30 protein-coding genes and 3 pseudogenes (1 of these 33 running past the window's edge) are annotated in these 40,851 nt (G+C 61.0%); 20 read left to right on the top strand and 13 right to left on the bottom strand.

Annotated elements, in window-relative coordinates:
- From FYJ31_RS12485 to FYJ31_RS08285, 3 genes and pseudogenes are all read left to right on the top strand, one after another.
- Positions 1-341 (top strand): annotated as a pseudogene (locus FYJ31_RS12485) (alpha-L-fucosidase); the annotation flags it as partial.
- 327 nt (positions 342-668) lie between these two features.
- A complete protein-coding gene (locus FYJ31_RS08290; protein ID WP_154536451.1) occupies positions 669-1,169 on the top strand; it encodes a single-stranded DNA-binding protein in 501 nt (166 codons plus the stop codon).
- Positions 1,170-1,506: 337 nt separating this feature from the next.
- Positions 1,507-2,241 carry an MIP/aquaporin family protein gene (locus FYJ31_RS08285; RefSeq protein ID WP_012576692.1) on the top strand — a complete coding sequence of 245 codons (735 nt, stop codon included), beginning with the start codon at positions 1,507-1,509 and terminating at the stop codon, positions 2,239-2,241.
- Positions 2,242-2,324: 83 nt separating this feature from the next.
- On the opposite strand, the gene FYJ31_RS08280 is transcribed toward FYJ31_RS08285, so the two are convergent.
- Positions 2,325-4,991, bottom strand: coding sequence for an HAD-IC family P-type ATPase (locus FYJ31_RS08280; protein WP_065472744.1), 2,667 nt, complete (start codon positions 4,989-4,991; stop codon positions 2,325-2,327).
- A 110-nt stretch (positions 4,992-5,101) separates the two neighbouring features.
- Between FYJ31_RS08280 and FYJ31_RS08275 the strand changes: the two genes are divergently transcribed.
- The 4 genes from FYJ31_RS08275 (at position 5,102) to FYJ31_RS08260 (ending at position 8,582) form a co-directional block, all read left to right on the top strand.
- A complete protein-coding gene (locus tag FYJ31_RS08275; RefSeq protein WP_065472742.1) occupies positions 5,102-5,383 on the top strand; it encodes a metal-sensitive transcriptional regulator in 282 nt (93 codons plus the stop codon).
- Positions 5,384-5,589: 206 nt separating this feature from the next.
- The gene (gene rmuC / locus FYJ31_RS08270) at positions 5,590-7,014 is read left to right on the top strand and encodes a DNA recombination protein RmuC (RefSeq protein WP_060620498.1); all 1,425 of its coding nucleotides are present in this window, start codon (positions 5,590-5,592) and stop codon (positions 7,012-7,014) included.
- Positions 7,011-7,640, top strand: a complete 630-nt coding sequence (locus FYJ31_RS08265; protein ID WP_012576696.1) for a phosphoribosyltransferase — start codon at positions 7,011-7,013, stop codon at positions 7,638-7,640. The genes rmuC and FYJ31_RS08265 overlap by 4 nt, the downstream gene beginning before the upstream one ends.
- Positions 7,641-7,733: 93 nt before the next feature.
- Positions 7,734-8,582 carry a TrmH family RNA methyltransferase gene (locus tag FYJ31_RS08260; RefSeq protein WP_154536450.1) on the top strand — a complete coding sequence of 283 codons (849 nt, stop codon included), beginning with the start codon at positions 7,734-7,736 and terminating at the stop codon, positions 8,580-8,582.
- Positions 8,583-9,016: 434 nt separating this feature from the next.
- On the opposite strand, the gene FYJ31_RS08255 is transcribed toward FYJ31_RS08260, so the two are convergent.
- Positions 9,017-9,985, bottom strand: coding sequence for a type IV toxin-antitoxin system AbiEi family antitoxin domain-containing protein (locus tag FYJ31_RS08255; RefSeq protein ID WP_007051533.1), 969 nt, complete (start codon positions 9,983-9,985; stop codon positions 9,017-9,019).
- Between the two features lie 582 nt (positions 9,986-10,567).
- On the opposite strand from FYJ31_RS08255, the gene gatC reads away from it, so the two are divergent.
- From gatC to rho, 8 genes are all read left to right on the top strand, one after another.
- A complete protein-coding gene (gatC, locus tag FYJ31_RS08250; protein WP_011068473.1) occupies positions 10,568-10,867 on the top strand; it encodes an Asp-tRNA(Asn)/Glu-tRNA(Gln) amidotransferase subunit GatC in 300 nt (99 codons plus the stop codon).
- Between the two features lie 3 nt (positions 10,868-10,870).
- Complete coding sequence (gene gatA / locus FYJ31_RS08245) at positions 10,871-12,412, top strand: Asp-tRNA(Asn)/Glu-tRNA(Gln) amidotransferase subunit GatA (RefSeq protein WP_154536449.1); 1,542 nt, start codon at positions 10,871-10,873, stop codon at positions 12,410-12,412.
- Between the two features lie 25 nt (positions 12,413-12,437).
- The gene (gene gatB / locus FYJ31_RS08240; protein WP_154536448.1) at positions 12,438-13,937 is read left to right on the top strand and encodes an Asp-tRNA(Asn)/Glu-tRNA(Gln) amidotransferase subunit GatB; all 1,500 of its coding nucleotides are present in this window, start codon (positions 12,438-12,440) and stop codon (positions 13,935-13,937) included.
- 295 nt (positions 13,938-14,232) lie between these two features.
- The gene (locus FYJ31_RS08235) at positions 14,233-15,297 is read left to right on the top strand and encodes a GNAT family N-acetyltransferase (protein ID WP_195839481.1); all 1,065 of its coding nucleotides are present in this window, start codon (positions 14,233-14,235) and stop codon (positions 15,295-15,297) included.
- Between the two features lie 10 nt (positions 15,298-15,307).
- Positions 15,308-15,622 carry a DUF2469 domain-containing protein gene (locus FYJ31_RS08230; protein WP_003828150.1) on the top strand — a complete coding sequence of 105 codons (315 nt, stop codon included), beginning with the start codon at positions 15,308-15,310 and terminating at the stop codon, positions 15,620-15,622.
- Positions 15,623-15,790: 168 nt separating this feature from the next.
- On the top strand, positions 15,791-17,662 hold the full coding sequence (locus FYJ31_RS08225) for a histidine-type phosphatase (protein ID WP_144099619.1): 1,872 nt from the start codon (positions 15,791-15,793) through the stop codon (positions 17,660-17,662).
- A 213-nt stretch (positions 17,663-17,875) separates the two neighbouring features.
- Positions 17,876-19,489 (top strand): NAD(P)/FAD-dependent oxidoreductase, encoded by a 1,614-nt coding sequence (locus tag FYJ31_RS08220; protein WP_065472737.1) that lies wholly within the window; start codon positions 17,876-17,878, stop codon positions 19,487-19,489.
- 206 nt (positions 19,490-19,695) lie between these two features.
- Positions 19,696-21,759: a transcription termination factor Rho gene (rho, locus tag FYJ31_RS08215; RefSeq protein WP_143724281.1), complete on the top strand. Its 2,064-nt coding sequence runs from the start codon at positions 19,696-19,698 to the stop codon at positions 21,757-21,759.
- Positions 21,760-21,991: 232 nt separating this feature from the next.
- On the opposite strand, the gene FYJ31_RS08210 is transcribed toward rho, so the two are convergent.
- From FYJ31_RS08210 to FYJ31_RS08190, 5 genes and pseudogenes are all read right to left on the bottom strand, one after another.
- On the bottom strand, positions 21,992-23,110 hold the full coding sequence (locus FYJ31_RS08210; protein ID WP_143724282.1) for a LacI family DNA-binding transcriptional regulator: 1,119 nt from the start codon (positions 23,108-23,110) through the stop codon (positions 21,992-21,994).
- A 162-nt stretch (positions 23,111-23,272) separates the two neighbouring features.
- A complete protein-coding gene (locus FYJ31_RS08205; RefSeq protein ID WP_060620505.1) occupies positions 23,273-24,718 on the bottom strand; it encodes an MFS transporter in 1,446 nt (481 codons plus the stop codon).
- Positions 24,719-24,791: 73 nt separating this feature from the next.
- Entirely contained in the window at positions 24,792-26,612 is a 1,821-nt protein-coding gene (locus tag FYJ31_RS08200; RefSeq protein WP_143724283.1) for a glycoside hydrolase family 2 protein, read from the bottom strand.
- A 365-nt stretch (positions 26,613-26,977) separates the two neighbouring features.
- Positions 26,978-27,454 (bottom strand): annotated as a pseudogene (locus tag FYJ31_RS08195) (transposase); the annotation flags it as partial.
- Positions 27,455-27,486: 32 nt separating this feature from the next.
- Entirely contained in the window at positions 27,487-28,845 is a 1,359-nt protein-coding gene (locus FYJ31_RS08190) for an IS256 family transposase (protein WP_065471400.1), read from the bottom strand.
- Between the two features lie 134 nt (positions 28,846-28,979).
- Between FYJ31_RS08190 and FYJ31_RS08185 the strand changes: the two genes are divergently transcribed.
- From FYJ31_RS08185 to FYJ31_RS08165, 5 genes and pseudogenes are all read left to right on the top strand, one after another.
- Positions 28,980-29,276: a hypothetical protein gene (locus tag FYJ31_RS08185; RefSeq protein ID WP_229773977.1), complete on the top strand. Its 297-nt coding sequence runs from the start codon at positions 28,980-28,982 to the stop codon at positions 29,274-29,276.
- Positions 29,273-30,442, top strand: a complete 1,170-nt coding sequence (locus tag FYJ31_RS08180; RefSeq protein WP_229773975.1) for a tyrosine-type recombinase/integrase — start codon at positions 29,273-29,275, stop codon at positions 30,440-30,442. Before FYJ31_RS08185 ends, FYJ31_RS08180 begins: the two co-directional genes overlap by 4 nt.
- A pseudogene (locus FYJ31_RS08175) lies at positions 30,441-30,731 on the top strand (transposase); the annotation flags it as partial. The gene FYJ31_RS08180 and the pseudogene FYJ31_RS08175, both read left to right, overlap by 2 nt.
- Before the next feature lie 77 nt (positions 30,732-30,808).
- Positions 30,809-31,198, top strand: a complete 390-nt coding sequence (locus FYJ31_RS08170; RefSeq protein ID WP_143723786.1) for a chorismate mutase — start codon at positions 30,809-30,811, stop codon at positions 31,196-31,198.
- Between the two features lie 121 nt (positions 31,199-31,319).
- Complete coding sequence (locus FYJ31_RS08165; RefSeq protein ID WP_154536447.1) at positions 31,320-33,362, top strand: hypothetical protein; 2,043 nt, start codon at positions 31,320-31,322, stop codon at positions 33,360-33,362.
- A 357-nt stretch (positions 33,363-33,719) separates the two neighbouring features.
- On the opposite strand, the gene valS is transcribed toward FYJ31_RS08165, so the two are convergent.
- The 6 genes from valS to FYJ31_RS08135 all read right to left on the bottom strand — a co-directional run.
- Positions 33,720-36,455: a valine--tRNA ligase gene (gene valS / locus FYJ31_RS08160; RefSeq protein WP_195839480.1), complete on the bottom strand. Its 2,736-nt coding sequence runs from the start codon at positions 36,453-36,455 to the stop codon at positions 33,720-33,722.
- Between the two features lie 143 nt (positions 36,456-36,598).
- Positions 36,599-38,125, bottom strand: coding sequence for an ABC transporter substrate-binding protein (locus tag FYJ31_RS08155; RefSeq protein WP_154536445.1), 1,527 nt, complete (start codon positions 38,123-38,125; stop codon positions 36,599-36,601).
- A 61-nt stretch (positions 38,126-38,186) separates the two neighbouring features.
- Positions 38,187-38,873, bottom strand: a complete 687-nt coding sequence (gene nth, locus FYJ31_RS08150; RefSeq protein WP_032744556.1) for an endonuclease III — start codon at positions 38,871-38,873, stop codon at positions 38,187-38,189.
- Between the two features lie 58 nt (positions 38,874-38,931).
- Positions 38,932-39,714 carry a winged helix-turn-helix transcriptional regulator gene (locus FYJ31_RS08145; RefSeq protein ID WP_014484537.1) on the bottom strand — a complete coding sequence of 261 codons (783 nt, stop codon included), beginning with the start codon at positions 39,712-39,714 and terminating at the stop codon, positions 38,932-38,934.
- Between the two features lie 179 nt (positions 39,715-39,893).
- Positions 39,894-40,598 carry a hypothetical protein gene (locus FYJ31_RS08140; protein WP_136500944.1) on the bottom strand — a complete coding sequence of 235 codons (705 nt, stop codon included), beginning with the start codon at positions 40,596-40,598 and terminating at the stop codon, positions 39,894-39,896.
- Between the two features lie 109 nt (positions 40,599-40,707).
- Positions 40,708-40,851, bottom strand: the final stretch of a protein-coding gene (locus FYJ31_RS08135) for a manganese efflux pump MntP (RefSeq protein ID WP_012576717.1). Its footprint extends 435 nt past the window's final position; the window shows 144 of its 579 coding nt (coding positions 436-579); its start codon lies off the right edge, out of view; the stop codon is at positions 40,708-40,710.

The raw sequence follows: 40,851 nt of genomic DNA, 5'->3' as shown, positions 1-40,851 counted from the left end.
CCGAACTGCAGCGTCAGTGCCTCGAGGGCATGGCCGACTGGATGGACGTGAACTCGCCGAGTATCCATGATGTCGAACCGGTGCCGGGAGCCTCGCCTTCCGGAGAGGGGGACGGCGAGCCATGGGTTCGTTGGACCGGAGACGGCAAGAGCGTCTATGCCGTCGTCGATGCTGCGGGCAGGGTTCCGCTGCGCATCGCCGCCGATGCTGTGGACGCGGATTCCGCCGTGACGCTTGGCGGATCCGCAGTCGCCGTGGACGCCGACGGCGACGTGCTGACCGCCGATGTTCCGGCCTCGGAAGTGGCGGGGCCGCAGGTCGTGCACTTCGTCCGTCGCTGACGGATTGCGCTGAAGGTGCCGTATTCGATATACAGCTATATTATCGGATGCGGCACCTTGTCATATGCGCGCGTACAGGGTAGAAAATGGGCATCGTTCCTCCTTGGAAAGGTATCGAGGATTTCCCCTCCCGAAAACATAATTAGACAATATGTCTAATAAAAAATTATCCGTCCGGACGCAAGTTTTCAAGTCGTCGTCGGGCGTGCGATTCCGTTTCCTGGGACATGAAAAAACATTCACGGAGATCCCGGTTCAAACACTTCCTTCCCTGATCGCGGTCCATCATGGAAGCCGTCATGCGCGGCGACCACGGAAGGAAGAATCATGACGGCAAGCAAACCAACGAACGTCCTCGAAGGCAATCTCGCGTCGGAACCGAAATACCGGCAGGCCAATAGCGAGAAACAGGCGCGAATCGTATTCCGAGTCGTCCACAACGAACGATACTTCGACCGGCAATCGCAGCAATGGCTCGACGGCCGCAAGACCACGGTCGATGTCAGCTTCTACGGCCCAGCCGCCGACGGAATCGCCAAGAAGATGAATGACTATCCGGACATATTCGTCAAAGGCGCGAAGGTCATCGCATTCGGCGAAGTCGCGGAACCCGGCGCTTATCTGTCAGATGACGGTCAGCCACGCAGCCGCATGGCCATGCTTGGCCGGCGAATCGTCCCTGACCAGATCGCCAACGCGGAACGCGCGCTGAATGCCCAGCGAAAAGACGCGATGCAATGGATGACTGCCGCTCCGGCTGTAACTCCCGTCGCTCAGGCGGCTCCCGGCCAGACGTATGTGGGCGGCTTCGCGGCTCCGCTGATGTGACGCTGCGTCGCCAAAAGCCGAAATGCCGTCCGTTGTGGACGACTCGGAATACGATCCGCCGAAGAACAATAAAAGAGGTGAAGCCCGTATCTCGCAACCACTGAGATTCGAGGTCGCTTCGGCTGATTCCGGTGGCTTTCTGGGCATTGCATTCGGCTGGACATTCGACATCGCATCCTGCCGGCATTTCGTCGTGGGGCAAAGTGTACAATCGCCACGTTTGCTTTCGCGCCCAGCGTAAATCGCGTCGCCGGCTCCGCGAACGGATTTCCAATCACACAGAATGCCGTGAACAGTCAGCCATGCCTGTTGCGCGGCGAAGAGAAAAGAAGAAGCAGTGGATTATCCTCTCTTTACCAAGCTGGCCGCCGAGTTCTTCGGCACCGCCATTCTGATGATCTTCGGCAACGGCTCCGTGGCCAACGTCGAGCTCAAGAACACCAAGGGCCACCACGCCGGCTGGCTGAACATCGCCATGGGCTATGGCTTCGGCGTCATGTTCCCGGTGCTCATGTTCGGTGGCGTATCCGGCGCTCATATCAACCCGGCCATGACCCTTGCTCAGGCCATCAACGGCCTGTTCCCCTGGAATGAAGTGCTGCCGTATATCGTCGCCCAGCTGCTCGGCGCCCTGCTTGGCCAGCTCATCGTCTACATCACTTACTACCCGCACTACCAGGAGACCGAGGACGCCGAGGCGATTCTGGGCACCTTCTGCACCACTGACGCGGACAACAAGAAGGTCAACTACTTCCTCAACGAGATGTTCGGCACGCTCGTGCTGGTGTTCGGCGCACTGTGCTGCCTGACGCTGCCGTGGGGCAAGGCCGACGACGCCGCATCCTCCATCGTGGTCGGCTTCATTGTGTGGGGCCTCGTGACCTCCATGGGTGGCCCGACCGGCCCTGGCCTGAACCCGGCCCGTGATCTCATGCCGCGACTGCTGCACGCCATCCTGCCGATTCCGAACAAGGGTACGTCCCGCTGGGGCGAAGCCTGGATCCCGGTTGTGGCCCCGATTGTCGGTGCCATTATCGGTGTCTGGCTGTACGTGTTCTTCTTCGCCAGCTGATTCGTTGATTGATTCATGCACGCAAATGGCCTCCGCTCGTTTTGGGCGGAGGCCATTGTCGTTGAATCAGGTAAACGCAGAGACTACTGCTCCAGGAACACCTGCGGGGCCTTCATGAAGTTCGTGGCGCAGTGTTCGCCGCAGAAGTAATAGGGCTTGCCCTCATACTCGCGCGTGATCGCGTCGGCATTCACCGCCACGGTCATGCCGCACACCGGGTCGGTGGCGGTTTCGCCGTCGGTCGGGGTGACGTGGTGCATGTGCATTCCCATATCCATAGTGTTCTCCTTGTTGGTTGGATTATTGGATTGGTCGGATACGTGATTGGTTGGATTCAGCGTGGTGCGATCGTCGATGATGATGGTCGGCTCGTGAGGCGCGTTGGATGTGGTGGAGCCGGTGATGTTGGCGGCGTTGGCTGATTCGGCCGATCCGGCTGATTCGATATCCGCCGTGCTGTTGCCCGAGCCAGCGGTGCTATCGGCAGCACCCACGTTGATATTCGCCCCATGCAGCCTGTTCGCGTTCAGCACCAGGCACACCGAGCTCAACGCCATCGCCAGACCCGCGATCATCGGGCTCAACAGCCAGCCGGTGAACGGGTAGAGTGCGCCGGCGGCCACCGGAATGCCGATGACGTTGTAGCCGAACGCCCACCCCAGATTCTCGCGGATGTTGCGCATCGTGGCGTTGGACAGGTTGATGGTCTTGATGACGCCGCGCAAGTCGCCGCTCATCAAGGTCACGTCCGCCGACTGCATCGCCACGTCCGTGCCGGTGCCGATGGCGATGCCGAGATCCGCCTGGGCCAGCGCGGGGGCGTCGTTGATGCCGTCGCCCACCATCGCAATCAGAGTGCGGGATTGCGCGGCCGTGCGGGAGGCGCCATCCGCGGACTTGGCGGCGGCCTCGTCGCGTTCGCGCTGCAGTTTGGCGATCCAGTAGGCCTTGCCGTCCGGCTTGACCTCGCAGATCACCGTGTCGATGCCGACTTCGCGGGCGATGCGCCCGGCTACCTCGGCCTTGTCGCCCGATAGCATCACCGTGCGGATGCCGCGTGCGCGCAACGCCGCGATGGCCTCGCGCGAGCCTTCCTTGACTGTGTCCTGCTCGTAGCTCGGCTTGTCCCAGTCGGCGGCCGCGTCCACCACGCCGCGCGTGATGGTGCCGGTCTTGTCGAACACCACGGTGCCGATGCGACGCGCCTGTTCCAGCGCCTTGGCGCTGGTGACCAGCACGCCGTTGGTGGCGCCCAAGCCCAGTGAGACCGTCACCGACAGCGGCGTGGCCAGTCCCAGCGCGCACGGGCAGGCGATGATCAGCACGCTGACCGCGGTGACCAGCGCATGCGCCAGTTGCGGCACCGGGCCCAGTGACACCCAGATGGCGAACGTCCAGATGGCGATGATCATCACCGCCGGCACGAAATACCGGGCGATCTTATCGGCCAGCTGCTGCACCGGCGCCTTGGTCGCCTGGGCGCGGGCCACCATCGCCGCGATCTGCGAGAGTACCGTGTCCGCGCCGACTTGGGTGGCGCGCATCACGCAGTCGCCCTTGAGCAGCACGGTGGCCCCGGTTACCGGATCGCCGACGGTTTTGGAAACCGGCTTGGATTCGCCGGTGATCATCGATTCGTCGATATGCGCCTCGCCGGCCACGATGATGCCGTCTGTGGGCACGCGCTCGCCGTTCTTGATGACCAGCAGGTCGCCGGTGGCGATGGCGTCGATGTCGGTGTCCGTGAAATACGCCGGATTGCGCCATTCGATGCCGTCCACATTGTCTGCGGAAGTGGCGTTGAGTTTGTGCGCGGTGCGCGGGCGCAGTTTGATGAGCGACTGCACCGCCTTGCCGGTGCCTTCGCGGGCCTTGGTTTCCAGAAGGCGGCCGACCAGCACCAAGGTGATGACCACGCCAACCGATTCGAAATACGGTTCGCGCGAGCCTTCCGGGAACACCCACGGGGCGATGCAGGTCACCAGCGAATACAGGTAGGCGGCCGAAGTGCCCAGTGAGACCAGCGAGTTCATGTCGGGGGAGTGATGCGCCAACGCGGGGAAGCCGACCGTGTGGATCGGACGCCCGCAGTAGAACATCACCGGCGTGATCAGGATGGCCTGCAACCACGGGTTCACCATCCAATGCGGCACCAGCGTGGGATTGGCCATATGCAGCATGGTGACGGCGAATACCGGCAACGTCAGTACTGCGCCCACAATCACCAGCTTCGTCAGCGCCTTGATCTCATTGGCGCGTTCAGCCGCCTCTCGCCGATCGGCCTCCGCCGCATCCACGGTGGTAGGTGCCGTATACGAAGCATCAGGATGAGGAAGGGGCGTGTTCTCATCCGAGCCGTCCTCTCCCTCAACCTTCAACATCCCATGCACCATATTCATGCCGCACGCAAACGGATACTCGCCCGGCGGCAACGCCGGCAGTTCCACGTCGGTGGTGGCGTTGCCCGGCAGCATGGCGTCAAGTCCCAGATCAGCAAACACCACATGCGAGGTGCATTCGCCGGTCTCCTGCCGGTCGAAGGCTAGTGTGATCGGCGTACCCGCACGCATGCTCACCACGGCGGGGGAGTACCCGCCCTTGACGGTGATTGTTGCGGATTGGCGTTCGCCGGAAGCGTCCATGGCCCCGGCCGTTGCCTTCTGCGTTCCGAAGAAGAATCGCAGGACCAGCCATGTCAATGCGGCCGCCACTATCAGCGCCGCGATGGTCGAGAAAATGCTGAACTCCATAACTGTTCCTTCCCACTCCTGATGTACTGAACAACAGTGTATACCCTATACCCCTAGAGGGTATATAATGGGGTGTGTTCAGCTGACGGATAAGTATCAGGGGGTTTGCGATGCATGGTTATGACGAGGACAAGGCCAAGGTCATCGCACGATTACGCCGTATCGAAGGGCAGGTGCGCGCCGTCACGCAGATGGTGGAGGATGACAAATACTGCATCGATATTCTGACGCAGATTTCGGCGTCGAATTCGGCGCTGAAATCCGTGGCGTTATTGCTGCTGGACGATCATCTCAACCATTGCGTGCGGCAGGCGTCGGTCCAGGGCGGCGAGGTGGCCGATGGAAAACTTGCGGAGGCTTCCGCGGCCATTGCGCGTCTCGTCAAATCGTGACGAGTTCTGCCGCATGATGACGCGCGCTGGCAAATCATGAAAGGCCGTCTGGCGCTCGGATACGACACAGCATAATAACGGTTGATGCTCGACTGTGATAAGGCCAAGCGTCCAATGTGGGCTGCTGAGCGTCCGTTTAACGGCTTGAAATCGTCGAGTTCGGTAAAAATTTACCGTCATTCACCATCGATGACATACTGGGTACCATGTTTGAGCAAATAGGAACCGTGATTATCGTCATCGTCGTGCTAGTGGTTGGTGCAGGGCTTGGCCTCTTCGCCGGCTTCGTGCTGGGGCGCCATAAGGGTCAGGAGATGGCTCGAGGCGTCAAAAGCGAGGAGCTGGAGGAGGCCAAGACCTCGCTGGAGAATGCGCGATTCGAGAATGCTGAGCTCAGTGCTCGCAATGCTGCCGCACAGGCTCAGATTGAAGGCGTGAACCAGCAATTGGCTTTCGCCAAGTCACAACTTGCCCAGGCGCAGCAGGCTGAGCAGATTCGCATTCAGCAGGAACGTGAGCGTGCGGCTGCGGAGGCGGAACGGAAGCGTCAGGCGGATGCTCGGGACGCCGAGGCCAAGCGTGCTGAACAGGAAGCACGTTTGAAAGAACAGAGCAAGGTGCTCGAGGCGCTTGCGCCAGTGGCCAAAAATCTTGATACCTTGCAGAACAAGGTCACGCAGATCGAAGAGGGCCGCAAGAGGGAAATGGGCGCATTGGGAGCCCAACTCAAGGGGCTCAACGACCAGCAGGCCCGTTTGGACAAGGAGACCAGCTCCCTGTCCGCCGCATTGCGCAACAACAAGGTGCGTGGCGCGTGGGGCGAGGCCCAGCTCAAGAACATTGTCGAATCCGCCGGATTGCTGGAACATGTCGATTTCGATACCCAGGTGGTGGTCACGGATGCCGATGGGCGTACGTTGCGCCCGGATATGATCGTGCATCTGCCGGGAGGCAAGACCATTCCGATTGATGCCAAAGTGCCTTATGCCGATTACCAGCGTGCCTGCGAAATCCCGGACACCGCCAGCCCCGAGGATATTGCCCGCCGCGATGATTTGCTGCGGTCCCATGCCAAGGCGTTGCGCGAGCATGTACGTGCTCTCGGCGAAAAGGCCTATTGGAATGCCTTTGATGTGGCACCCGATTTTGTGGTGGCCTTCATCCCCAATGAGGCACTATTGCAGGCCGCGCTCGAAGCCGATCCCACACTGATGGATGATGCGTTCTCTCGCAAAGTGGCGCTCACCTCGCCGGTCACGCTGTGGGCCGTGCTGAAATCCGTCGCCTATGCCTGGCAGCAGCAGTCGCTCACCGATGACGCCAAGCAGCTGTTCGATCTGTCCCGAGAACTGTACGAACGGTTCTCCACGTTGGGTGATTATGCCATCAAATTGGGCACCCAGATTACTAAGACGGTCAGCGCCTACAACAAGTTCGCGTCCAGCTTGGAACGCCGTGTGTTGCCCACCGCTCGCAAGCTGCAAAAAATCGAACCGACCAAGATCATCGAGGAAGTACCGATCATCGAATCAGATAAAGGCAATGTGAGCGAACTGTCCGCCCCTGAAGTGGTGCCGGCCGATGAGGGTGATACTCATCTGACTGCCTCAGGCGATAGTCTGGAGTCATGACTGAATCTGGATTCCGCCCCACTGGTACCCCGGACCTCGCCGTCGCGAAGAGCCATAATGACTTTGCCATGCTGGAGCCGCGTGAGCAGCTAGCCACCTTGCTGAGGGAGCATGTGGTGGGCCGTCCGTTCTCCGAACTTGCCGCGGTGACTTTCGACCACCATGCCGCCACCGTCATGGGCCATGTGCTGATTGACGCTTTGGAAGATGCGGGCTATTCGGTTGATGACTTCGATGCTGTTGGTGCCTTGACCGCAGCATCTGTGCCCATGGTGTCCGCCATGATCCAGGCCGCCTCCTCTCGTGGCGAGGACCTGGATGGATTCGTGATGGACTTCGTCTACCCGTCCATCAAGGGCCCCTCCATCGAAGGCCGCCGTGTGGTGCTGTTGGATGCTTGGCTGTCCGAAAAGTCGTACGTGCAGACCAGCTCGCTGGTCACCCTGCGCAACGGCAATGAGCTGAGCCTCGACTTTGGCATAGTGGAGCAGCTGGGTGCCAAGGTCGTGGCCATCGCCTCGCTCGTCGGTGGCGGTGCCAAAGACATCAATGTGGTCAACCCCTCCACCGGCGACGAGCAAACGCTCCCCTTCATCCAGGTCTTCGACGAATCCGAACTGCGGTAAATCCACCTTTGACTTCCCTCGCATAAAGTCAGCCGGGCTGAGCAGCGAAGCTGACTAAGAGGAACCGGTGAATAGCGTTATCGAGGAGAAAGATTGCACGCACCCAACCAGATTTCTTTGGCTGCCAAGGCTTCAGGTGAACCGGAATTCCGTGAAATCGGCCTTGGGCCGTGGTCTGAGACCCATCCCGGCGAGCCTCGTCCTGACGATCCGACTTCTCCGAATTATGACGGTCGTTTCGACTCGGTGCTGTTGAACGACGGCGACCGCCGCAACGTATTGGACCGTTACCGCTACTGGACCGTCGCTGCCATTAAGGCCGATCTTGACGCTCGAGGGCGTCACGACTTCGAAGTTGCGGTGGAAAACTGGACCCACGATTTCAACATCGGTTCCATGGTCCGCACCGCCAACGCCTTCCAGGCCCGTAGGGTGCACATCGTCGGCCCGCACAAGTGGAATCGCAAGGGAGCGTTGATGACCGAACTGTACCAGCACGTCGAACACCACCCCTCCATCGCCGAACTGGTGGAAAGCTGGCATCATCGCATCGCCGGTGAAATCGCCTATGAACGAGCCAAGGCCGGTGCCGCCGCCATCCATGCGCATGATGTGGCTGTGGATGGAAACAACAAGCACCTTCATGAGCTGCTGGCCGAAATCGATGCTTGTGATGCGCGCATCAAGGAGCTTCAAGCCGCCCGCGTCATCGCCCTCGACATTATTCCCGGCGCAGTGCCGATGGAAGCCTATACCTTCCCCAAGCGGTGCCTGCTGCTCTTCGGTGCAGAAGGCCCCGGATTGAGCGACAAGTCTCTCGCATTGGCCGACGATGTGGTCTACATCTCTCAATTCGGTTCCGTGCGCTCCATTAATGCAGGCGCTGCGGCGGCCGTGGCCATGCACGCATGGATTGCCCAACACGCCGTATCAGGCGTGTAGCCATGCATCGACAATCCCGCCGCATCTGCCCAATATGGGCCACATTAGAGGCATGATCTACGCCACCAAATCCATCGCCGCGGCATTAATTCGCATTTGCCGCCGGCATCGTCGGCATCCTGCTCACCGCAGGCATCAGCAGCTCCGCGCAGTCCACACTGGCCGAAGCCGTTAAACCGGACTACTGGATTCCCGAATGGTGGCAGTCCGGCCTGATTCTCATCGCCTGGGCTGCCGCCGCATGGATCGGCGGTCTCATCATCACCGGAAAAGCGGATATCAGATATCAAATAACGCGGGTTACTGCTTTGGCAGTTCTGCCGGTTCGGCCATGGTCCTGGCAGTTTGTCATGGCTATGGCTTTGGCGGTTCTGCAGTGACCATGGTTCTGGTGACTCTGACCCCATGGATTTGACCACCGTGGTTCACTGCGCTTAACCAGCTCCCATCACTGTTCCAGCATGAGGTATGCCGGCTGCCCGCAGCTTATTGAGTAAAGGATGTTGTTGCATCACCTCCTCATAGGTGAATCGGACAATGGTGTCGACTTTGGCCCGGTACAGTGCCGTCTCCCGTTCTTTCTCCGCCTGAACTGCACCACGAACACCCTTGCGGTCATTCATATCCGGGTTCACATATTTTTCATAGCCATCGAATTCGCCCACGATAAGCCGATTCTCAGGTAGCCGCCAGAGGAAATCCACGCGATACAGAGCACCGGTTTGCGGGTCGGTGATGTTTTGTTGCAGTTCTGGGGCTAATAGGCCGCCTGCGATGATGGTGCCTCGTCCAAGTGACTCGCCACCATTCTCACTCGCCGGATTGGCATAATGCAGTAGGCGGAATATCGGCGTGCAATCACGTCGCATAGTGCTGCACACATTCAGAATGTCCGTGATGGCGACGCCGTTGCGCAGCGCCGAATCGATAATGGGCAGTGCAAATCGGAAGTCGACGGACAGCCCGCAATCCACCACCGTTCTGGCTTTGCTGGTCACCGGGAGTCCATTGGCATATTCTGGCGTGCTGCTTGACGTGAAGATGCGTTTGACCTTTGCACTGCTGGCGTTGGGGCCTCGTGATGTTGTGGCGAGAGTGATGGTGCCAGCATGAAGATGCCATTGGTGTTCAAAATCGTGGATGGCCGCTGCCGTGACCCCGGCGAACACCCAATCCGGATGTCTGTTATGAAGAGTTCGTGCAATATGTCTGATACGTTCGTCGGGTTGCAGCGAATCCCAGTATTCCGAAGCGGCGTACATGTTGGGGAATACACGTTTGAGTTCGCGCGCCTGCACGCGCCGAGCCAGCGCCGAGCGGTGTGCCTTGGTTGTTCCATAAGCGCACTGTTGCGTTGCTTCAGCCTTCGTGATGAGTATGTCCACTGCTTTGTGATGTTTCATGATTCGACGGTATGCCAATGGTGAACACGGTGTCTATCTGTCTGGGGTTATGTGGTTCTAACTTCGGTGCCTAGATGTGTGTTTTTGCCTGATTATCAGGCATCTGACCGTATTGGACTGATTATGTGGATTCTTTTGGGTGGGTATGCAAAATGTGGATAACTGGCGAGGTGCGCAGGGCGATTGTCGTTCATATGTTCGATGTAGGTGTGTTTGGGCTCATTGTGAGCTTATTAGGGTGGCCATGCAGATACTTCAGTGGGGCACATTTGCGGTTGGGCCGTGGCGTTGCCTCGCTGCGGGGCGTCTCAGCGGGGCGTTTTATTGGTTGGACCGCGGTTTTGTTTTGCTGGGATGGCTGAGCGGGGCGTTTCATCGGTCAGCTCGCGGTTTTGCTCTGCTGCGAGTCGTCTCAGTAAGGTGAACTTGCGGTCCGGCAACGGTTTTGCCCCGCCGAAGAAGCCAGCAGCGGGGCAAATGCTCGACCGGCTTGAGCTTCTGATTCGCTGAAGGGCTCCAGTAGGCGGGAAAATGAGGATTCCCGACAACTGCGTGTCACATACGGCTCATATAGTTATGGCCATGCCAACATTTTCACGCGAAGAAATCGTGCATTTGGGCGATCTGGCCCGAATCGCGCTCACCGATGAGGAAATCACCCGTCTGCAGGGCGAACTGAACGTCATCGCAGACTCCATCAACAAGGTCCAGGAAGTCGCCTCCGACGATGTGCCGCCGACCGCCAACCCGGTTCCGCTGGAAGCCTACCTGCGCCCGGACGTCGCCGAAACCCCGCTCACGCAGGAAGAGGCGCTCGCCGGTGGCCCGAAGACCGAGGCCGGCATGTTCGTGGCACCGCGAATCCTGGGAAGCGAGGAGTAATCGATGAGCAACGAAACCGCAACTCTTGTCAAACTGTCTGCTGCCGAGCAGGCCGCTGCCATCAAGAAGGGCGACGTCACCTCTCGCGAGCTCGTCGAAGCCCACCTCAAGGTGATCGAAGCCGCTGAGCCGTCTATCAAGGCCTTCCTGAAGGTTTCCGGCGATGTGGCTCTCGAGCAGGCCGACGCCTTCGACGCCAAGTCCGCCGAAGACAAGGCCGCCCTGCCTGAGCTGGCTGGTGTGCCGATCGCCATCAAGGACATGATCGTCACCAAGGGCATCGAAACCACCGCCGCCTCCAAGATCCTTGAAGGCTGGGTGCCGCCGTACGACGCCACCGTCATTGAAAAGCTCAAGGCCGCCGGCATGCCGATTCTCGGCAAGACGAACCTCGACGAATTCGCCCAGGGCTCCTCCACCGAACATTCCGCCTACCAAACCACCCACAACCCGTGGGATACCGAGCGCGTGCCCGGCGGTTCCGGTGGTGGCTCCGCCTCCGCGGTCGCCGCATTCGAAGCCCCGCTCGCCCTCGGCACCGACACCGGCGGTTCGATCCGTCAGCCCGGCGCCCTGACCGGCACCGTGGGCGTCAAACCCACCTACGGCGGCGTTTCCCGCTACGGTGCCATCGCCATGGCCTCCTCCCTTGACCAGATCGGCCCGGTCTCCCGCACCGTGCTCGACTCCGCCCTGCTGCAGGAGATCATCGGTGGCCACGACAAGCGCGACTCCACCTCCATCCCCGAAGGCCCGCGTCCGATGGTCGCCGCCGCCCGCGAAGGCGCCAAGCGCGATCTGAAGGGCATGAAGGTCGGCCTCATCAAGGAACTCGGCGGCGAGGGCTTCCAGCCCGGCGTCGAGGCCCGTTTCGGCGAGGCCGTCGACAAGCTCAAGGACATGGGCGCCGAAGTCGTTGAGGTCTCCTGCCCGCACATCGGATACTCGCTGGGCGCCTACTACATCATCATGCCGTCCGAGGTCAGCTCCAACCTGGCCCGTTATGATGGCATGCGCTACGGTCTGCGCGTCATGCCGCCGGCCGGCGTGCCCCAGACCGCCGCCAACATGATGGCCTACACCCGTGAGGCCGGCTTCGGCGACGAGGTCAAGCGCCGCATCATCCTCGGCACCTACGCCCTGTCCGCCGGCTACTATGATGCCTGGTACGGCTCGGCCCAAAAGGTCCGCACGCTCATCATCGAGGACTTCAAGAAGGCCTTCGAACAGGTCGATGTGCTGATCTCGCCCACCAGCCCGTCCACCGCCTTCAAGTTCGGCGAGAAGATGGACGATCCGCTGGCCATGTACGTCAACGACATCGCCACGATTCCGGCCAACCTCGCCGGCGTGCCTGCCATGTCCATCCCGGCCGGCCTGTCCGACGACGGTCTGCCCGTCGGCTTCCAGTTCATCGCCCCGCAGCAGCGCGACGAAGTCATGTACAAGCCGGCTGCGGCCCTCGAAGCAGCGCTGGAGGACGGCTGGAACGGCCCGATCTGGAACGACCTCAAGACCCCATGGCTTGACGGTCTGGGCAAGTGAGCATCGGAAGGAAAGAAACAACATCATGGCTGAAAAACTGATGAAGTACGCCGATGCCACCAAGAAGTACGATGTGGTCTTCGGTCTGGAAACCCACGTGGAGCTGTCCACGAACACCAAGCTGTTCTGCCCGGCCCACATCGAGTTCGGCGGCGAGCCGAACACCGAACTGACTCCGGTGAGCCTCGGCCTGCCGGGCAGTCTGCCGGTGATCAACAAGACCGCGGTCGATTACGCCATCAAACTGGGTCTCGCCCTGCACTGCGAAATCGCCGAGTGGAGCCAGTTCGCCCGCAAGAACTACTTCTACCCGGACATGCCGCGCGACTATCAGATCTCGCAGTACGACAAGCCCACCAACGGCAATGGCTACCTGGACGTCGAGCTGGAAGACGGCACTGTGTTCCGTGTGCCGATCGAGCGCGCCCACATCGAAGACGACGCCGGCAAGAACACCCACGTGGGTGGTGCCGACGGCCGTATCGAAGGCGCCGACCACTCGCTGGTCGACTACAACCGCGCCGGTGTGCCGCTGATCGAGATCGTCACCAAGCCGATCGAGGGTGCGGGCGACCGTGCTCCCGAAATCGCCGGTGCCTATGTGCGCGCCATCCGCGACATCGTGCGTGCGCTGAACATCTCCCACGCTCGTATGGAGCAGGGCAACATGCGCGCCGACGTGAACGTCTCGCTGCGTCCAAGCCCGGATGCCCCCTACGGCACCCGTTCCGAGACCAAGAACGTGAACTCGTTCCGCGGCATCGAGAAGACCATCCAGTACGAGATTCGCCGTCAGGCCGCTCGTCTGGACGACGGCAAGGAGATTCTGCAGGAGACCCGCCACTGGGATGAGGCTACGCAGACCACCGCTGGCGGCCGTCTGAAGTCCGATGCCGACGACTACCGCTACTTCCCGGACCCCGACCTCGTCATGCTCCACATCACCAAGGAGCACATCGAGGAGATGAAGGCCCAGATGCCGGAAATGCCGCGCGAGCGCCGCAACCGCCTCAAGTCCGAGTGGGGCCTGAGTGATCTGCAGATGCGCGACATCCTCAACGCCGACGCCCTCGACCTGATTGAGGAAACCGTCAAGGTCGGTGCCAAGGCGGCCGGTGCGCGCAAGTGGTGGCTGGGCGAGCTTTCCCGCGAAGCCAACGCCAAGGGTGTGTCCCTCGAAGAGCTGCCGATCACCCCGGCCGACGTGGCCGAAGTCGAGAAGCTCATCGCCTCCGGCAAGCTCAACGACAAGCTCGCCAAGCAGACCGTCGAAGGCGTGCTCAAGGGCGAAGGCACCCCGGATGAGGTCGTCAAGAAGCACGACTACAAGATCGTCGAAGACAACGGTGCCATCGAGGCGGCCGTCGACGCGGCGTTCGAAGCCAACCCGGATGTCGTCGAGAAGCTCAAGAGCGGCAACATGAAACCGATGGGCGTGATCATCGGTGCCGTGATGAAGGCCACGCGCGGTCAGGCCGATGCCAAGGCCGTCACCAAGGTCGTCATGGGCAAGATCAAGGGCTGATTCGATTCACTGGCTCCCGCTGGCGGGAGCTGTCGAACGGAGTAAGACTGAGGGTAGTCGCCATGGTCGGATGACCACCCTCAGTCCGCTTCGCGGACAGCTCCCGCCAGTGGGAGCACTTATTTGTAGGGAAATCCTCCAGTTCAAATTCGTTAGACAGCTCCTGCCAGCGGGAGCCTTTATTGATTCTGTAAGAAAGTCGACTCAGAGCATTTCCAGCGTTCACCCAGTCGAGTAAGATATGCTCGGCACTGGACCGTGAGCCGAAACAAGCCGAACCGGGGGATGTATACCGATGACCACAACCAACGAGACGCTGAGCATGGCTACCGAAGTGCAACTGAAGCGCGATCTGCCACAGAGCATCGTCATTCCGCCAATTCGTGGCGAAATGGTGCACCTGCGCCCCGCCACCGCCGAGGACCTGCCTCGTTTGGATGAACTAGATGCCTTCTATGGCGCATCCAAGATCACCGGCAAGGATGCGGTCACCGAACGCGCCATTGTACACACGTGGGTCCGCCGCTCCCAAGCCTGGGAAGCCGGTCAGGCGCCCGCCGAATCCGGCGTGGGCGACCCGGAATCTCGCCGCACCATCGCATGGGCTGTATTGACTGACGCCGACCATGACGATGACGGTCAGCTCGATGCGGCCAGCACCGATAACGTCATCGGCATGATTTTCCTTATCGACATCGACGGCTGGTCCAAGTCCGCCCGCATCCAGATCATCTTGGGCCGTGAATACCGTGGCCGCGGCTACTCCCGTGACGCCATGCCGCGTGTGATGACTTACGGCTTTGCGCCCGAACCGGCCGGCCTGGGCATGCACCGCATCTGGGTGAGCGTGCCGGAAAAGAACAGCCGTTCGATTTCGGTCTACCAGTCGCTTGGATTCGTGCCGTCCGGCACCTCGCGCGACGCGTTGTGGGATGTCGAAAACAACAAATATCAGGACCTTATCGTCATGGACACGTTGGTCGACGAGTACGATCCGATTCGTTCGCTTGACGCTTTTGGCATGCACTTGATTGAGGACAATCCGGGTGTCAAGGAGGCGTTGTCCGCGCGCGAGCATTCCATCGCCATCCAGCAGAACAAGCCGGAACCCGAGCCGGCACAGCGTGGTGACGCAGCCGCCGTCACGACGAGTGACGTGCAGTCTCAGGCCCAGACGCCGGCGGCCGCACAGCCAGTCGAGCCACAGGCCGGGCACCACGACGATACGCAGAAGAACGCGCGCCACAGTCTCGAAGAGGAAAGCAACTGGCCGTACGATCAGGCAGAACGCAAGCCCTCAAAGGAAGCATGGTGGCGTACGCTGGGCCGCGGCCGCAAACGCGATACGGAAAGTGAGTGAGTAAACAAGCATGAGTGCCGAGGATCTCGACAATTACGAAACCGACGCCGAACTCGCGCTGTATAGGGAATACCGTGACGTCATCAAGCTGTTCACCTATGTGGTGGAGACTGAGCGTCGCTTCTACTTGGCGAATAAGGTCGATTTCAACGTGCGTTCCGCTGGCCAGGACGTGTATTTCGATGTGCAGCTGACTGACGCATGGGTATGGGATGTCTACCGTTCCAGCCGTTTCGTCAAGTCCGTGCGCATCGTGACGTTCAAGGACGTGAACGTCGAGGAAGTCCAGAAAACCGATATCGACATCCCCGACGACATCCACTGAGCCGGTGCCGCGTCACGGCAGTCGCCTATTCACCGATTATGCGACCACGGTTTGCCGGGACGTCACTTGATACGTGTGTCGTGTTCGATTCATGCTCATACCATACTCATGGCGCGCTCGGGTCACGGGCCCGTCTTTTTTCGTTGATGAGATGAGAGTGAATAATCGATGTCAACACGAGTGATGAAGAGGATAGTCGGTTCCGTCGCATGCCTCGCCGCGTCTGCCATGTTGTTGCCGGGAACAATCCGGCCGGCTCAGGCTCTGGAGGCCGACGGCCGGTACTACAGCAGCAAACAGCCGTATGTGGCCCCGAATGACGCGACCGCGTCGTCCTATAGCAAGGCTCCGAAAGGATACGGACCGATTTATACCGAAAGCATGGCCCGTCACGGATCACGTGGCCTGTCCAGCTACAAGTACGATGCGTTGCTGATGAGGATGGCCGAGACCGCCGCTCGGGATGGCGGGTTCAAGTCGGAGGCCATCAAAGCCGAGTTCGTGAAAAACCTGAGCGGCATCACCGCGGCCAATGTCGAGAACGGCTATGGCATGCTGACCGGTCAGGGCGCACAGCAGCATTACGGTATCGGAGAACGTGCGTACCAGCGTAATCGGTCGCTGTTCGATCAGGTCGCAGTGGAGGGCGGGACGATTGCCTACCAGTCCTCCGGCGAAGCGCGTGCCACTGAGTCCGGCGAGAACTTCGAGAAAGGTTTCAACGAGGCTTCGGGAGGCAGGCTCATCGGCAATGTCAGCGCGCCGACGAATCCCGCCGATTCCGGCAATGGCAAGGATTTCCAGAAGAATCCCGACACCCTGTACTTCCACAAGGTGCAGAATCCCGATGGCACAAGCAAGGTGACGGGTACCAAGGCATACGACATCGCGAACAACTACCAGAATTTCGTTGCCAATGATGCGACCATCGCCGGTGCTGAGAAGACCATAGGTGACAACGTCGACGTCAAACGGGCCTCACATGACCTGTTGTCCCAGATTTTCACCGAAGAATTCCTCGCCAAACTCGAGAATGGCGAATATAAGTGGTACAACACCACGGACGGCACCAAGAAAGGCGGCAAGAACTGCGCGCCAGGTGCCGATGCGTCCAAAGATCCCGACGCATGCGGCGAAGTCTCCAAGAAGATCAAGAGTGAGTATGACGCCGCGATGAATTTGTACAACCTGTACATCATCGCCGCCGACATGCACAATGAGAACACCGGTGACCACACCTTCGCCTTCGGCCAGTATTTCCAGGGAGCATATGCGGATGATGCCAGACTGTTCGCATGGGCGCTTGATGCCGAGGACTTTTATGAGAAGGGGCCGAGCTACGCCGGTCAGAACGAGACCTATTCCATCGCGCAGCCTCTGTTGGATGATTTCCTCAATACCATTGATGCGCGGGTGAGTGGAGGATCCACTGTGGCGACGTTCCGGTTCGCCCATGCGGAAACCATGATGCCGTTTGCCGCATTGCTGGGATTGCCGGGCTCCACGCAGCAGGCACCGGCCTCCACCACGGACGTGTACACTTACGGCAACAATGAGTGGCGTGGCGAATCGGTGACGCCGATGGCCGCGAATGTGCAATGGGATGTGTACGCCAGGAAGGGTGAGGACCCCGCCACCGAACAACGGTACACGCCCATCGTGCGCATGTTGTACAACGAAAACGAGGTTCCGTTCCGTTCCGAATGCACGCCGGTCGCCGATGGTTCGACATGGTACAAGCTGACCGAACTGAAAAGCTGTCTGGCCGCCGATCATAAGACGCTCGGTCAGGATGCCCGCATCGCGGAACAGGCCGATGCGACCCCGTCGCCGCAGCCATCCGGCAAGCCCGCGACCGATCCCGATGCGGCGACGCATGGCGCCGGCAAGGGAACCGGTGCCGGTCAGACATCATCCACCACGAATGCCCGTCCGGCGTCGCTGGCACGTACCGGAAGTTCGGTCACGGTGTTTGTCGTGCTGACGGTCGGATTGATGCTGATCGGCGTCTCGCTGAATGTGTGGCGTATGCGTCGCTGATGCCGACTGTCCGCTCATAATCATCCGGCGCCGTCTTCCACATGAAGTGAAGGACGGCGCCGCCTATTCGGCGCGAATGAAAGCCGCATGTAGGGCACGGGTCGAACCTTCGCGCGACAAAGCCGCACGCCGGGACCATGCACGATTGCAAGCATCGTCTTCCCTACCTTCGGGTAGACTGCTTGAGATCTTGTTTTATAAGGAGACCTCAAAGTGACGCAAAAGCAATCCGTGGTGATTATCGGCGGCGGTCCGGCTGGACTGACCGCCGCATGGGAACTCGTCAAGGACGGCGGCGCGGAAAACTATGACGTGACCGTGCTGGAAGCGACCCGCGAATTCGGCGGTATCTCGCGCACCGTGAAGCACAACGGCAACCGTATGGATATCGGCGGCCACCGTTTCTTCTCCAAAGACGAACGCATCATGGATTGGTGGAAGACCGTTCTGCCGTTGCAGGGCGCACCCTCCTATGATGACAAGAAGCTCGGCCGCGACCACGACATGGAGCCGGGAGGCCCTGATCCGGAGACGGAGGACAAGGTGATGCTCAAGCGCCACCGCGTGTCCCGTATCTTCTGGAACCGCCACTTCTTCGATTACCCGATTTCGCTGAGCCCCAACACGTTGAAGGCCATGGGCTTCAAGCTCACCATGGTGGCCGGTTTCAGCTACCTGAAGTCCATGTTCCACAAGCTGCCGGAAGACAACCTGGAGAACTTCTACATCAACCGTTTCGGCCGCAAGCTGTATTCGATGTTCTTCGAGGGCTACACGGAGAAGCTGTGGGGCCGCCACCCCTCCCAGATCTCCGCCGACTGGGGTGCCCAGCGCGTCAAGGGCCTGTCCATCATGGGCGTGCTCAAGAACGCCTTCCAGAAGCTTAGCCCTAGGAAGCGCTCCAACGCGGAGGTCGAGACCTCGCTGATCGAGGAGTTCTGGTATCCGAAGTACGGTCCCGGCCAGCTGTGGGAGACCGTCGAGTCCAATTGCGAGGCCGCCGGCGTCAAGGTGCTGACCGACGCCAGGGTGGTCGAGGTCCGCCAGACCGATGGTGCCGTGTCTTCCGTGGTGTACGAGGATTCCGAAGGCAACCGCACCGAGCTTTCCGGCGACCAGTTCATCTCCTCGATGCCGGTCAAGGACCTGGTCAACGCCATCGACGCGGCCGGCGACGATCCCGAGGCCGCTGATTCCAAGCCCGCCCCGGCCGATATGACCGAGGTGGCCAACGGCCTGCCGTACCGCGACTTCGTGACCGTGGGCCTGCTGGTCAAGCACCTGAAGCTCAAGAACACCACCAACATCCCCACCCTCGGCAATCCGCCGATCGTGCCGGACTGCTGGATCTACGTGCAGGACCCGGGCTACAAGGTCGGCCGTCTGCAGATCTTCAACAACTGGAGCCCGTATCTGGTCAAGGACGTGGACGACACCGTGTGGGTCGGCCTCGAGTACTTCTGCGAGGAGGGCGACTCGTTCTGGAACATGAGCGAGGAGGACGTCACCAAGTTCGCGATCTCCGAGCTCACCCGCATGCGTGTGATCAACGGTCCGGACGAGGTCATCGACTCCCATCGTGAGCGCGTCAGGAAGGCGTACCCCGCCTACTTCGACACCTATGAGCACATGAACGAGCTCATCGAGTACCTCGACGGCTTCGGCAACCTGTACTGCGTGGGCCGTAACGGCCAGCACCGCTACAACAACATGGACCACTCCATGGCCACCGCCATGGAGGCCGTCGGCAACATCAAGACCGGCAAGACGTCCAAGAAGAACGTGTGGTCCGTCAACACCGAAAAGTCCTACCACGAAAAAAAGTGAGTAAACCTTGTTGAGCTCCCTCGTCACAGAGGGAGTTTTTTTTGGTTTTCGGCGGGCCGTTTTGCGTTGGTCGAGTTGGCGTTGTACAGTAAACGAAGTTCGCGAAGACTCAGAGACGCAGCGAACATTCATGAGCGGTGCGACCGCAATAATCACTCTTAACGCCTGGATAGGCATGGGCCTGTTCGGTATGGAAAGGGCAACCAGTGGCAAATAGCCAGAATCTTGAGGATATGAAGCTGCCTGAGCTCAAAGAGCTCGCTAAACAGATGGGCCTGCGCGGCACGTCAACCATGCGCAAGCCCGAGCTGCGCGCCACCCTGCAGGCGGCGCGCAATGGTGGAGAGCCGCCGGCCGGTGTGACCGTGCGCGCCCCCAAGGCCGCCAAAACCGCCAAGGTCGTCAAGGCTCCGCAGCCCGATGCCGCTGAGGCCAGCACCACAGACAATGCTGACGCGGCCACCCAGTCGCTGGCTCCAGCTCCGGCTGCCACGGAACCGCAGCTCGATTTGCCGCTTCCCGTGGCCGACGATGCCAAGAAGGACGAGACCGAACCGCGACGCACCCGTCATAAGGCCGCCGATGATGCCGCATTCGAACCGCGTGCGGCCCGTCGTCGTCGCGATGACGACCAGTCCGATTTCGCTCGCCGCAAGCCGCGCAAGAAGGCCGATGAGGCCGGCGATCTGCTGGCCACGCTCGATTTGGGAGATGCAGCGCCTACCGAGCGTCGCCGCGAGCGCCATGAGGACGTGGAAGTTCCTCTGATTCGCCGAGTCCGTGATGATGAGGACGAGCAGCCTCGCCGCCGCCGTCGCACTGCGGAAAACAGCGAAGAAACCGTGCGTGACCTCGACGATATCCTGGCCACGCTGCCCACGCAGAAGCACGAGGAAACGTCCGAAGACGGCGAGCAAAACGACGATCACGAGTTTGTGCGTCGTAACCGCCGCGACCGTAGCGATCGTAACGATCGCGATAACCGTAATGATCGCAACGATCGCCGTAACCGCCGCATGCGTGGCCGTGATCGCGACAACGCCGATGATGATCGTCGCTATGATGATCGCGATAATCGTAGCGATCGCAATGACCGTGATAGCCGCCGCGAAGAGCCGCAGGAGGATCTGGTGCCGGTGGCCGGTATCGTCGACGTGCTCGACTCCTACGCTTTTGTGCGCACTTCCGGCTACCTGCCAGGCCCGAACGACGTGTACGTTTCCATGGGCCAGGTCAAGAAGTACGGCCTGCGCAAGGGCGATGCAGTCCATGGTTCGATTCGCGCCCCGCGCGAAGGCGACCGTCGCAACCAGCGCCAGAAGTTCGTGCCGCTGCAGGCCATCGATTCCATCAACGGCCAAAGCGTTGAAGAAGCGCTCAACCGTCCGCAGTTCTCCAAGCTCACGCCGCTGTACCCGCAGGAGCGTTTGAAGCAGGAGACCGCCCCGAACAAGCTCACCGGCCGTATCATGGACATCGTTTCCCCGATCGGCAAGGGCCAGCGTGGTCTGATTGTCTCCCCGCCGAAGGCCGGTAAGACCATCACCCTGCAGAACATCGCCAACTCCATCGCCGCCAACAACCCCGAGGTCCACCTTATGGTGGTGCTCGTGGACGAACGTCCCGAAGAGGTCACCGATATGGAGCGCACGGTCCAGGGCGAGGTCATTTCCTCCACCTTCGACCGTCCGGCCTCCGATCACACCACGGTTGCCGAACTGGCCATCGAACGCGCCAAGCGTCTTGTGGAGCTCGGCCAGGACGTGGTCGTACTGCTCGATTCCATGACCCGACTGGCTCGCGCCTACAACATCGCAGCCCCTGCCTCCGGCCGCATCCTGTCCGGTGGTGTGGACGCGCAGGCCCTCTACCCGCCGAAGAAGTTCTTCGGCGCCGCCCGCAACATCGAGAACGGCGGTTCCCTGACCATCATCTCCTCCGCGCTGGTGGAAACCGGCTCCAAGATGGACGAGGTGATTTTCGAGGAGTTCAAGGGCACCGGCAACATGGAACTGCGCCTGTCCCGCGAGCTGGCGGACAAGCGACTGTTCCCGGCCATCGACATCAACGCTTCCGGCACCCGCCGCGAGGAGCTCATCACCAACCCGCAGGAACTGCCGGTCATCTACCGTCTGCGTCGTCTGCTGGGCGGCATGGAGCCCGAGCAGGCCTACCAGACGCTGGTGCCGCGCCTCAAGAAGACCGCCACCAACCGCGATTTCCTGGCTGCCATCGTGCAGCAGCAGAGCGGAGCCGTGAACGGCAACTGAGGTTGCCGTTCAGGCAAACCCGGTGGGCTTGCCGACGGCGACGCCTGAGTGAGGCGGCAGCCGAACGAAGGTTGGATCGAGTCCGCGCGTAGCGTGGTCCGTTCTTGCTGGTGGAGCCGTGAACGGCAACTGAGGTTGCCGCTCGGAAGTCCGATGCCTTACCGATAATGATGCGATGATGGGGACCGCGGAGATTATTCCGCGGGCCCCATCGGCGTTTCCGGTGCGTCGATCACGCCACCGCCGGCGAGCTCTCCCGGTAGTGGATCGAGAAATCGACGTAACGCTGCTCGGCTGCGCCGCGCCCGCCGCCGGCCACTTGCTCCAGAATGGCGTCGACCGCGCATTGCGCGATCTGCTCCTTGCCAAGCTCGACGGAGGTCAGCGAGGGAATCGTGTATTGCGCCTCCTCGAGGTTGTCCATGCTGACCACGCGCAGGTCGTCCGGGATGCGCACGCCCATCTCGCGCAGTTGTCGCAACGCACCGAAGGCGAGCAGGTCGTTGTAGCACAGAAGGGCGTCGGCCTTGATGCCTTCCTCGAACATGCGACGCACGATTTCCGAACCGCTGCGTCTGGTGGCGATGCCCCGTCCCACATAGCCTGCGCCGCCGCTGGCATCGTCCTTGGCCTCCTCGTCGGTCTCCCAGGCGGGGATGGGCCTGATGAGCTTGGCATCCACTGGCACGCCGGCCTGTGCCAATGCTTCGAGATATCCCTGCGTACGCAGCGTTTCGGTTGAGGTCCGTCGTCGGTCGAGCGCGCCGCCGATCAGCGCGATGCGCCGGCAACCCGCGTCGAGCAGATGCTGGGTCAGCGCCTTGACCGCGTCGATGTTATGCACGAGGATATGGGGCGCGGGCACGTCAAACAGGCACTCGCCGAGCACGACGAGCGGATAGTCGCCGGCCAGGCGGGCGATGTCGCGGCGTTCCATGAGCAGGGGGCTCAGAATCAACCCGTCACTCATCTTGCGCGCCATGGCGGCGACGCTTTCCAACTCATGTCGCCGACTGAAGGCCGTGGATTCCACGGTTACGCCGTATCCGCGTCGCCGTGCCGCGGCAATCACGCGTTCGGCGAGCTCGGCGAAATATATCTGGGTGAGACTGGGAATGGCCAGGGATATCAGCCCGGTTCTCCCTGAGCGCAGGCTGCGTGCCCGTTCGTCGGTTACATATCCCAGCATCTCGATGGCCTGCCGGATGCGTTCGCGGGTAGTCTGCTTCATATACGGGTAATCGGAAAGATAGTTGGACACCGAGGTCACCGACACCCCGGCGAGCTGCGCGACGTCGCGCATGGTGGGGGTGGGTTTGTCGGCGACGGCCGATGTCGTTCTTTCACTCACAGGTGGCTCTTTTCTCGGGTGGGCGCCCACCGTCCGGCGGTGCGTTTCCTCCCATCATAACGACGGCCGTCCCGTTCTCCCGAAACGTCGAAGGGCTCCGTGTCCGATGCCGGAACGCATCGGACACGGAGCCCTCTCAGTCATTGTGTGGAGCGGATATCCTTACTTTGTCGCCGAGCCAGACGCGGCGGTCTCGGACACCAGATCGGCGGGTGCGGTCTGGTATCCCTCCGCGCCGCGTTCGACCAGGATGCGCTGGTATTCCTTGAACTCGGTCTCGGTGTAGTCGTACTTCGTCAGAATCAGCAGCTTGAGCAGCGCGCCCAGCGCCGGCAGGATCGAGATCACGATGAACAGGCCGTTCAGCGTGCCCGACGTCTGCGCGACGTTCGGCTGATAGCCGAGGAAAGTGAGCGTCAGACCGGTCGTGGCGCCGGCGAGGGCGATGGCCAGCTTGCTGGAGAAGGTCTGGCCGCCGAAGACCACGGCCTCCGCACGGTGCCCGGTCTTGACCTGGCTGTATTCGATGGTCTCGGCCAGCATGGCGGACAGGATCGGGTTGCTCATCGAGTACATGCACCAGGTGATGCCGATGAACACGAAGGTCAATGTCGTGTTCGAGTATCCGACGAAGTAGAAGACCACGCGGAAGGCGATCTCGGCGATGAGCAGCACGCGGACGAGGTTCACCTTCTTGTAGCGGCGGGTCAGCACCGGGATGAGCAGGAAGGTCAGCGCGCTGAAGGTGCCGATCAGGCCGAAGCCACTCATCAGCCCGGCGTTCGACATGTTGTAGGTGAAGAAGTAGATCATCATGTTGTTGACCATTTCCATGAAGAACTTCAGGAAGAAGATCACCAGGATCATCATCATGTACTTGTTCGCCTTGACGGCCTCGAACACCTGCTTGTAGGAGAGCTTCTCCGCCTTGTCGGAGGCGGCGATGCGCTCCTTGGTGAACAGGTAGCCGAACTCCATGATCACGAAGCCCGCGATCATGAGGATCGACACGGAGATCAGATAGCTCATCGACGGAGTGTTGTTCTGCTTGAACTGCGCGAGCATCACCGGCATGATGATGCCGGCCATGGCGATGCCGGCGGACACGCCGATGTTGGCGACGGTCACTAGGTCGGTGCGGGTCTGGCGGTCATGCGACATCACGGTGGACAGCGACCAGAACGGGATGTCGGAGAAGGCGTAGCAGGTGCCCCACAGGATGTAGGTGGCGCCGCAGAAGACGATCTTGCCGGCAACCGGGATGTCCGGGTCGATGAAGCAGGCGATCGTCGCGACGACCACGAAGATCGGGGCGATCTTCATCCACTTGCGGAACTTGCCTTGCTTGCTGGGCTTGCGGGAGTCCATGAACCCGGAGACCAGCGGGTCGAAGACGGCGTCCCACAGGCGGGCGACCAGGAAGATCGCGCTGGCGACCACCGAGGAGATGCCGACCACATCCGTGTAGTAGATCAGGATGAAGCTGCCGATGATGCCGTAGCTGAAGCACTGTCCGAATCCGTAGCAGAAATACGCCACGTATTCCTTGAGGCTCACTTTGTCCGCATTGCTGGATTTGACCGGTGCGGCTGCCGTTGCCGATGTCATATTGTTCCCTTTCTCTATTTATTGGTTCGATTGTGAAGGGTGGCCATATCCGCACCCATGTCGGCGCTCGTTCTCACACCTGCACGTAGCCGTAGGTGTGCTTGCTCAGCAACACCTCTCGTATGCGCTTGGGGTCGAATTTGTATTCGTGGTCGTGGTCGAGCAGGCCGTTGACCTCCTGTTCCACGTCGGAGGTCTGCGTGTAGCAGAAGCCAACGCAATAGTCGATGTCCATCACGGCCCGCGTCAGGGCCGCGATCTGATCAACGACCTTGTCGGGGTCGGTGATACGCTCACCGTAGCCCCACGAATCCTCGGTGTGACCGCCCGGCTCATAGGCCACGCCGCCGTATTCGGTGACCATCACCGGCACGCGCTGCTGTTCGTACCCCTGGCAGAACACGCGGCGGCCGCCCATCGGGGAGGGTGCTCCAGCCAACACTTCGTCGCGACGGCCCTGATAGGTCTCCAGCAGTTCGTCGGCATCGGCGTTGTAGTCGTGGATCGTGGCGATGTCGGTGCGCGTCTGCTCGTAGCCATCGTTGCCGATGACCAGGCGCGAGGGATCGAAGGCCTTCGCCTGATAATAGAGCGAGTTGACGAAGGTGCGCTCCTGCTCGCTGTGGGCGATGTCGAAGACGCCCCACGACTCGTTCATCAGCACATAGGCGAACACCGAGGGGTGGTTGACGTGCTTGCGCAGGTAGGCGGGCAGCTCGCGCTCCACATTGGCGATGAGCTCCGGGCCGAATTCGTAGGCGCTGGGCATCTCGGCCCAGACGATGAAACCGAGCTTGTCGCACAGGTAGAGCATGCGGTTGGACTCGAGCTTCTGATGGATGCGGTTGCCGTTGAAGCCCATGGCCTTCATCTTCTCGATGTCGGCGCGGAACTCGTCGGCGGTGCCCGTCAATCCTCCGCCCGGGTAATAGCCCTGGTTGAGCAGCAGCTTCATGTAGTACTTCTGGTCGTTGAGGAAGATCATCTTCCCGTCGCTGGTTACATCACGCAGACCGAAGTAGCTGGACACCTCGTCGGTGGTCTCGCCGCCGGAGCGCACGGTGAAGTCGATGTCGTAGAGGTCCGGCGTCGAGGGCGTCCATGGATGCGGTTCGGGGGACGGGTCGTAGTTGCGGATCTCGACGGAGAACCGGGCGCGCGCGTTGGTGAAGGAGACGGTGCCGTGCGTGACCGGCTTGCCTTCGAAGGTCACGTTGTAGTCGAGCTCCGCGTCGACGTTGACATTGAGCGAGGCATCCACGTCGAGGCGCGCTTGGTTGGCGTGCGGGGTCATCGTGAAGTCGGTCAGATGCACGTCGCCGGTCTCTTCGAGCCACACGCTCTGCCAGATGCCGATGGTGCGCGTGTACCAGCAGGCGAAGTTGCCGTCCTTCCATGCCTGCTTGCCGAGCGGTTGGTCGGTGCGGTTGAAATCGACGACCTTGACGACCAGTTCGTTTTCCTTGGCCGCGTAAGGCGTCACATCGAAGCGGAAGGGCGTGTGTCCGCCTTGGTGCGAGCCGACGTGTCGGCCGTTGAGCCACACGTCGCAGGCATAGTCGACGGCCTCGAAGTTGAGCAGGTATCGTTTGCCCGGGCGCATGTCGAGGTCGAAGGAGCGGCGGTACCACACGACGGGGTGATACTGCGGTTCGTTCACGCCGGACTTGGGGAAGGTGTAGCTGTAGGGCACCTCGATGGTGCGGTCGAATTCGGGGAAGGCCATCGAGGCCGCGGCTTGGAGGGTCTCGGGTGTGGACTCCATCGCGTTGTTGCCTTGGTTGCCGTTCTTGGTCCCGGCCGGTGCGCCGGGGATCGCGAAGTCCCAGGTGCCGTTGAGATCGACCCAGTTGCGTCGGACGCATTGGGGGTCGGGGTATTGGATTCGCTCCATTGCTTTCCTTTCTCTGTATCGTTTCACAAAAACAATGTCGTTGTCTTTGTGATTGAAAGTACTGTTATCGCACTACTTTGTCGCAGTCACTTCCTTGTTGACGCTTCTATTCTGTAACGTTTCAGAATTGCTGTCAAGTGCGGGACGCCGTTATTGTTGGAATTTGTTCCCATTTATGCTGAAATGTGTCAGCGGTAGCATATTTAACCCTATAGCCGATGGATTTATCAAAAAATCGATGAATGCGGCAAGGTATGACCGTCTTGGCTGACGTAAGCTGAAGCCACAACAGAAGAACGAACCAAGATAAACAGGCCGCACGAAAAGAAAAAGGCCTTTCGCTGTTTGGTGTGGGTGGGAGCCGGTCAGGTGGTGACGGTTCGTAGGTCGAGTCTGCCGCAGGTCAGGTAGATCATCGTGGAGAAGTACTCCATGTTGCGGAAGCCCCGGGCACGGGTCTTGACGTGCCGGATGACGCTGTTCAGGCCCTCGAGGACCGCGTTGGTGCGCCGGTGGTCGAAATAGGCCAGGATGTAGTCCCAATGGCGGCGCAGCTGTCGGGCCAGGGCCTTCATGGGCTCCAGCCGTGAATGCATCATCCACGAGCACAGGGCCCTGAACCCGGCCTCGGCCTCCGCGCGGCTGGCGCTGTCGGCGTAGATGTCCTGCAGGGTCTCGCGCATCCGGCAGGCCCGGGCGGTCTTGAGCCGCTGTTTTTGCAGGCCGCGCTTGGTCTCCAATTGGAGTTCGGTCAGGCTGGACTCGTTCCCGGGCCACAGGTATTTCGTGCGTTTGAGCAGCGCGTTGTGCCCGCCCTCGGCCTTTCTGACCCTGTCGACGGAGCTTGTCAAGTTGTTTGTGTTTGGGGTGTGTTTTATAGATAGGGTTCCATTCGTTCGGGGTATGCGGCCGCGAGTTGGGCGAGGGCCTGTTTCCGGTTGGTCGTGATCCTCCCCTCGATGAGCCTTCCCTCGCTTTTGCGTCTGGTTTTGTTGCCGTCTTTGGCTCGTTTGAGGCTGCGTTTGTCCTCGATGTCGCAGATCGCCAGCCAGAACAGCTTGACCACGGCCTGATCGTTGGGGAACTGGCCGCGGTTGCGGCTGACCTTGCGCAGCTGGTAGTCGGGCGATTCGATGCTGTTGGTGGTGTACGCCACCCGGCGGAGCATGGGCGGGAACCGCGGGAACGGGACGAACCGGTCCCACGAGCGTTTCCACGTGGCGGCCACCGACGGGTATCTCCGGCCGAGCTCGCTTTCCGCGAACTCGCCGAGCGCCTTTTCCGCGGCCTGCCCGTTGGGCGCGCGGTACACGCTCCTGAGCGCCGCGCACACCCTCTTCCTGTCGTGGTCGGCGACGAACCTGTTGGCCGCGCGTATCGGGTGCGCCACGCAGGTCCGCGCGATCGCCTTGGGCCACGTGGCCTCCACGGCCTCGGGCAGGCCCTTGAGCCCGTCGCAGCACACGATCAGCGCGTCGGCCATGCCCCGGTTGGCCATCTCGGCGCACACGTGCGCCCGGAAGGAGGCGCCCTCGTTGTCCTGGACCCATATGCCAGGCACATGCTTGAACCCGTCCATGTCGACGCCGATGGCGATGTGCGCCGCCTTGGGCAGCACTCTGCCGTTGTCGCGCACCTTGACCCTGACGGCGTCCAGGTACACGACCGGATAGGACTCGTCCAGCGGCCGCTCCTGCCATTCGAGCACGGCGTCGCTCACCGCGTCGGTGATGTTGGATATCGTCTCGGGGCTCAGGTCCGTGCCGATCGTCTTGGCGAGGTGGTGCTGGATGTCGCGCACCGTCATGCCGCCCGCGTACAGGGATATGATCATCTCGTCCAGTCCGCCCAGCCTCCTGGAATGCTTGGGCGCCAACCTCGGGGTGAACGAGCCGTCCCTGTCGCGGGGAACCTGCACGGCCGCCTCTCCCACCGGCGTGGACGGCGTCTTGGGATACGAGCCGTTGCGCGAGTTCGCATGCCCGCCGCCCGCCTTCGACTCCCTGTCGCCGGGCGCGTAGCCCAGGTGCGACGTCATCTCCGTCTGCAGGCCGCGTTCCAGGGCGGCCCTCGTGAGCTCGCCCGGCAGTCCGCCGTCGCCGGTGAGCTCGATCTGCCCGCCGTCTATCCGTTCGAACAGGGGGTCCAGCGCTCCCGACGCGACCAGCGAGTCCACCAAGGACCGCGAATCCGTCACGGCACCATTGTCGTTCCCGGCCACATCGCCGGCCATAGGCTTCACTGCCTCGGTCACCATGATCGTTTCCTTTCCATCAGATGATCCCATACACAAACAATTAGACACCCTCTCAGAATGACCGGCCGGCGTTTTTCGTCGCCTCCACCGGCAGCCCGGTCTGCCCGAGCATGCCCGGCGTGGTGTTCTGCCGCGTCTGGACGCAGGCCGGGCTTGCGTGGCCGAAAGCCGGCAAACGGCCCAGACCCTATGATTTCCGGCATCGGCTCGCGTTCGCGAACATCGAGCGATGGGCTCGCGACGGCATGGACGTGATGGCGATGCTGCCCTATCTGGCGGCCTACATGGGACACGCCGGCATCGACAGCACCCTCTACTACGTGCACGCCAGCCCCGATTTCATGGACGGATACGCGGACCTCGTCGCCGACGCCGAACGCGTGGTCCCGGAAACGGAGGAACCATGAGCAAGGCAAGGAAAACGGCCGCCAGCTCCGGTGAACCGGATTTCTGGCGTGTCGCGCGCGACTGGCTGCACCACTGGCTGCCCAAGGTGCGGGGCAGCTCGCCGAAGACCGTCGAGGCGTACCGCATCGGCCTGGAATCCTACGTCCGATGGCTCGAGACCACGGAAGGCACGCAGCGCAGCCACATCGGTTTCGGGCATTTCGACCGGGCGCGCCTGGGCCGGTGGGTCGAATGGATGCGGGCCGGACGCGGATACTCGGACCGCACCATCATGCTGAGGATGACGACGATGCGCGCATTCCTCGGCCACGCGAGCCTCGAGCATCCGACGTTGACCGCATTGGCCAACGACGCGGCCGCCATACGCGTCAAACCACCCGCGCGAAAACCCGTCGACCACCTCGAGGAGGAACACACCAAGGCCTTGCTGGCCGCGTGGGACACCGGCGACGCCAAATCGCGCAGGAACCGCATGCTCCCGATCCTCATGTACGACACCGCCGCCAGGATCGGCGAACTCGCCGCCCTGACACTCGAGGACGTGAGGATGGACGAGCCGGCCAGGATCACGATCACAGGCAAACGCGGCAAGACACGGATCGTGCCCATGGGAGAAAGGACGCGACGTCACCTGACGTCCTACCTCGACGAATTCCATCCCGACACGGACGGGAGCGACGGAGCCAGACCGTTGTTCCACTCGACGAGGAACGGCACCATCCGCCCGCTCTCCGTGGACCGGATCGACGAGATCCTCAAAACCGCGGCGTCAAAGGCACGCGGGACGTGCCCCTCCATGCCCGGACGTATCCACTGCCGCCTGATACGACGGACCCGTGCCATGGACCTCTACCAACAGGGCGTGCCACTGCCGACCGTCATGCAACTGCTCGGCCACGAAAGCATGAGCACCACCAGCGCGTTCTACGCGTTCGCGACCCTCGACATGATGCGCAAGGCCGTCGACGCGGCCGACCCCGGCCCCGACCCGCCAAGGAGACATGGCTCAGCGAACAACGGCTCCGACAGCTCCGCACCCTCAAATAGCCAGAAAACGTTAAACCGGGAAACAACACGGAATGCGGCACTCCCACCACAATCCCGAACCGTTTCCCGGCTTAACAACAAACCCGGCTTAATCGCTGTTAAACCGATATCGGTTTAACAGCGACATGGGATGGCAGTACCAGCACCCATGGTGGCGCGAGGAACTCGAACGACTGAACATCCGCCAGTCGATGAGCCGCAAGGGCAACTGCCTGGACAACGCCGCCACCGAACGGGTGTTCGGCCACTTGAAGGACGAGTTCTACAGGGGACGGGAGTTCGACTCGTACGAGCAATTCAAGGCCGAGCTCGACGCGTACATCGTGCACTGGAACACCAAACGACGCCAGATACGACTCGAGGGACACACTCCGGAGGAATTCCGGAACATGTCCCTCACAGCTTAAACCCTGTATCCTGATATACAACGTCCAACAAACGTCGAGTATCGCACAAGGACTCGAACGGGAGTATTCTCGATATCATGAGCGAAACGAGCAGCGACTGGCAAAGGACCACCATCGACTCCGCCCAGGCGGCGGCCCACCCGGAAACCGCGCAGGCGGTGGCGCGCATCAAAGCGCTGCGCCAAACCATCGATAACATCGATTCGGCGGCCATCGCATTACTGGCCGAGCGGTTCAAGGCCACCTCGCAGGTCGGCGTGCTCAAAGCCAACGCCGGATTCGCGCCCGAAGACACCAAGCGTGAGGACTATCAGATCGAGCGCCTCCACCGCATCGCCATCGATGCCGGGCTTGATCCGGAAATTGCCGAAATGTACCGTGAATTCGTGGTTACCGAAGCCAAGAAACGCCACCAGCGCATAGCCGATGCCGGTGGCGACCCGGGCGTACTCGACGTATTCGCCTGATTCGCCCGCAGCGAATGGGCACCTTTCGGATATTCGTCTATAGGGCAAGTTGCCTGCAGCGACTACATTAATACGGGAATGGAATGCCCATAGTGGCCGACTGTATGAATGGGATACGTAGATGAGATGTGGCACCGCACTGGTCAGTTGCGCATTGTGCGTGGCTTCGATTCTCGGCGGTGCTTGGATGTCTCGTCCGACTCCGGTTGATTACGGTCCGGTGCTCGCTACGGCAAGTGATATGTACGCCGTCGCCGATGCCGAAGGGGAGCCGGTCCGTTGGTATGTGGTAGGGAAGGGCGGCGCCGGCAATGGCGCCAGTGCCGATTCCGGCAATAGCGGTTCCACTGATACCGATTCCGCCAATAGTGATTCCGGCACGTCCAAGGTTTCTCGTATCCCCGCTTCCGCCGCCACCCTGCCATGGAAAGTCAGCGTCACCTACTCGCTTGACGGTCCAAACGTCGAGGCAAACGAGGTTGCCGGCGCATCTGGACTGATCGGCGTGTATATCGATATTAAGCCGCAAACCAAGGAGGCCAACCGTACGATCCCGGTTGTCGCCTTTACCGTGCCTACGCAGGTAGCCGATGATGTTTCCGCTGACAACTCCATTACGGTAACCACGCAAGGTTCCAATACCGTAGTCGCCGCAGCTGGAAAAGCCGCAACCGGCTTGGAATTCAGCTGCTATATGAACGCCAAAGACTTCTCCATGAGTTCCGTGGCGCTCGCCGTATTGCCTTCCAATTCCAGCAGTCCGGCAGTTGGTGCTAATCCCGATGCCGCGAATGCTGCCGCACAGCCTGCTGCCGATACGGATGTCGCCCAACTCACCGCCTCTGCCGCCACACTGGTCGATTCACTGACCGACGCCGGTTCTGGTGAACAGCAACAGCTCATCGAGCAGCTTCAAACCCTGCGCGATAACGAACGTGCGCTGAACAAGTCTGTAGTGGCCGAACGCGAAACCGCCCATAAGCGGACGTTTGAAGACTATATGGCCGCGTATGTGGGCTCATATACCACGCACCTGTCTGGATCGATTGGCACCTCCACCCAGTTGCCGGCGTTGATGGGCACGACCGGCGAACTGTCCGGGGACACGCCTTTGGCTCAAGCCGTACTCGACTTGGCCAACGCGGTGAACAACGTCAGTGCCGCACATCAGCATGCCGGTGCGGTCGATGCGTTGGACGAGGTGATTCGCCGCATCCAGCAGCAAGGCACCACCGGACTGGTGGATGATCTGATCGCCGAGGCTTCGGAGGAAGCCACTCAAGGCTCCAAGCAATACGCCGATGGCCAGAGCCAGCTCTCCGCCGCAATGATTCCGTATTCGATGAAATACACGGACGTTTACACGGCCAATTTGAGCGCCCTGACCGGCGGCACGTCCTCGGGCGCCACCGCTTACGAGAGCCAAGCCATCGCCGAAACCAACGGTAGCGATGAACTCGCCGACGCTCAATCCAAGGTCGATGCCGCGATGAGCACGCTTGCCACCGCCTCCGAGCATACGGGTAAAGCCACGGCCTTGCGCCAGATTGTATTGCGATTCTCCGATCAGTTCGAAGGCGGCGCGTCCTCGGCTTCCGGCAGTGATGGTGATGGCTCGTCCGGTGATGTCTCTTCCGGTCCGGTGACCGAGGCTCAGGCACTGACTAGCCTGGTCGATTCGCAATCGCAATCGTTCTACGGTAAGACCCGGGCCGCCCAAGCCAAGCGTAAGGCCGATGCCGCCCGTAAGCAGGCCAAAGCCGTGCAACAGCAGCAGTCGCAGCATTCCAAGGCCTCACTGGTCGATGACACCATGTCCATGTCTGCTGGCGATGTGATGAACTATGCGGGTGGTCTTACTTCGGCCATCGGTGGTGGTGATAAGTCCGACTCGTCCAAGAGCGATGGTTCGGGAACGAACGACTCAGCCAAGTCGAGCGATACTGGCGATTCCGGCAACAATCTTGACACCGCTCCAGTACTGTTCGGCTTTGGCACTGGCGGCACGCTGCTCAAGCACGATATGAACGCGCTGATTAATGAGACCGTGAAAATCAGTGATGCTGGCACGCTCTTGGCGCAGGCCGTCGCGCAGCTCGACAGCCCCAATACGCAACAGAAAACCGCCGAAACCCGATATCTCATCGTGATTCCGACGGTGTGATGGTGTATGCGGGAAAATCCGCATGTGACAGGTGCCCAATACACGTAAAGTGCGTTATCGGTGTGGGACGCCGCGTCAAAAACTGGCTTTTTCGATGCGGCGTCCCACACCCTCTTGTAAGTCAGAGCTAACTATAGTTTGAAGAATGGCTAAATTCCAAGGATTTGTTGATTTGGTCTGTGGGACACCGCGTATATAAAACGTTTGACACGCGTGGTGGCCCACGCTATTGTGGGCCACCAGCTTACAATGCGGGATATTTGCGTGCCGTCCCACAGTCGTGTCATCCGAACGTCAAAAAACAAAAGAGGGGGACCTCAATAGGAGGTTCCCCTCTTTTGCTGCTGCGCGCAACGCTCAGTGCTTTGGCTTCTTGGCTGGCGGCTCACCGAGCTCGCTGGCTTCGACGGCGACCTCGGTTTCGGGCGCGTCTTCGGCGGCGGATTCCTCGGCGTGCTTGGCCACCAAGTCGAACTTGCCGACCACGCGACCGGCCTGCGCGATATCGCCCAAGGCGGCGTGAATCGCGTCCACACCTTCCGAAGCAGCGGACAGCGCCACGGACAGGATCGGGGTCTTCATGGAGACCTTGGCCTCGGACTTGATCTTGCGCAACTGCTCGACGGCCTTGCCCGCCCAAGTCAGCAGCTCGGGGGAAGCACCGGTGGCGGCCTCGACATACGGGTCCACGACCGGCCAGGCGGCGCGATGCACGGAACCGGAACCGGCGTGCATCCAGCTCCACACTTCCTCGGTGGCGTACGGCAGGTACGGGGCCAGCAGACGTGCGAAAGCGTCCAGGCCCAGACCCAGAGCGGTGCGGGCGGACTTCACAGCCTTCTCGGACGGCACATTGCCGTGCTCGTCCGGAGTGCCATAGGCGCGGTTCTTGACCAGCTCGATGTAGTCGTCGCAGAACTGCCAGAAGTAGGACTCGATGACTTCCAGCGCCTTGGAATGCTCGTAGGATTCCAGCGCCTCGGTGGCCTGACGCACCACCAAAGCCAGCTTGGCCATAGCGGCGCGATCCAGCGGTTCGGTCACGTCGGCCGGGTTCCATGCGGCCTGGGCGGCAGCGCCCACGTGATGGTTCTCGTTCTCGCGGCCGATGGCCAGCGCGAACTTGGTGGCGTTCAGCAGCTTGATGGCCAGTCGACGGCCGATCTTCATCTGGCCGATGTCGTACGTGGCGTCCAGGCCGAGGCGAGCGGCGGCGGCCCAGTAACGCACGGCGTCCGCGCCGAACTTCTCGATCGGCTCGTTCGGCACCACGACGTTGCCCTTGGACTTCGACATCTTCTTGTGGTCGGGGTCCAGAATCCAGCCGGACAGCGTGGCATGGGCCCACGGCAGGCACTTGTTCTCCAGATGCGCGCGATCGACGGTCGAGAACAGCCAGGTGCGGATGATGTCCTGACCCTGCGGGCGCAGGTCCATCGGGAAGGTGGAAGCGAACAGGGCCTTGGAGGCCTCGTCCGGCTCGGCCCAGTGGGTCACGATCTGCGGGGTCAGCGAAGAGGTGGCCCAGGTGTCCATGATGTCCTTTTCGGCGGTGAAACCACCGGGCACATCACGCTGGGACTCGTCGTAGCCCTCCGGCACGTCGATGGTCGGATCGATCGGCAGACGATTCTCGGACGGAGTGATCGGGTGATCGTAATCCGGCTCGCCGGAAGCGTTCACCGGGTACCACAGCGGGAACGGGACGCCGAAGAAGCGCTGACGGGAGATCAGCCAGTCGCCGTTCAGGCCGTGCACCCAGTTCTCATAACGCACGCGCATGAAGTCGGGGTGGAACTCGAGTTCCTTGCCACGCTCGATAAGCTCGGCGTTCAGCTTGGCGTCGGTACCGCCGTTCTTCAAATACCACTGGCGGGAGGTGACGATCTCGAGCGGCTTGTCGCCCTTCTCGTAGAAGTTCGTCATACGCTTGGTCGGGGTCGGCTCGCCGTCCAGATCTCCGGACTCGCGCAGCTTGTCGACGATGATCTTGCGGGCGGAGAACGTGGTCTTGCCAGCGGTTTCGGCAAAGACCTCGCGGCCGGCCGGGTCCTCGATCCAGTCCGGGGTATCCATCACGATACGGCCGTTGCGCTGGATGATCGGGCGGGTGGGCAGCTTCAGGTCGCGCCACCACTCGACGTCGGTCACATCACCGAACGTACAGCACATGGCGATACCGGCACCCTTGTCCATTTCGGCGGCCGGGTGCGCCAGAATCGGCACCTTGACCTTGAACAGAGGGGAGTAGACGTACTGGCCGAAGTACTGCTTGTAGCGTTCGTCGTTCGGGTTGGCGATCAGCGAGGTGCAGGCCGCCAGCAGTTCGGGGCGGGTGGTCTCGATGTAGATCGGGGTGCCGTCCTCGAAGCGGAACGCCACCTTGTGATAGAAGCCGGGGTATTCGCGGGACTCGAGTTCGGCCTGGGCCACGGCGGTCTGGAAGGTCACGTCCCACAGGCCGGGGGCGTCCTGCTGGTAGGCTTCGCCGCGGGCGAGGTTGCGCAGGAAGGCCTTCTGGGCCACGCGCTGCGGATGCTGGCCGATGGTGTGGTAGGTCTGCGACCAGTCAATGGACAGACCCAGCTTGCGCCACAGGGCCTCAAACAGCTTCTCATCCTGAGCAGTCAGACGCTCGCACAGCTCGATGAAGTTCTTGCGGGAAATCGGCACCTGATCCTTGGCGTCGATCTTTTTGCCGTCGGTGCCTTCGAACGGCGGCTTGAAGTCGGGGTCGTAGGGCAGGGACACGTCCACGCGCACGCCATAGTAGTTCTGCACGCGGCGTTCGGTGGGCAGGCCGTTGTCGTCCCAGCCCATCGGGTAGAACACGTCGTAGCCGCGCATGCGCTTGTAGCGTGCGATCACGTCGGTGTGCGTGTAGGAGAACACGTGGCCCACGTGCAGCGAACCGGAGACGGTGGGCGGCGGGGTGTCGATGGAGTAGACGGCCTTGCGGTCGCGGGTATTGCGGAATTTGTAGGTGCCGTCTTCATCCCAGACGGCGCGCCACTTGTCCTCAAGTCCGTCCACACCGACCTTGTCGGGCAGCGGGGTGAGGTTGGCGTTGATGATGGATTTGCCTTCAGTCATAAAGCCAAAGTTTATGCACGTTGCATGACAAGCCGAACTGTACAGTAAACAGCCCAGTAGGCTGTTCGCAGGCGAGGTACGAACGATCGAACGATAGTGAGCCAAGGACTATCGGGCGTAGTCCGTCCGTGACTGAAGGTTGCCTATTTCACCGTCAACCCGGCCAGCGGCATGCGGCGATTGATCATCGAGGTCGGGTAGCCGGAGACCTTGGTGGACGCCACAGTGAAGCATTTGCGGGTATACAGCCAATCACTGGCCGCATCCTCGCTGATCAGCCGGGCGTACGCCTTCATTCGTGCCTCATAATCGGCGTCATTAGTGGCGGCGCGAGCATCCGCATAGGCCTGTTGCGCTTCGGTATGGTCGTAATGGAACATGGAATCAGGGTCGGCGAATATGCCGGCATCATCCGTGCCGTCCATGCTCATCACGGTCAGTTCCCATTTGCCGTCCTTGATTCGTTTGGCATAATCCTCATCGGAGAGCACTTCAAGGTTCACCGTGGGGCGCGGCTGCCGCTCGATCTGCTGCTTGATGGTTTCGGCCAACGACCGGTATTCTTCGGGAACCACCAGATTCACCGTAGTCAGATATTGCGCGCCGAAGTAGGAGAACATCTGCCCGGCTTGGTTTTCGTCATGCGGGTACAGTCCGGTCAGATCTTCGTATCCGGGTTCCAGCGGGCTGATGGGGCCGCCCAATGTTCCGGCTGCGTCGGGTTGGGCGGAGGCGATGCCGGCTGCGTCGATTTGATAGCGGAAGGCTTTACGCGCCTGTTCGTCGGAGAGCAGCGAATCGGTACCGTTGTTGTAGGCCAGCAGCACCTTATCCGTAGTGGCCCCCTCCTTGACGGTCAGGCCATCCTTGCCGTTCAAACCGGTGGCCGTCGAAGCCGAAACCGGTGCCGCCATATCGAGACTGCCGTCGGTCAGGGCCTTGCTGAGCGCATCGGCGTCGGAGTATTGCATAAATTCAATGGCCTGGCTGACCGTTTTGGTGCCATGGTAGGTATCGCTGCGCGCCAGTTTCAGGGAATGGCCAGGCTGGAAATCGGCCACGATGAATGGTCCGGAACCTATGGCCTTGCGTTGATAATCGGCACTGGACGACTCGGAATCGTAGACAATGCCGAGTCTGCCGGACAGCGCTCGCAACAGCGTCGGATTGGGTTTGGCAAGCGTGATGACCACCGTGGTGGCGTTCGGATTGGTGACCGACGCCAGATCGCCCAATTCGTCGACGTCCGCCACCTTGTTGGTCACGTTCTGTTGCAACGACCACACGGCGTCCGAGGCGTCCAACGTATGACCGTTCGAGAAGGTGACGCCCGATTGCAGTGTCAGGGTGACGGTCAGTCCGTCATCGGAAGTCTTCCAGCTTGTCGCCAGTCCCGGCTGAAGCTTGTTGTCTTGATCAACGGTCACTAATGTCTCATACACATTGTCGATGAGCAGACGTTCGGCTGCCGCAGAGGAATCGGACCGAATATCCAAGGATTGCGGCATATCGCCGATGCCAATGGTCACATCGGCATCGAGAGGCGATCCCGGCTGGAACCGGTTTTGCATGAACGTCCATCCCACAACCACGAGTGCGCCGAGTGCCACGGCGACTCCGAGAAAAATCCCCCACTTGGACCATGTATTGTTCCGCTTGCTGTGCTGCATGGTCTTCAGTCTAGCGGTGGACTCAGCCTAGAATCCGCAATTCACCATGATGAGGCATGAGCTAGTGCTTGGACGTGCTCTTGCCGGCGGGCGGCGCATAGCTAGGGCAGGTGTCGGACAGCGGGCAGTTGGCGCAGTCAGGGGTACGTGCATGGCATGTGGCCCGGCCGAACAGAATCAGTCGGTGGCTGAGATTCGTCCACTCTTCGGGCGGGAAACAGGCGGTGATTTCCTTCTCGATTTTCACGGGATCAGGGTGCGCGGACCGCCAATCCGACCGCCAACGCAGTCGTCCGGTTACGCGCATCACATGCGTATCGACCGGGAATCCGGGGATATCGAATGCGTTGCCGAGTACGACGTTCGCGGTTTTGCGGCCGACCCCCGGCAAGCTGGTCAGTCCATCCATCGTGCGCGGCACCACGCCGCCGAACCGTTCGTCCAGTGCCGTGGCCAGTCCGATGAGATGCTGGGTTTTCGAACGATAGAACCCCAGTGGATGAATGATGTCTTCGACTTGGGCCGGATTCGCGGCCGCCAAGTCACGAGCGGTGGGGAAGGTGGCGAAGAGTTCGGGGGTGACCGTGTTGACGCGCTTGTCGGTAGTCTGGGCGCTGAGCACGGTGGCGATCAGCAGTTCGAACGGATTCGAGAAATGCAGTGCGCAAGCTGGCGCCGGAATCACCTGGCGCAGAATGTCGTATTCGTCATGCATGCGCGTGAGACGCGCGGATTTGGTTTCTCTCATCGTATGGATCTAAGCGGCGTAGTGTCGATGATTGATAGTTTGCAGCGCTGCTGGTCTGTCAGGCGGCGGTGTTGAGATCGGGAGTATCGTCATCGATGTCGATGGCGGCAGAGGATGCTTTGGCGGCCTGCTGTGCGGCGGCAGTTTCCTTATCCGTCTCCGGCGGGTCGAATCGGTAGCCCACGTTGCGCACGGTGCCGATGAGGTGTTCGTATTCGCCGCCGAGCTTGGCGCGCAGACGACGGATATGCACGTCGACCGTACGAGTGCCACCGTAGTAGTCGTAGCCCCATACTTCCTGCAGCAACTGGGCTCGCGTGAACACGCGGCCGGGGTGCTGGACCAAGTACTTGAGGAGTTCGAACTCCTTGTATGCCAGATCGATGGGGCGTCCATGCAGGGAGGCGGTATAGCCGTTGGTGTCCACGATGAGGTCGCCGGAGCGAATCTGGCCATCTTCCACCGTGGTGGTGGATTCGGCGGGAGAACCGGCTGCTGCGGCTGTGGGAGCGTTGCCGCGCTCGGAGACCAATCGCAATCGGCCCTCGACTTCAGCCGGGGAAGCGGTGGTGACCACCACATCCGCAATGCCCCACTGGGAGTTGACCACGGTGAAGCCGCCTTCAGTCAGCACCAGTACGATCGGCGTGGATAGGCCGGAAGCGTGGATGAGGCGGCACAAGGTTTTGGCGGTCGCCAGATCATCGCGTGCATCCAGAAACAGAATGGTGTTCTCCGGCATCTTCACCAAGCTGGCTGCATCCATCGGCAGTACACGGACGCGATGAGAAAGCAGGGCGAGTGATGGCAAAACGGTGGCGGGGTCGCTGGCGAAAGTCATCAACGTAAGATCCGTCACGCTAATCCCCCTTTATCCTGCAATGTGTTACGCAATTGCTTGGTGTGGCCGTATGAGTCGTCAGCGGCGTTATGCCGCTTTCGCAAAGTTTTCATTATTCTACGCGCTTGTAGTGGACACATAGGTTACAAGTTTGCGGAATATGGAACGGCGGACGTCCATCAACCGATGATACGGCCGAGCACCAGTGCGGTTGCGGCGATGGTCACGCCCATCAGCATCACCGGCATCAATCCGGTGCCGATCCACGGATGGGCGATGTCCGGATCCGGGTCGGCGTCACGCACCCACAATGCCGAGGCCACGGCGAGGGCCAATCCCAGAGCGATCAGAACGGCCAGGGCAACGGTTCCCGCAACGGTGCCCTTGGCAAGCATTGCGCCCAAATCAGGCAGGAAGCACCAGCCGGCCACGGCGAGAGCCGCCACACCGGAAGTCACGGCGTGGGACAGGGCGCGGATGAGATGGTCCCGCTTCTCGCGGGCCATCTGACGTCCGAACGAGAAGACCACCAACATGACCAGCAGTAGGCCCATGGCCAACGCCCACGAATACCACGGAAGCGTCGAACCATCCGCGGCGGTCTGGTCCGGCGGCACCTTGCCGGCGGGGAATGGCACGGTGACGAACATCAGGGAGGCCGCGCCGAACAGCAAGGTGACGACGCGATCCAGCATCGTGCCGCGCAACGGCCAGAAGACAAGGAACACGACCAGCGTCAGGCAGGCGACGACCCGGGGGGCGGTGGGGTCGGCGCCGGGCAGGGTGACGGCCGCGGCCGCGATGAGCAATGCGTAGGCCGACAGCTGGACCAGCAGCATGCGCAGAACCTTGTTCTTGCATTCCTTCCAGGTGATTTCTGTCATGGTACGCCTCTCAGATAATCGAATCGCTACGTCAATCCTACGTCGGGCGTTGGAACGGTGCCGTCGAGCATTGATGGCCATCCGTGGCGACGAGATGCGTGACGGCAAGTCAGAACGCGATGACGCCCAGATGCTCCAACAGCACTTTGACGCCGATCAGAATCAACACCACACCGCCTGCGATCTGCGCGGGTTTCTGCCAGTGAGCGCCGAAGGCGCGCCCGATGTACAGGCCCGCCGCGGAGAAGAGGCC

The sequence above is a fragment of the Bifidobacterium sp. WCA-178-WT-4B genome, assembly GCF_009696495.1.
Classification (GTDB): Bacteria; Actinomycetota; Actinomycetes; order Actinomycetales; family Bifidobacteriaceae; genus Bifidobacterium; species Bifidobacterium infantis.
This window is presented reverse-complemented; position numbering and strand designations above follow the sequence as displayed.

What these genes read in the sequence shown, in the direction of transcription:
- FYJ31_RS08140 (WP_136500944.1), bottom strand. Translation starts at nt 40,598, where the DNA reads ATGACAGAAATCACCTGGAAGGAATGCAAGAACAAGGTTCTGCGCATG.
- FYJ31_RS08230 (WP_003828150.1), top strand. Translation starts at nt 15,308, where the DNA reads ATGAGTGCCGAGGATCTCGACAATTACGAAACCGACGCCGAACTCGCG.
- rmuC (WP_060620498.1), top strand. Translation starts at nt 5,590, where the DNA reads ATGTTTGAGCAAATAGGAACCGTGATTATCGTCATCGTCGTGCTAGTG.
- FYJ31_RS08280 (WP_065472744.1), bottom strand. Translation starts at nt 4,991, where the DNA reads ATGGAGTTCAGCATTTTCTCGACCATCGCGGCGCTGATAGTGGCGGCC.
- gatA (WP_154536449.1), top strand. Translation starts at nt 10,871, where the DNA reads ATGAGCAACGAAACCGCAACTCTTGTCAAACTGTCTGCTGCCGAGCAG.
- FYJ31_RS08180 (WP_229773975.1), top strand. Translation starts at nt 29,273, where the DNA reads ATGAGCAAGGCAAGGAAAACGGCCGCCAGCTCCGGTGAACCGGATTTC.
- FYJ31_RS08255 (WP_007051533.1), bottom strand. Translation starts at nt 9,985, where the DNA reads ATGAAACATCACAAAGCAGTGGACATACTCATCACGAAGGCTGAAGCA.
- nth (WP_032744556.1), bottom strand. Translation starts at nt 38,873, where the DNA reads ATGAGAGAAACCAAATCCGCGCGTCTCACGCGCATGCATGACGAATAC.
- FYJ31_RS08275 (WP_065472742.1), top strand. Translation starts at nt 5,102, where the DNA reads ATGCATGGTTATGACGAGGACAAGGCCAAGGTCATCGCACGATTACGC.
- FYJ31_RS08205 (WP_060620505.1), bottom strand. Translation starts at nt 24,718, where the DNA reads ATGACATCGGCAACGGCAGCCGCACCGGTCAAATCCAGCAATGCGGAC.
- FYJ31_RS08185 (WP_229773977.1), top strand. Translation starts at nt 28,980, where the DNA reads ATGCCCGGCGTGGTGTTCTGCCGCGTCTGGACGCAGGCCGGGCTTGCG.
- FYJ31_RS08265 (WP_012576696.1), top strand. Translation starts at nt 7,011, where the DNA reads ATGACTGAATCTGGATTCCGCCCCACTGGTACCCCGGACCTCGCCGTC.
- FYJ31_RS08200 (WP_143724283.1), bottom strand. Translation starts at nt 26,612, where the DNA reads ATGGAGCGAATCCAATACCCCGACCCCCAATGCGTCCGACGCAACTGG.
- FYJ31_RS08155 (WP_154536445.1), bottom strand. Translation starts at nt 38,125, where the DNA reads ATGCAGCACAGCAAGCGGAACAATACATGGTCCAAGTGGGGGATTTTT.
- FYJ31_RS08145 (WP_014484537.1), bottom strand. Translation starts at nt 39,714, where the DNA reads ATGACTTTCGCCAGCGACCCCGCCACCGTTTTGCCATCACTCGCCCTG.
- FYJ31_RS08190 (WP_065471400.1), bottom strand. Translation starts at nt 28,845, where the DNA reads ATGGCCGGCGATGTGGCCGGGAACGACAATGGTGCCGTGACGGATTCG.
- valS (WP_195839480.1), bottom strand. Translation starts at nt 36,455, where the DNA reads ATGACTGAAGGCAAATCCATCATCAACGCCAACCTCACCCCGCTGCCC.
- gatC (WP_011068473.1), top strand. Translation starts at nt 10,568, where the DNA reads ATGCCAACATTTTCACGCGAAGAAATCGTGCATTTGGGCGATCTGGCC.
- FYJ31_RS08170 (WP_143723786.1), top strand. Translation starts at nt 30,809, where the DNA reads ATGAGCGAAACGAGCAGCGACTGGCAAAGGACCACCATCGACTCCGCC.
- FYJ31_RS08235 (WP_195839481.1), top strand. Translation starts at nt 14,233, where the DNA reads ATGACCACAACCAACGAGACGCTGAGCATGGCTACCGAAGTGCAACTG.
- gatB (WP_154536448.1), top strand. Translation starts at nt 12,438, where the DNA reads ATGGCTGAAAAACTGATGAAGTACGCCGATGCCACCAAGAAGTACGAT.
- FYJ31_RS08290 (WP_154536451.1), top strand. Translation starts at nt 669, where the DNA reads ATGACGGCAAGCAAACCAACGAACGTCCTCGAAGGCAATCTCGCGTCG.
- FYJ31_RS08225 (WP_144099619.1), top strand. Translation starts at nt 15,791, where the DNA reads ATGTCAACACGAGTGATGAAGAGGATAGTCGGTTCCGTCGCATGCCTC.
- FYJ31_RS08165 (WP_154536447.1), top strand. Translation starts at nt 31,320, where the DNA reads ATGAGATGTGGCACCGCACTGGTCAGTTGCGCATTGTGCGTGGCTTCG.